Source organism: Aeromonas sp. s12, assembly GCF_040907925.1.
Classification (GTDB): Bacteria; Pseudomonadota; Gammaproteobacteria; order Enterobacterales; family Aeromonadaceae; genus Aeromonas; species Aeromonas veronii.
The window spans coordinates 1-57,671 of sequence record NZ_JBFOCT010000023.1 but is presented as its reverse complement, the minus strand read 5'-3'; the positions used below and the strand labels follow the sequence as shown (position 1 = coordinate 57,671).

Here is a 57,671-nt window from a genome sequence, read left to right as displayed (position 1 = left end):
ACCTATCTCGCCTAGACATCTCTTTTGATATCACCACCAAATCGAACATACACATCTGAAACTATTAATATGAGGTTCAGGGTAATTGCCATCAACATTTTTCAGAAAATGCAACTAGTGCGTCAAACGATTCCTGAGTAATACCTGCATAAAAAAATAGGACGATGCCTGCTCGCAGCATGAGCAGATTAAGACCATGCGTCATATTACCCAATCGATCGCACCAGGGGTTAAAAGCTTTTAGAAACAACAAGTTAAAACCAGTTCAATGAACATAAAAAAGGCGCGCGACTAAAGGTGTATTTCCCCCCTACCTTACCTTTTGCACGGAAACCACAGGTTCATTCCTACAGCTATAACGGGATAGAGACAAGCCGCTATGATTGCCTCATATCCCATTTTCCAAGCCTTAGTTGGCTGCTCCAGTAGGTAACGTATCCACACCACTGACCATTGGTTTAGAGGTTGCCTCAATCAGCAATGGTTCTTTTGGATACCAACGGAGCGCTTCGGCTCTTAAATTACGAGCCTCGTCAGGGCGCCCCAACGCATTCAATGCAACAACCATGTTCGCGTAGATATTTGCTCTGGGTGTATGGCGTACAAAATCTTGCCCCCATGCCAGGTAAGCTTCCAGTTCGGTCTTATTCTGAGTCTGTAAACCCACCATCAATCGTACCGCATTTACATCAAACTCAACCCGCGTCAACCAAGCCATTGGATTAATAATATCCAGCAACAATGATGGCTCCTTATACCCACCCCGTTCATATTTGGTGACGACCCAGGCAGTATGAAGCGCAGTCAACATGAATGGTACGATAAACAAGGGGATGGAGACCGCCAGAAAGCGTAACAACAACTTATGGGGGTAACGGTATACGGCTATCCCTCTGGCCGCGTCTGCCCAACAGGTTTCATCGATATACCAGACCAACATCAATAAAAAAATCCAGTGAGCAATGGAGTGATAGAGGGGATATTCGACCTGGGTATGAAGTGTAATGGGTACGACTAATGCCAATAAGGCCAATCCATGCGACCAGGATTGACCCGCTACACGCCATATCACAGCGGCCCCCATCACCAAGAGCCCGATGACAGGCAAGATACCCCCTTCAACAGCCCAATAGAGCAACTCATTATGAGGATGATCAAGGTTGTACTCAATCTGTGGCATTGCCGGATTCAATAACTTATCTGCCATATAGTTATGCAGGAATACAGATTCGAAAGAACCATACCCCCATCCGGTAAAGGGATGTTGTGACACCAGGTGCAATGCATACGACCAATAAATCGTACGATATCCCCCCGACTGATAGACAGAAAGACCCCGCTTGACCCCTTCCACACCATACAGAGATGCGAGTCCGAACAGCACGCCCAATAAGACACATGAAAGAGTCACCTTCAAAGCGTGGTTTCTCTTCAACCAGGGAAGCATCATCAGCAAAGCCAATATTCCACCCAATTGCCCAACTCTGGATTGAAGAACAATCAGCAACACCACTGAACCAACGATCACATAACCCTGAAGTGCCTTCAGCCATCGATGTTGGTTGAGGGTATTTAGCCAAGCAGCCAGAGACAAACCGGTGGCCATAAAACTGGCCATCACATTGGGTTGCTGAAAAATGCCATAGGGACGATTTGCTTTGGTGTCATAGCCAAGCCAATTGCCCGGTGTTAGCAGGTAATACTGCACCAGACCCAAAGTCATTTCGATAGCTATCGCGACTAGCATAAGCGTCAATAGCTGTTGACGCGCCTTCGGTGCAAGACGGAACTGATAGAGCGAGAAGAGAAATAATCCGCCGCCGACAAGACCACCGAGGCGAGGAAGTGCGTAATCACGCAAGGTGGCGTCAGACCACGCCATGGGTAGCAGCATCAATACAATCGCGCCCCCCCAAACTTGCAAGAGCCTGCTGGATACCAATTCGCCTTTCGACGTGATATGCCACAACCCCAGACAGATCATCAAAGAAGCAAATATCCATCCCCATGCGTTGAAAGGAAGATAGAGACCTGCCCCACCCGGGTTATGCATGAAAAAATGCATTCCAAGTCCCAACCAAAGTATGCTTATCCCCCAGAAGAGAAAAAATACTCGCTTTTCCCGATGGGCTGATAGCACTGATGACCCGGTGGACGGAAATGTAGGCATAAAAAAAGCGCTCTGAAAAAATGGTGTTTCATACAACCATATTCAGAGCGCTTTACTCAAGCTATAGCATTAATTAGTCAGGAAATGACGCGTTGCTACTCAAACTGTAAAGACTGTATTTTCTGGCCAACATCTGGCCCCCATCTCTGGTCAATGGCATCCAGCCAATCGAGCCTTTGCTGGTTGTCGGGCGGAGCAGCATCAAGTCGAAGGGAATCGTCACATAGATACCTTTAGTGAAACTCCCCTCTCCATACTCATCAGCAGACACATCAGTCAGCGTTGCAAACACCCCTGCCACAACGCCGGATGAGAAGCGTTTGGACAGATCCAGTGTCGCCCCGACATCCCCTGCCAGATAACGGCCAATAGAGAGCTGGGCAGTCACATCATCAACATAGGGCAGTTGCCAATAACCGGTCACATGGCCTGTTGCCACATCGTAATCGGCCATCCGCAAGGTATTGTTCCAATCCCGTTGCTTGACCCAGTTCACATCAGCCGCAATCGCCCATGAACGACCAAAAGGACGATACAGCAGTTCGGCACCACCACCGGCGTACATCATCTCCAGATAACCGGCATAAGCCTGACCATACCACTCAGGTGAGAACTGCTCGAAATGGGTCGCTTGCAGGTTGTTAAGCAATACATCGGAGGAGCTGACATATTCCCGGATCCAGGTTCTCACCCTGGGCAAAGCATCTCCGTCCAGCGGTGGATTCTTGTAATTGAACTTGTCGTAGTTATTGGCCAGGTTCACAAATACTGTGCCCCCCAGCCAGTTCTTCTCGGTCACCCGCCAATCACCATTGAAGTTGAGACCAAGCTGATACATGTAGAAAGACTCTGGCCCCCCAACAGACTGGTTCAACACAGGATCCACGCTGTAACTCAGCGCCGAGCTGCGACTTTCATGGCGAACAGGTGCCGACGGTGCATTGGCTGCGATGACATCCGACTTATAAGTAGTCTCTTGTCCCAATGGGAGGTCACTGTTTGCCAACCGTACAGAGTCCATGTCCACTACAGTCTCACGGATATCGAGCCCTTTCTTCTGCTCAACGATATGCAGAGAGTGAACCGAAGCGGGCAACGCATTCGCGGCCAATAATGACATTCGATCTTCGGCTTCATCTGGCTTGCGATACTTCAGCTGCTCACCGCTGACAAAAACACGATCGTCCGTGCCATACCAGACCAGATCACGATATCCGGCATTGCTTTTCGTCTGCGCACTGAGTGCAGCCCAATCGACATCATCCAGTTGGGCCGGACTCTTTTCCGGTTGATACTCGGGCCGGGGCTCATCCAGATGGGCCTGCTGCAACTCATTAAAGTTGGTGCGCATAGTAATACCCCACATCAGGGTATTGCCACGCTGATAGCTGAGATGAGTATCCATATTATCAAAAATACGATACACGGCACCGATGTTGACAGGTGAGCTATGCGCCAAGGCTCCGTAGCCGCCTTTGCTGTTACGGGCCGCATACTCGCGGCTGTAATCATTACCGTCATATTCCAGTTTCAGACGCAAAGGGCGCCATGGCGTCTGATACTCGATACCGCCAAACAAGGCCGCCGGGCCGTGGAACAGACTATCGACCTCAAATTTGCCGCCATTGCCCGCATAACCATCATTACGCTGGCACCAACTATCTTTGTATTCACAGAAGGGGTTCTTGATATTGCCGCTCTCGGCCATATTCCCCCAGCCCATTCCAAGGGTGAAATCAAACGGGCCATAACGTTTACTGGCAACAACGTACTCGCTATCGAACAGGCCAGTCCCCATCAAGTCTCTGAAGCCCAATGATACTTGGGGTAAGTAATCAGACTCTTGCCAAAGTCGGAATTTAAAATCCATCGACTTGTCTTTATAAGTCTGATCCCCGCTGAACTGCTCGTAAGGGCTATACAGGCGAGTTCTGACATCGGTATAACGCAGCGTGGCCTCAAACCAGTCAAAGGGCTGCATGGAGATCGACCAGCGTCGATACTCTTCGTTATCCATGTAGTTGAAACTGAACTCGCCTTCTGCGGCCATTCTGGCACTGGGCATCTGCAGCAGACCTGCCCCACCGAAATCACTTTGCGATGGGCCATAGGGATCATTCGACCCGGGTGCAGCAACACAAACGGTCGAGACGGCCAGGGCAATATATGAAAGTTTTGGAATCATTAATGAGGCACCCTGTTTGCAATTATCTCGGCGATCCGCTGATTTATTCCGGTAAATGAAGAGGGCAACAGGTCAGGATCAAACCCGATCAGCAGTGCAGCCCCCGCCATGGGTTCACGATGAAGCTTGTTCCAGACGGCAACGGGGACCATATCGATATCACCGGTTGGCTGGATCAACAGCAGATGAGCCGAGTCGGCCCCCTCCAGCAGCGCATCACGCTTCCAATATTCATCAACACCTGCACCGGGAACCAGAGGCAACGTGGGGAGCGCTTCCATCAGGCCAAACATGGCAACCTGAGGCTGGCGGGCAGCAACAAACAGTCGGTAGTTGCCTTCCAGGCGAGGGTTATCCTGCGGGGAGCGCTGGGCATTGTCAGGATCAACTATCACAGGCAAGCGGCCGGTAACGGTGATGCCTTCGAGTTGATGTAGAAGACGAGTAGCAGAAGAGGCACGTTGAGACTCACCTTCGCTACGCCATATGCTCGCCAGACTCTCCAACTCACGGATCACCGCCGCCTGCTTGAGCTCAAACTCATGTTGACGGGCCGGCGTCGTAATCTGGGCAGAGCGCCAATAGATGGGTGATGGCAGCAGCTTGTTTCTCAGCAAGGCGTCAAGGCGCGCCCCTTCACTCAAGGTGATGGGATCTTGAAGACGCCCCTGATAGTAAATGCTGACACTGGTATCCGCGAAGCAAGTACCGGACAGCAATAAAAGAGATAGGGTCAGTTTTTTCATGACGAGAATGGCTTCAAAATGGTGAGTTCAATGACCGGCAGATCAGGGCCGAGATGTTGCTGGGTTTTTACTACCTGTCCATTAACCGGATCTCGCCAGAAAACGTTGGTCCAGGATTTCCCCCCCGGGAACATTGAAACCGTCTCTTCAAAACGCGTAGCTGAAACTCGGCGCGTCACCAGATCCAGCTCATCCTGTCCGGCACGGACCATCTTCCCTTCAAGACGGTAACCGCTGAGATAGCGCTGTTCCCACTCTGACAAGGCACTCCAGTTGGCAGATGAGGTAGCAGCCATCGACAGTGGGTCGGCAGAAACACTCTCGCTCATGACCAGGTCATTTTCCATACCGACAGTTTTAATGACCCGACCGTGGCGGGTAATAATCATGACCCGATCGGCTGTCAGCCAGGAGAGTTCATCTCCATTGACATAAGCCAATACCACAAAGATCCGCGGGTTATCACCGATTTTCAGATAAGCGCTTGCATAAGGCAGTTTATTGACATGCTCGGCACTGACGGTCACATCATCAGCCCCCAACACGGCATATTTGATAGTTTCGCTCGTCACAGAAGCAGTATTTGAACAACCGGTGAGAGATAACAAACCAAGAAAAACAAAATTGCGCGATAAAGACATAGAGTGACCACAGTGACAAATAAAAAAATAAGGCTGCCAAAGCAGCCCTATATCATATTAACGAGTACTGGTTGTGGTTCCGGTACCACGGCCGGCATCATCGTTGGAGTTGGCATTTGCAATGGCAACACCAGCAACAACCGCAGCACCTACACCAACGGCAACAATGGTGCCAGTCCCGATGGCAGCAGCACTGGCAGCACCAGCACCTGCGGCACCGGCAGAACCGGTGGATGCGGTAGCAGCAGCTTCTTCAGCAGCCATCACACCATGAGAGAATGCCATGGCAGCAGCCAGAATCAGGGCGGTTTTTTTCATTTCATCTTTCCTTGTTTATTGTCTACTTGTGGCTCGGAGAAAATATGGCATGACAACAATGCTATTACCATATATCCCTTTACCAGCGCATTGCCATGTTCACAAAAAGTTAAGTAACTCATTGTAAACATAGATAATTGCAAATATAGCATACCATCGGGACGCTATTATTGCACTGAAATACAGGTTGCATTCGAAAACTATTTTATGGTGGTCATAAAAAAGGTGCGCCATGAAGACGCACCCTGCATTCACCTATTGCGGTTATCCAAACAGAATGTCAGGCTTTTTCCTTGCTGCCATAACTGTATTGATAATATCCGTAGTTACCGTAATAACTGCTCGCCTTCTTCTCGACCGCGTTGAGCAAGATCCCCTTGATAGCAACCCCGTTTTGCTCAAAGCGACGAATGGCCACCTCCACCTCTTTGACCGCAGTCTTGGCGAAGCGGGCAACCAGCAAGGATGCGCCCACATGCTGACCAACGATGGCCGCATCGGTGACCGCCAGGATGGGAGGGGAGTCAACGATGACAAAATCGTAGTGCTCGCTCGCCCAATCCAGCAGCGCTTTGAAACGAGGATGCATCAACAGCTCGGAAGGGTTGGGTGGCACTGCCCCACGACAGACAAAATCAAGGCCATCAAACCCGGTCTGACTCACAACGTGTGCCAGCTCTGTTTGACCCGCCAGATAGGCACTCAGACCGGCGCCCATCTCCTGCCCCATAACCTTCTGCATATAGCCTTTGCGCAAGTCGGCATCGATAACCAGCACCTTCTTGCCGCCCAGAGCCAACGTGGCAGCGAAGTTGGTCGATACGAAGGTTTTGCCAAGACCCGGGCCGGGGCCCGAGATCATCACTATGTTGTTTTTGGCTTCCATCATGGCGAAATGGAGGCTGGTTCGCAGACTACGCAGTGACTCCATCGCCAGATCGGCCGGATTTCGCGCAGCCAGCAAAGCCTCGTTGAGAGGCATTGCCTGCCGCCGCTTCTTCTGCTGCTGCTCGATGGTGGCCTGCTCAGAGGAGTAGGGGATGGTGGCATAGACCGACAGCCCCATCTCTTCCAACTGTTCCGGGCTTTCCACACCACGGTGGAAGGCTGCGCGCACCAGGATCAACCCCACTGACAGCATGCCACCAAGCAGTGTCGCCAGTACCACGATCAGTGGCTTCTTCGGCTTGACGGCACGGGTTTCAACAGCGGCATCATCGATGATCCGCACATTGCCGATAGTGCCCGCCTTCATGATATTGAGCTCCTGCTGCTTGTTGAGCAGCTGGACGAAGATCTCCTGACCGACCTGTACATCACGGGTCAGACGCAAAATCTCCTGCTGGGTTTTTGGCAGACGCTTGATCGACTTGTTGATCGCATTTTTGGTATTCATCAAGGTCTGGCGCTTTTCCATCAGGGCGATGTAAGCGGGGTGCTGGCGGGTATAGAGTTGCTGCAACTCCGCTTCCCGGAAGGTCAGCTCATTGAGCTGCTTCTCGAGGCCCACCATGGTATCCAGTGCGGCTTTCGCTTCCAGCGACAGATCGACCGACTCATTCTGCTGGCGATAAACATTCAACTGCTCTTCAGAACGATTCAGCTCCTCTTTGACCTGAGGCAGATGCGTCTGCAAGAAATCCAGGCTCTTCTGGGCCTCTTCGGTCTTGCGTACCACATTCTGCTGCAGATAGTTCTGGCTGATGTTGTCGAGCACCGCACGAATGCGGCCCTTGTCATCCCCTTCCAGCGCCAGCGAGATGATCCCGGTATTTTTGCCCTTTTCACTGACCTGAAGAGCACTTTGCAACTCGGCAATCACATCCAGAGCCGGTTGTTTGACCAGCGTGAAGACCTGCCCCTCATCGGCTGCCACATCAGACAACAGCAGGGTGACATCCTCTTTCTCAAGCAGCTTGCCTACCTGACCTTCCAGCACCCGCCCCTCAACCTCAAGGGTAAAGTGTTTGTCTGCGTCAACCGTCAGCGTCAGCGGCGTCCCCAGCAATTCAGGCGCAACTTCAAAACGGCTTACCGCCATCTTGGGATAGGGGTGCCCCATCAGCCGTGACAGACCACGGCCAACCAGCGGGAAGAAATTAGGCGTCACTACGGTATCGAGGTGAAGCTCTTGTACCGTACGGCCAAGTACCATACGAGAAGTCAGCAGCTCAATCTCGGCGGCGGCATCAGGCTGTTCACCGCCCAATACATCAGCCATATCCCCGAGCAGCGCGGCACCACTGGCTTTTTTCTCCACCTGCAGCAAGGCGTTTGCCTTGAAGACCGGGGTCGCCAACAGAGCGTATGCAACGCCAAGAACCATAAACAGAGCGGTGATCGTCACAATCCACCAACGGCCATCGATCAGGTAACCCAGCAGGCGCCCCAGATCGATCTCGTCATTCTCCACCGCGGCACTGCTCTGCCGGGACGAAACAGAAGAAGTCGTCATTAAACACAATCCATTTTTATAGTCAGATACAACCCAAACACCACCAGACGCTGCGGATGTCGTTACAGTTTTTTCGCCCACCCATCGGCGCTACGCACCAATAGCTGGTAAACATGTTCGTAAGCTTCCCGGCTCAGACGATAGGGATCGGGCACTTCACTCTCCCCCTGCCAGTGGCCAAACAGCATGGTTTTGCCACGGGCCCCCGGGTCAATGGCCGTGACGGCAGAGATATGCCCTTTCTCCATCACCAGGATCAGATCGGCATCCTGACAGAGCTCGCGGGTCAGTTGGCGCGCCGAGTGTCCCTCAAGGGAAAGCCCATGCTGCTGTGCCACCTCGCTCGCGACCTTGTCGGCTGGCTTGTCAACCAGGGCACTGACCCCGGCAGAACTGACCTGGCGGCCGGGCAAACGCTCGCGAAGCAGTCGTTCACCGGTTGGGGAGCGGCAAATATTGCCCACACACACCACAAGAATTTTTTCAAACATATCGCTGTCGCTCTTAAAAAATAAAATCTACAGCCACCGCCCCTCACTACGTGCATAGTCTCGATAGGGAGGCGGGTAGAGGGCATACTCCCCTGCCCTATCCTCCCCGTTTGTCTCCGTATCAAGGCAACAAACAACCGAAGATAAAGGAGGCATCAGCCCCCCTCAATGCCGTCTCCCTGAGGGTGTGCGGCTACACGTCAATCAAGCGGGAGAGGTTAAGCAACATCACGGCCTTACCAGTTGCGAACCCGCAGCATGCCTTCGGTCAGCTCGTTAAAGCCGTTGATGGAGGGCACCAGCTGACTCAACACGCGATTCCAGCGCGTCACCGGCGCCGTGGTGACATAAACCACGTCGTAAGGTTGCAACGCAAACTCGGTCCCCATCACCAGTGCGGTGGCATCACTCAGGTCGAGCTGATAAATGGCGGCTTTCTCTTGGGCTTTGGCGGCGGGGCGCAATACGAAGATACCGGTCGCATTGGCGGCATTCTGGTTAAGGCCCTCGGCACTGCTCAGTGCTTCGGTCAGGCTCATCCCCTCACGACCAATGGTCAGGGTCGATGCCTTGTTGACCTCACCCATCACAAAAACTTTCTGGGCATCGTTGCGCGGCACATAGAGCATGTCGCCGTCACGCATCAGCTGATTGTGAGAGAGATCCCCATACTGCAGCAGATCCTGCATGGAGAGCGGGAACTCCTTGCCCTGGCGGGTCAACACCACATGGTGCCAATCTGCGGTCGGGGTCAGCCCGCCAGCCAGATTGAAGGCATCGAGCAGGGTCATCGGCACATTGGTGATAGGCTGGGCGCCCGGCTTGGTCACCTCACCGGAGATATAAACCTTCTGGGAGCGGAAAGCAGCAATGCTCACATCCACCTGCGGGCTCTCGATAAACTGGGCCAGGCGCTTGGCGATATCGGTACGGATCTCTGCCACAGTTTTCCCCACCACGGCCACCTTGCCGATATAGGGGTAGAAGATGGTGCCATCGGCGTGGACCCAGTTGCCCGCTTCGCTGGCACTGCGGTAAGAACCAGCCGGGATGGTCAACTCGGGGTGATCCCATACAGTGACATTGAGGATGTCGCCCACACCAATTCGGTACTCGTAACGGCTGATCTCGCTATTGAGCTCGGGGTTGGCCTTGCCCACCACCGGCGCCTTGCGCAGCTGGCTGATCAACGCCGGTGTAACCGGATAGACATCTGCCAGCTGATCAACATCAACGGAACCTGTAGCCACCTCGGTTTTGCCACTGGTGGAAAGATTGGTACCGGGCACCACAGTGCATGCACTGAGCAGGGCCACGGCCGACAACAGAGGAATGAGCTGAATCCTTTTCACTACCACACCTTATTAAGCTTGCCATCAAGAACTGAACGGAAAAATCGCCGTATGATAGCGGAAAACACGGAGAATTCTGAGATATATTTACGAATAAAATCACAGCAACAATGGAACCGCTCAAAATGAGCAGAACACTGACAATTCAATGGATATATCCCCATCTTCAAGCACACTATCTTTGGTGCTGATATTAAAATCAGCCCTGATTTGCCAACAGATTGCACCAGATATGTGATTGAATCGTACCGACGTAATATTTAACGGCTTATTTACAATATAATGCGATTCCCCCTGCTTGAGGGAACCGCAGTCGACATATTAGTCACTACCAAACAGATCGCGGGTATATACCTTGTCTGTTACATCGCTCAGCTCTTCAACCATACGGTTGGCCAATATCACATCACAACTTTCTTTGAATTGTGTCAGATCGGTAATGACTTTAGAGCGGAAAAACTCGGGCTCGCTCAAGGTGGGCTCATAAATAACCACTTCAATCCCTTTTGCCTTGACCCGCTTCATGACCCCTTGAATAGCAGAAGCACGGAAGTTATCAGACCCCGCCTTCATCACCAGTCGATAGACACCCACTCGTTTTGGATTCTTGCGGATCACCGAGTCGGCAACAAAATCCTTACGCGTGGTATTGGAATCAACAATCGCCCGGATCAGGTTATTCGGTACCTGGTTGTAGTTGGCCAGCAGCTGCTTGGTATCTTTCGGCAAACAGTAACCACCATAGCCAAATGATGGATTATTGTAGTGGCTACCAATACGGGGATCGAGACCGATACCATCAATAACCTGGCGACTATCGAGACCATGCAGCTGGGCATAGGTATCGAGCTCATTAAAAAAGGCAACCCGCATAGCCAGATAGGTATTGGCAAACAGCTTGATCGCCTCGGCCTCAGTACTGTCGGTAAACAGCACAGGCACATCTTTCTTGATCGCCCCTTCCAATAGCAAATTGGCGAACACGTGAGCCCGCTCGGACCGTTCACCCACTACAATGCGAGACGGGTGCAGGTTGTCGTAAAGGGCGCGCCCTTCACGCAAAAACTCCGGCGAGAAAATAAGATTCTCACATCCCAACTCTTCACGCAGACGAGCGGTAAAGCCGACCGGAATGGTGGATTTGATCACCATCACCGCATCGGGATTAATGGCCATCACATCCTTAACTACCGACTCCACCGTGCTGGTATTGAAGTAGTTGGTTTCGGGATCATAATCGGTAGGCGTTGCGATGATAACGAAGTCTGCCCCTTGATAAGCCTCTTCTTTATTAAGGGTGGCTCGCAGATTCAGATCACGGCTGGCCAGATAGCTTTCAATCTCTTTATCGACGATAGGGGAGCGGTGCTGATTGATCAGCTCAACCTTGCTGGCAATCACATCAACCGCGACCACTTCATGGTGTTGTGCCAGTAAAACAGCATTTGATAAACCGACATATCCCGTGCCGGCAATAGCAATTTTCATTGTTAATCCTTTTACACCTGAATGAACAATTTATAGGTAAATCAGGTTGGCTAATGTAGAAGAAACTAGCATGTTTGCAATTTCAAATTTATCTGCTTCAGCATAACAGCGTAGCTCTGGGGCATTGCCTGATGGCCGAAGGTGAATAATAACGCCATTATTTAACGTTAACCTCAATCCATCGGTTGTATCCACCAAGCTAATCGTAAAATCGGCTAAACCAAGCTTGGTTAATAACGCCTGAGGATCAGCGATTCCCTCAGCCAATATCGCCTGACTACGAGCAGTGGCAAAATTTTGAATTCGGTCAGAATGGGTATAACGAGCAGGTAAGGCATTCACCAAGGGTGAAATCGCCCCCTTACCCGCAGCAGCTAACAACATCAAAAACGGCAGCACAGCATCACGGGTTGGCAAAGCCGCCAGTGGTTTACCTGCAAATTCGATATCACTACCTAACAGGAAACCACCATTGGCTTCAAAGCCTGCGACGCGTTGATATTTTTTAACTAGTTGCGCTAATTCAGCGATCACATAAGGTGAACCGATTTTGGTCAACTGCACGCAGTCAAAACGGCCACAACGAGCAATCACAGTGTTACTGCTGACCGGAATGGCTAACGCTTCAATATTCAGGGCATTGGCACATAGCAGACCCAAAATATCACCACGCAGCCACTCACCATGCTCATCCGCCACCAACGGTCGGTCGCCATCACCATCAGTCGAGAAAATTGCATCAAGTTGGTATTGGGCAGACCACAACCGTGCCTTGGATTTATCTTCTTCCCCTACCGCTTCGGTATCGATCGGTACAAATTGATCACTACGCTCGATGCGAATAACTTCTGCGCCTAATGAAGAAAATAACGGCGCATAGAGTTCACGACCAGCGCTAGAGTGCTCATAAATACCGATCCGTTTACCTGATAACATATCTGCAGCAAACAAAGATGCGTAACGGGCACAATAACTTTCGGCTGCCCGCGGGCTGGCAATCAACTCAGGCAACACGGGTAAAGTATCAAACTCAACCTCAGCCGCCAAAATCGCCAGTTCATCAGCCTTGGTGATCTCACCATCTGGTCGATAGAATTTCAGCCCGTTACGATCAAATGGAATATGGCTCCCTGTCACCATGATGCATGGCATAGTATCTTGCATCGCCTGATAGGCTAATGCAGGGGTTGGGACCACCCCGTAATAAAGCGGCTCAACCCCTGCTTGCAACAAGGCTGCAGCGCACGCCTGAGCCATAGCATAACTGCTCGGGCGGTTATCGATTGCCAACGCTAGCTGCTTAGGTGCGAATTCCTGGCGTAACACGGCAACAAAAGCATGAGTAAAAGCCGCACACACTTCGGGCGTGAAATCGACCACCAAGCCACGGGCACCACTGGTACCAAAGGCAATACCACTTTGTGAAATAATAGATTGGGTATTAATCATTATTTTTAACCAAAAATTGCGGGATTTTAGAGATATTTTTCCATGCAAGCGTCACCGGCCAAAATAGTCCATTGTTGCGCATAGCTTGAATATCTTCACGCATCTTGCGCAAGATAGTGCTTAGCGAACGATTGCTGATACCACCTATACGCATCTTGATTAACACCTGTGGCAAGTAACCAGCTCGGACATTTGCACGCCAGAGATATCGTAAAATTGAGTCATAATCAGCAGCGATTTTATAACTTAAATCAAAATCATCAAATTTTTGATAGCAACTGCGACGCATATAAAACGTCGGGTGAGCTGGCATCCAACCATATTTTAATTTTTTCTTGTTATAGTTTCCGCTTTGCCAAAGACGTACCACTTTACTGATATCGTTTTGCTGAACATATTCAAGATCGGCATAGACAGCATCATACTCACCGATGTTGAATACATTAACCAAATCGGCAATCGCTTCTGGATAAGCCAGCAGATCATCCGAATGCAAAAAACCCACTATATCGCCAGTTGCAGCAGCAATACCTTTATTGAGTGCATCGTAAATTCCACGATCGGGCTCAGAGATGATTTTGCTTACTCTGGTGCAGTTAAGGTTAATGACATCAAGGGTATTATCTTTGGAGGCGCCATCGACAATGATGTACTCAATATCTGGATATGTCTGGCTCTCTAATGACGCGAGAGTATCATGGATGGTGGCCGCACTGTTATACGTTGCAGTAATAATACTGACCTTCATCAATAGCCCACTCCGGTAGATGGAATACGCACAATATCATCTTCCCCAAGATAAATACCGCTACGAACCTCAATCATCTCAAGCGGGATTTTTCCTGGATTTTCAATGGCGTGTGCCACTCCAAGTGGAATATATGTAGATTGGTTTTCGGATAACAAAAAGCTTTCTTCACCTCGCGTCACCCGTGCCGTGCCAGAAACAATAATCCAGTGTTCAGCGCGGTGGTGGTGAATTTGCATCGCGGTTTTTTGGCCGGGCTTCACCATCAACTGTTTAACGTGATAACGCAACCCATCAGCAATCGCATCGTGGCTACCCCAAGGGCGAAACACTTCGCGGTGTTGCAATTGCTCGGGACGATTAGCTGCTTTTAACTGATTGACTATGCCTTTGATCTCTTGCACTCGGTCTTTATGCGCCACTAACACCGCATCTTTGGTTTCAATGACCACCACATCATCAATGCCGACCGTAGCGGTTAAGCGGTGCTGGGCATAGATAAAGCTGTTGTGAGTCTGCTCGGTTAATACATCACCATGCAGCACATTGCCTTGCGCATCTTTGTCACTCACTTCCCACAGGGCAGACCAAGAACCGACATCACTCCAGTTGGCATCCAGTGGCATCACCACTGCATTGGCAGTTTTTTCCATCACCGCATAGTCGATGGAATCATCCGGGCAAACGGCAAAAGAATCCGGATCAAGCCGGATAAAATCCAGATCATCTTGTGCTAAGGAGAGCGCTTGCTCACAGGCCGCCAACATGGCGGGGTTATGCTGTTTAAGCTCTTGCAGATATACAGAGGCTTTAAACAAGAACATACCGCTGTTCCACAGATAACGGCCATCGCTCAGATATTGCTGAGCGGTGGTCAAATCAGGTTTTTCGACAAATGCTGCGACCGTGCTGGCGCCGTGGCCCACGTCACGTCCCTGCTGGATATAGCCATAACCGGTTTCTGGCGCGGTGGGCACTATGCCAAAGGTGACCAACTTGCCCTGTTCGGCCAATGGAATAGCAGCTTGCACCGCTTGGCAGAATGCCGCGGGTTTGGCGATCACATGGTCTGCGGCCAGCACCAGCAATAAGGGGTCGTCACCTTGTGCGCTGGCATGCAGGGCGGCAATAGCCACTGCCGGTGCCGTGTTACGACCAAATGGCTCAAGGGCGATGCCACTGTGCTGCAAATGCCCCTTCCGAAGCTGCTCAGCCACGATGAAGCGGTGCTCTTGATTGCAGATAATGAAAGCCGGCTGATGCGCCAGCGGGCTTAAACGCTGCAAGGTCTCTTGCAGCAGGGTCGCCTCACTGGTCAGGGATAAAAACTGCTTGGGAAACAGAGTGCGCGACAAAGGCCACAGGCGAGTGCCAGAGCCCCCAGCCATTACAACTGGCAATATCATGGCATTACGTCCTATCTAAAAAATAATCTCGGGTGTGTTGATGCACGCTTGGCTCTTGCAGCAAGTCAGCCACCTCAAACCAACGGTATTGGTCATGCTGCTTGATAGGCAGCGCATCTTGCTGCCCTTGCCACGCCAATTCATACCCCAGCACCACGTAGTGAGTTGAGAACTCTTCGCCCGAAAAGTTATCAGGATAAAAGTGCTCATAGGCACCCAAAAACGTGGCGCTGCCTCGACTTGCGGCCAGCCCCAACTCTTCTTGGGTCAGGCGCAAAAACGCCGCATCCAGGCGCTCGTCTTTACGAACCCGGCCACCGGGCACAAACCAGAAGCCTTGTGCCGGGCGGTTTAACCGGCGGCCCAGTAATACCTGCCCCTGGCCATTGCGCACAATCAAATCCAGCGAGATAAGTGGCGTTGCCGCCACTATCTGTTGGAATTGCTCGCTGTCTAACCAATGACCTTTATTTGCGGAAGTCATCTTGGTGCTCCAGGAACCATTGATAAGTAAGGGTCAACCCTGCTTCTAATGAGTGGGTATAACGCCAGCCCAACTTAGCCAATCGACTGACATCCATTAACTTGCGCGGAGTACCATCAGGCTTGCTGGCATCAAATATGACGTTACCGGAGAAGCCGACAACCTTGGCCATAGTCTCAGCCAATTCGCGAATAGTGCAATCCACTCCCGTCCCCACGTTAATATGGGAGAGCATCGGCTGGGTATTGGCCTGATATATTTCGCTCGCCAGCTCCATTACATGGATACTGGCTGCCGCCATATCATCAACATGCAGAAACTCACGCATTGGAGTCCCGCTTCCCCACACGACCACTTCATGAGCGCCCTGCAATTTGGCCTCATGGAACCGACGTAATAAAGCAGGGATCACATGGGAGTTTTCCGGATGGAAATTGTCATTTTCGCCATACAAGTTGGTGGGCATCACGCTGCGATAATCACGACCATATTGGCGGTTATACGATTCACACAACTTGATACCTGCAATCTTGGCGATGGCATAGGGTTCGTTTGTATTCTCAAGCGTCCCAGTCAGCAGTGCAGCTTCTGTCATGGGTTGCTCGGCCAGCTTGGGATAAATACAGGAGGACCCCAAAAATAATAACTTCTGGACCCCAGCCTGATGTGCGCCATGAATAATATTGCACTGCATCACCAAGTTTTCATAAATGAACTCAGCAGGATAACTATTGTTGGCGTGAATCCCCCCCACCTTGGCAGCCGCAAGATAGACCTCATCGATCGATTCGTTGGCAAAGAAATATTCGACCGCTTCCTGGCGAGTAAGATCCAACTCATTGCGGGAACGAACGATCAACTCAACATCATCACGAAGAGCCAACTGGCGGCAGATGGCCGAGCCGACCATCCCCCGATGACCTGCAACAAACACCCGTTTTTTAGTCGTGTTCTTGTCGATCATCCATCAGTTCTCCAGTGAAATGGCTACATCAAACCCATTCGCTTTTAGCAAGGCATGCTGTTTTGCTTGCTGCAGATCATTAGCAACCATTTCTGCACACATCTCTTCGACTGTAATCTCCGGCACCCAACCCAGCTTGGCCTTGGCCTTAGCCGGATCACCCAGCAGGGTTTCAACTTCTGCCGGGCGGAAATAACGCGGGTCAACGCGAACGATGACATCACCAACCTTGACGGCAGGAGCGTTATCGCCATTGACGGCGGTTACTGTTGCGATCTCATTTACGCCGTCACCACTAAACTCGAGTTCAATCCCCGCTTCTTTTGCAGACATGCGCACAAATTCACGTACGGAGATCTGCTTACCTGTCGCGATCACAAAATCTTCGGCTGACTCTTGTTGCAACATCATCCACTGCATCCGTACATAGTCCTTGGCATGCCCCCAGTCGCGCAGGGAGTCCATATTGCCAAGGTAAAGGCACTGCTCAATCCCCTGAGCAATATTGGCAATCGCACGAGTGATTTTACGGGTGACAAAGGTTTCACCACGGCGCGGTGACTCATGGTTAAACAAAATGCCGTTACAGGCATACATGCCATAAGACTCGCGGTAGTTAACCGTGATCCAGTAGGCATACATTTTGGCCACCGCATAGGGGGAACGGGGATAGAATGGGGTGGTTTCCCGTTGCGGGATCTCTTGTACCAAGCCATACAGCTCAGAGGTGGACGCCTGATAGAAACGGGTCTTCTTCTCCAACCCGTTTATGCGGATCGCCTCCAACAAACGCAAGGTTCCCAGTGCATCAACATCGGCAGTATATTCTGGCGATTCAAAGGAGACTGCAACATGAGACATGGCGGCCAGATTATAAATCTCATCCGGCTGGATCTCTTTGACCAAGCGGATCAGATTTGAACTATCTGAAAGATCGCCATAATGAAGTGTGATATTACCTTGGGAATTACACAGCTGATCGATACGTGATGTATTATAAGAAGAAGCACGACGAATCAAGCCATGAACTTCATACCCTTTTTCTACTAATAGCTCTGCCAGATAAGAACCATCTTGGCCAGTGACACCTGTAATTAGTGCTACTTTCATAATTTACCTCTAACCAATTTCAAAATTAACGATAAAGTTCCAACATAGAATCAACAAACGTTTTTTTATCAAACAACACGGGCACATTATTTATATTTAAAGGTTCTACTTTCAATTTCTCTATGATTTCAATTACAGATGTTAAGTCCCCCTTCTCAATCACAAAACCATGTTCACTACAGACTGATTCGGGGCTACCACCCGTATTGTAGGTAATAACCGGTGTACCACAGGCTATAGCTTCCAAGTTAACTGTTGGATAGTTATCCTCATAAGTAGGATTAAAAAAAACATCTGCTGCCGAATAGATTTCTGCTAGTTCGACTGGGTTATCAGTACGATGTATACCGATAATGTTGCTAGGTAAATTCTTTATTTTTTCCTGGGGCACCCCAACCATCACCACATGGTAGTTATCTGGTAACTGACTTGCCAAGACGACAAAGTCTTCAAACCCTTTGCGTGGCGACCAACTGGAGGCGGCCCCCATGATTATAAATTTATCTACCAAGTTGTATTTTTTTCGAAAATCACTCTCACGAGGACGAAATATCGTTAAATCAATACCGTTATTCACTACCTGCACGGGATAATCACGTAGATAAGATTGTTTAACTAAGCCAGCGAGCCAGCGCGATGGGGTGACGATAGTCAAATTTTCAACCCCAGTAAATGTAGCTTTTTTATGTTCATAATTAAATTTTGAATTGTCAATAAAATAGCTAGCGGGATACGTTTTTTTTTGTGGACAACTAAAACATCCATTAATCCACTTTTCACACCTAACAAAATCAAAATATGCACAATGTCCAGTAAATGGCCAACAGTCGTGCAATGTCCAAACTATTTTTAGTTTTGGGTGGAGTTTTAGATAAGAAAATAGTAACTCAACGTTCAGATAATATCCATGAATATTATGAAGTTGCACAACATCTGGCTTTAGCTTTTTTATATAAGCTATTGCATCAAGGGTTGCTTTAGTGGAGCAAAATCCATGATTATCCAACAAGCGCGTTTGCAACGCATGGCTATAGAAATCTATTATGTTACTTATTTTTATCGCATTGTCGCAACTTCGAGGCTCACCGCGACCATAGATGATATAACTTTCAATACCTTTAGCCTTTAACGATGCATGAATATCAGTAGCAATACGCCCCGTGCTACCTATGCCACAAACAGAATTAATTTGAAGTATTTTCATTACATACCAACTTAGATATTAAGCGATTAAATCGCTGCACCATATCATCTATATTGTATGATATATTAACCGTTTCTTTAGCATTGTTGGATAATTTTAACTGTTCATCATTCGATAAAGAGAACAAAAAGTCTATCTTATTCGCTGCATCATCTATGTCTCCGCTAATAAAACTGAATCCATTATATTTGTCTATGAACGCAGCGAACTCAGGCATATGTCCCTCTCGGGAGTCATGAACAATTGCGGGTAAACCATAGTTAAACGCATGAATTAAACTTAAGCCAACCGCGCCAGTATAAATAAATGCATGTGAATTTAACATTATTTTAGCTATTTCTGCTTCATCGAACACAGAACCAAACCAATTAACTCTATGGGAAACCCCTAACTCATCAGCAAGCGCTTTAAATTCTATATCCTTATCGCCACCACCAATGACATTTAAGCTACAATTACATTTTGTTTTAGCCAGTGCTTCTAGTAAGAATGAAAAATTCGCTTTCTCGGTTAAACGTCCGATAAACACTAGTGATTTAATGGGGGGCTCATAAGATCTCTCTGTATTAGCCGCCTTAATTACATGATCAATCTCAGAAGAGTCAAGACCATTGTTTAACGCATAGCAATTATTTATACCGATACGTTCTTTTTCATAGTCTGTATACAAAAGAACAGCATCAGCTAATCTCATCATCTTTATTCTTATTCTAGATAATATGCCTCTAGAACCAGCAGACCAACCATGTCCCCACCAAACAGTTTTAACTGATCGTAGTTTCAGAAAAATAAAGAGCAACATGAAGTTTAAAATTCTTGGATTTCCATTTATGATAACAACGTCATCTTTACTGTATCCTTTTATCAAAGGTAAACCTTTCAACCAGAAAAATTTATCCCAATATGAAAAGAACTCAGACAAATAACTTACATTTTTAATTTCTAAATTTGAGGTAACACCTAAAAAATCTTTTTTTGCTGCAATAATATTAACATCATAAAATCTAGATATTTTTTGGAAAAAAGCAACTCTGTATTTTGGTACCGATGGTTGAATTATATGTATTTTCATATTTTATTGTAAACCCCAGAAATCCCCTCAGCTAGATTCCAGAGAGAATAATTCATCCCATAACTCTTAATTTTATTAGGCTCCCATTTATGGGACATAAAACACTCAATTTTTTCAGCTAAATCGATAGGATCACCAGGTTTAAATAAAAGGCCATAATTTTTTACTATTTCAGGAATGGCACATGTGTCGCTTGCGATTACTGGCGTACCAACCGATAGCGCTTCGATCAAAACAATACCAAAGGTTTCGTATAACGATGGAAGTATTAAACCATTATAATGACAAATTAATTTCTGTATATCTTCATTAGGCACAACACCACGGAAATCGATTTGATTTTCTAAGCCCAACTCTTTAACTTTATTTATAAAATGACTTCTACAGTGGCCATCTCCAACTATATCAACTCTGACAATAACATTTTTATCTTTCAGGATTTTTACCGCATCAATCAATATCTGCACACCTTTTACTGGGATCAGATTTCCAATAAAAATAAACCTATTGAGAGAATCACATTGATTAATTATATCCGTATGAAAAACACCATTATAGATAACATCAATTTTTTCTTCATTTGCCCCTAGCGATATCAGAGTTCGCTTTTGATACTCGCTGACAGCGATAAAAGAGCTCGCATTTTGCAAAACAAGAGACATTTCATTTTTATTTTCATCAAAAACTTTATTTAGATAACTATCATGAACATGACAAACAAGTGGAATATTTAATCTTTTCGATAATTTCATTGAAATAAATGCATCAGGATACATTCCATGTGAATGTATTATATCCACTTCATTTTTAAAAACATTACGTACAAAACGTATCATAGCAAAACTCAATAAAATATGATTAAGTTTTTTAAAAAATGGAAGCCTTAGATACGTTGGCCTGTATATATCTATACCATCTAAATGTTCATATGATTTTAAATTAGAGTATCGGCGAATTTTTTGAGGAATAAACTTAAAGTTAGGAATGTAAGGTCTTGGCACGACTAACACAAAACGCTCTTTTTTTAACTTTACTTGTGCCGTCAAAATATTTTTTGTGAAAACGCATTTATTAGGTTCATTATCGTTAGGGTACCATGATGTAAATATCATTATGAACTTCATTTTATCTTGCATAAGAGTTTATCTTAGAGTAATTTAATAACATCACGACAAAATAAATAAATGGTATATATAAATAATTTCCGTTTCTAAACATTAGAACAAAAATGCTTATAAAAAAAATAGAATACATATAAAAGCCATCATTTATAGCGAATTTACTATTCGGAAAAAACTTTATTAAAAAACAAACGATTAACAATATCGAATACAAACCAAACTCAGAACAAATCCTTATATATAAGGATGCGGCATCTTTATAATTTAATTTCTCATTGAGCATAGCCACCTCTTTCCCAATATATCGAAAATATGCTTTTTCATGATTAAAAATACCCACGCCAAATATAGGGCTTTCTTGGAAAGAGCGTTTTGCAACTAGATAATTACTATATACGGCATATGCTGATAATCCTGATGAGCTACTCATATACTCATCATCGTTCAGCTTTGTCATACCATCAATTTTTTCACCAATTAGAGATGAGCTGTTGACTACCAATCCCACGGTAACTACAGAAAAAAATATCGCAATTAATTTCCTCCCGCCCCGTCCACCTAACAACAATGATAACGATAAAATACTAACAACTAAACCAAAAAATGCGACGAGCGAAGCCGTCATAATAAATGCGAGTAAAACAATTACACAAGCGATTTTATTAGAAACATTTAATTTGTAATTTATAATAAAAAGTCTAACATAAAATATTGATATATAGGGGATCAACACCCCCCCCAGATGACTCGGCTCAGCTAACAGAGAATTAACCCTTAAAAATCCTTCTGAATAAGTAAAGTTGTTAACATGAAACCCCAAATTTGTATAATCATATAAAACCGGAATATTAAAAGCATAACCGAGTTGCTGAAATATAGCTATAATTGCCAATACTAAACAAGCAATCATATATGGTTCTATTGCATCATCTATTGTTTTGAAGGAGGTAACCATGAGCATGATGAAAAATGCATACATGATTAACATAATTATATTTTTAAGGCTTTCTAAAGTGTAATTATTAATATTCGTCAATACAGAAACAAACATAAATAGTGTCAAAAAATAAACCCATTTTATTATTCGCTTGTCGATTGAACTTTTAAAAAAAATAAAAAGTAAATTTAAAGTAGACACAAAGAGGAATATAATCTGAATGAACGGTAGAACACCTACATACAGTGCTGGCGATATAAAAAGAAGAAATAGAAACGTTTTGTTTATACTCTCTCTTTTTAGAAACACAGCATTGCCTCTTTAATTTTAAGGAGCCAAACTTTAAACTTAACCATCTTTCTCACAAGTATTCCATTTTTTTCTTTAACTCTAATTGTATCAATCATAGCATTAACAGTTGATGATACGCCACCTTCTCTGAAATTAGAAATAATATGATTTACTGGTTTAAATATTGCACCACCGTTGTATAAGCGTAATATGAAATCATAATCAGCGGACATCTTATATGATAGATCATACAAACCAAATCGAGCATAAGTCTTTCTCGATATAAATGTCGCTGGGTGGTGGATCATTTTTTCATTAATAAAATTATGAGAAAATCTAGATACAGAGAACTCTGATTCTGATTTTATAGTTCTTATAAAACCATAATAGACATCTACGTTTTCTTGGTATGATTTACACACATTCATAAGTGCATCATTTTCTAACCAGTCATCACTGTTTACTATTCCAATCAGTTCGCCAGTTGCGCATCTAATACCTTTGTTCATAGCATCATAAATGCCTTCATCAGGCTCACTAATCAAAACACTAATTTCCCCTCTATACTTTTCTAATATGGCAAGAGTTCCATCATTGGAGCCGCCATCAACAACAATATATTCAAAATTAGTATAACTTTGCTGAATAATACTTTGTATCGTATCCTCAATGGTTTTAACATTATTGAATACAACAGTGATAATAGTAAACTTTACATCATTCATCGACTAATTCTCCCAGTAAACGAATTCTTTTAGGGTCTTGTTTGCCCCTTGATGTGAAGTAAATATACAGTTTTTTTTGCTGAAACTCTTCGTTATCTTTGAGTTTGCGGCAATAATATTAGCATCATTTATTTCCACACCTTTTGATATACTAACGTTATTACATATCCACACTTTATTTCCAATCTTGATTTCCTTATCTGGATTAATGACTTCATTGGTATGGTATGACTTTATTTTATGAAAATCACAATCCATTATTTGTACTCCCCATGAAATCAGAACTCCATCTCCTAATGATATTTTATATTTTGAAACAATTGAACTATTTGCACTAAGGCAAAGGTTGTTTCCAATCTCTAGTAACCCATTTTCCTGCACACTAATTTTACTACCGGCCCCTAAGTAAGCTTTCCCTTTGAAGTGAATATCACCTTTTAATTCCCATATAGAGCGTTGGTATTTATTATCGACAATTCCTACATCACCGAAGCCAATACGAATACAGCCAAATTTAATATCACTCAAATGAACATTTCCTCTCATACACAATAATACTACATTGTGTGAGATTAACACTGGCAATCTCAATGCAACTCTAGGAGAAAAATATATAAAATTGAAAAATATCGTCTTAGGGATGCATCGAATGAAATCAATATAATTCATTTATAACCACCCTTTTTCATTTATAATCACTCTCTATTTAAGACAAGATATCGATAAAATATAAAGAATGACATTAAAAAATACATTAAATATGTGAGTGTATATGCATAACCTACTCCAGCAAACCCAAACTCACTTAAAGATAACTTAGTTAAATAATACAGGGTTGCGTATAGTGCAATCTCACTTAATAAATAAGTCTTTGTTAAAGACTTCGCTATCATAATATATGAAAACAAAAATGACAGTGATTTTAGAATATCGCCATACAAATACCATTTAATTATATCCATCATCGGCAAAAAATCATTACTGAAAACCAACGAAATAATAAAACCTCTTAGTATATATATGCATAAAAACATTATCAATAATAATGGAACGCATATAGAAAACATTCTTTTCACTTCATTTTTTATTTTTATTCCACAATTCAACTCTGAGTACTTTGGCAATAAATATATGGACACCACTGAAGTTACAACCATTAAATACATCTGTGATAAATAGGTCATCCCTTGCCATATACCAGCATACTTCAATGATAGAGTATCTGTTATGTCTCCTCGTATCGCTATATTGACCGCAGGTACCAACACCAATGTAGCTATACTCATTATAGAATAAGAGGACAGAGTCTTAATAACCTTGAAGTCTAGAGGAAATAAAAACTTATCCATTGTTATTATTTTGTGTTTTCTTAACTTTAATATTACCACACAAAAAACAAGGGACTGGTTTACAATCAGAGCCAATAAAGCGCCCTTAAGACCAAGTGTTATAATGAGTGCTGTAGTAATAAAAAGAGATATTATACTTTGCGTTATGTTAATAGCTGTCAGCAGTTTAATTTCTTGCAGACCATTTATTATTGATAGGAGTAATTGATTTACTGTATATAAAAGCAAGGTGGCTGATAACACGTAAAACAAATACCTATATTCCTCAGAAAAAAATACATGTCTTGATAATTCAGAGGAAAATAAAACCAGGAAAAAACTAATAACTATACTTATGGCACTCGTTATCTTAAGTGAACAACTCCAGTACTTAGGTAAGTCAATTAGTGAATTTTTGTATTGTGATGTATATCTTACAACACCGGAGTTAATACCACCCTGCCCTAATGTAAGTATAATAGACAAAAAATTTTGAAACTGCCCGATTACTGCCAAGCCAGACGGGCCGACATAAATTGACATTGCTTTATTAATTACCAGACCAGACAGCATTTTCACAACTGTGGCCAATACGCTCAGCATCGATGTTTTAAGAAAATTCAATATCTAACCTTTTTCAGTTACTCTTCTATAAGGTAGCATATGCCAAGGTATTAAGTAATACAATAACTAAACCTGAACGGCATAAAACTTTATTAATTACACTTATAAACTTTCATTACTCATACTTATACTTTTCCAGATTCAGAATCAGTTTTTTGATTTTTAATACGCTTAATACTACGCCCCAACTTCCATGCATACGCCAAGCAAAGGGAATAAGCCACAAACAACAACAAATAGAGCCCCATCATCAGCCACTCTGGCAATTTGGCTTGTTCGGCCAGAATACCGAAGAACACAACCCCTAGGTTGGCAACGACAATCAGCAATAGGGATTCGCGAGGGGTAAAACCGGCGTGGAGAAGAATATGATGCAGATGATTGCGATCCGGGCGCAGAGGGGATTGGCCTTTGCGAATACGGCGGATCATGATGCCCACCATATCCATCAGCGGCAGGCCGATCAACCAGAGTGCGGTCACAGGGCGAAATGCAGGTTCCAGCTCATTATGTTGTGAACCAAACAGCACCAGGTAGCCGATGATAAAGCCGAGGAACATGGAGCCGGCATCACCCAGGAAGATCTTGCGTTTGAAAGGAGGAATATTGAGATTGACGATCAGATAAGGCACCAGGGCAATGGTGATCACCAAACAGATATGAGCCATATCAGACATGGTGCTGGCAAACAGAATAGATAGCCCCACGAGTGAAATACCCGCCATGCTGCCAGCCAGACCATCAATGCCATCCATCATGTTATAGGCATTGATCGCCGCACAGACCGCAACGATGGCAATCAGCAAGTCAATAAATGGAATTGTGATGTTCCCGATGCCCAGCACATCACCAAACTGGTGGAGGCTGATATCAGTCGACAGGCAGAGGATAAGGATCAGCAATGCTTGCAGAGTCAGTCTGATCCAGGGGGAGATATCCTTGGCATCATCGATTGCACCAATCACCATCATACAACCGGCACAGGCCAGCATGGTGATGATCGCGCTCTGTAGTGGAAGGGTGAAGAAGACGCTGAGGTATACCCCCAGACAAACCGCAATCCCACCAATCAGGGGGATCGCACCGACATGTTGTTTACGTTGATTCGGTAAGTCAACGAGTTGTAGCTTGGCAGACAGTGGACGCAAACAGGCGATAGCCAGCGCGGTTCCAACGAATGCAACCAGACCAGACGTTTCCATTATTGTTTTATCCCTAGAAATTTCAGGTTCGCTTCTGATGGCGACCTGCTTTTTATTTGCTTGATAACTGCCTGCCATCCAATCGATAGCAAAACAGCCAATACTCGCTCAATAAACAACCAGATTATTGAAAAATTGAATGGCTACCGCCCCTGAGTTACAGCTCCCAGTGTGCATGCAGTGTTTTTATATTGTTAAAAGAGTTAGTAAATGGCGTTGTGATTTACAATCATCAACCTCTGGCAAGGGGGGCGACAAAACCAGTCGCCACGCCAGCTATTCGCCATAACCCCTACACTGTGCACCAATATTTCACGCCAAAATGTAGGATAATTCCGAAATAGCGGGGGGGAATTGTACCTATGGTTCATCGAAATGAGTAGCCAATCTAGTCCACAACTGGCTCGATCGATTAAAAAACAAACAAATAGGTGGGAAAGCAAAAAAAAAAGCGCCCAATACTGGGCGCCCATATAAAAACTCAGTGATTAGCAAGCAAAAAATCTATGTTATGTGAGGGCAATTTAACAACATTATCACTTGGTGGTAGCTGCTGTTTGGCCAGCCACACCAGATCACAAATACCATCCGTCGGTTCGAAGGCTGCCGGGGCATGCATCAGGATGTCACGCACTTGCTGTTGATCAAAACGGTGACAAGCATCATCCAGCGAGACCAGCAAGGGGCGCAGTCGCGACCAGGGCAGCCAGCTCTCTTGTGCCACCATGATCCGGGGATGCTCGGTTCCTCTGGCATCATCACCAATCAGTAACTCTTCATAGAGCTTTTCACCCGGCCGCAACCCCGTCACCTCAATGGCAATATCCCCATCTGGCCGCTGCTCATCACGCAGTGTCAGACCGCTCAGGCGTATCATGCGTTTGGCCAGTTCCATGATCCGTACCGGTTGACCCATATCGAGCACAAAGACGTCGCCCCCCTCCCCCATGGCGCCAGCCTGGATCACCAGCTGGGCTGCCTCAGGTATCGTCATAAAGTAACGGATGATATCGGGGTGAGTCAGGGTGATGGGCCCCCCCTTATCGATCTGCTGCCTGAATAACGGCACCACTGAACCGGAAGATCCGAGAACATTGCCAAAACGCACCATACAAAAACGGGTGCTGTGCTTCTCGCGGGTCAAGGCTTGCAAGATCAACTCGGCCAGACGCTTGCTGGCCCCCATGGTGTTGGTTGGCCGCACGGCTTTATCGGTAGAGATCAGCACGAATGTTTCAACCCCTGCCTCAATGGCCGCCTGTGCCGCATAAAGAGTGCCGAATACGTTGTTACGTACCCCTTCAATGATGTTGAACTCAACCAGCGGGACATGTTTGTAAGCAGCCGTATGGTAAACAGTCTGGATCCTGAAGCTCTGCATCACCGTCTTGAGACGATGCTGGCGCTGCACTGACCCCAGTAACGGCACCAGATCCGTTTCGATTTCTTCACGCTGACACTGCTCCCGCAGGTTCTTGTGCAGGACATAGAGGGCGTATTCGGATAGTTCGAACAGTACCAGAGTGGATGGCCGGCACCGCAAGATCTGGCGACAGAGCTCAGAACCAATAGAGCCACCGGCACCTGTCACCATGACCGCTTTGCCTGTGATATTGGCTTCCATCAAGGTGGTCACCGGCTCTACCGGATCTCTGCCCAATAGATCGTCGATGGAGACCTCATTGAGCTGATCTATGCGGGCAGAGCCATTGACCAGATCGGCCATCCCCGGGATAGAGAGCACTTCGCAAGATAGGTGCTCAAGTGCATTAATCACCTCCTGACGGCGAGCCCTGGTGCTGCTCGGCATAGCCAGCAAGATCTTCTGCACCCCATGGTGGTCAATCAAGGTTGGCAGCTGGGCGCTGTTATAGACAGTACACCCCTGGATTACACACCCCTGCTTGGCAGGATCATCATCAACAAAGGCAACGGGATAAAACTCATTGCCTTGCAACAAGGCCATTTGCAGCTGTCGGCCCGAAGAGCCCGCGCCGTAAATCAACACCTGGGTGCGAGCTAAACGGGTGGTATTAAGGAGCGCCCGGAAAAACAGCCGCACACCGCCAACCAGTAACACCAAAAAGGAGAGATAGATAACCGAGACCGTTCTCGGCAGAAAGATATCGAAATAAAACGCAGAGAGAACAAAGAAGCAGGTTGAAAGAAATGCCCCTAGCGCGATTGTCCATAGCACCCGAAAGCTGACATATCGGAGCACTGCGCGATAAAGCCCCAGCCGTACAAACAGACCGATGCTGACAATGATAATTGCGCCAAGCAGTGCCCAGTGATGCGGGCTATCGATTGGCCAGTTATGTTCAAGCCGGATCCAGTACGCCCCCCAATAGGTCATGGTGATCAGGATCATATCAACGGTGACAGATACGGCACGCTTGCTGGCTCGTGACAGGGAGCCTAGGCAAGTCAGTAGCCAGCTCCCACCGGGTAAAAGCTCATTTCTCATTCTGGTACTCCTGCATTCAGGTGATACGCAAGAAAAGCTAACGGCAAGTAGGCAATGACCAGACCGCTCACACCATCGAGCTGGCCCAATACAATCATGACAGCGATTGGCGCAAGCCAGAGGCTATTTATAAGAAGCACAGCCAAGGTCACGTTTCGATGGCTCTGCCAACGCCTCGCCGCATACTGAAATGCATGAGTCCGATGAGCCTGGCTCAAACGGCATTTCAAACGAAAGCGATTCAGCAACGTCCAGGTCGCATCAACCACAAAGACTCCGAGCATGACGAGCCATGCCCACAGGAATTGAGGTGCAGAAGCAGCATCCAGCAGCATCAGAGAAGCCAGCATCAAGCCAAGAAATCCGCTGCCACCATCTCCCATAAAGATCCTGGCGGGTGGAAAATTCCAGCACAAGAAGCCCGCCGCCGAAATCCCCAGTAGCAGGATCAAACAGGCAGACGACCACTCCCCCCCAACCAGATAGTGAAATAACGCCATGAACAGACAGACGACAACAGCCTCGCCAGCCGCCAAGCCATCAATGCCATCCATAAAGTTGTAGAGATTGATAAACCAGATCACCCCCAGCCAGGCCAGCAGGTAACCAAACCAGGCCAGATCAAGCTGCCAACCAAAGAAGGCAAGCGCTGGCAAACCATTAACCGCAGAGACCACCAAAGCTGCCGCCATGCTCTGCACAATCAGGCGGGTTCGGGGCTTGAGAGAGATGTGGTCATCGATAAAACCAACCAAGGCAATCCCCAACGCCGCAGCCCATATCAATGCGAAGCTGCTCTGGGATATGCCGGAGGGAAGTGGGATCAGGGTGACAAACAACGGGGCTGCCAGCAGAAAGGTCGCCACGATAGCCATGCCACCGCCTCTCGGGGTTGGCACCTGATGCGAACTGCGATGATTGGGTTGGTCAAGCAAGCGGGTCTGTGCGTAGCGCCTGAGCAGGCCGGTCATGGTGATTGAAAGAAAAAGACAAAATATCGACAACAAAACAAATGCCAGCATCAAGACGACTCACTATGGATTGACGCCATCAGAGATAGGGTCTGAGAGAGCGAATAGGGTGCCGACCATTGTAATCGGCTCTGAGCCTTGCGGGTATCCATTTCCAGAGAGCCATAAATCCGTTGTAGCTTGGCATCAATCCCCAAACAGCGTCCAAGCACTCTTATTACTCCTGGTGGGAGATAAAAGAGCCGACAGTTAACTCCCTCTGCTTCTGCAATCGCCGCCAATAACTGCGACGTCGACACTGCGACAGGATCTGCGACTAAAAAGACCTGATTCACTGCAGCAGGGTGCGCCATCGCATGGGCAATGAAGTTACACAGATTAGGTAACGCCAACAGGCTACGCGCATTGGTCAAACGGGCAAAAGGGAGCGGGATCCCTTTGCGCACCCAGGTCATCATGCTGGCAAAGTTAGCCTTCACCCCTTCCCCGTAAATAAGAGGAGGACGGATGATGGTTACAGCCATACCACACTCTTTCGCGAGTACCATCAGCCCCTGTTCCGCCTCATACTTCGAGCGTCCATAGGGATCTTCTGGCGGACTTTGCACATTCTCATCAAATGGCTTGCCTGGCTCGGTCTGCTCGCCATTCACTTTGATCGAACTGATAAAGATGAAGCGCTTTACTCCTGCCTCAGCAGCCTGCCGGGCAAGAGCGAGGGAGCCCTCTGTATTCACCGCTCGAAACGCAGCCAGGGGATCTGTCGCGGTATCCGACATCACATGTACCCTGGCAGCACAGTGAACAACCACATCCACCTGTTGCAATTGAGCTGTCCAGTTGGCATCCGCAGTCAGAGAGGGAGCCTGAACATGGTAAGAAGCCCGCAAGTGACTTCGCACCGCACCTTTAACATTCGCCCCCAGCGCCAGCAAGTGTTCACAGACCGCCTTGCCTACAAATCCGTTGGCACCTGTGACCAAGACTGTACTTTTGATATCTACCATTACCACCAACGCCAACCGTGAATATTGAAGAAAGTCACCATGGAGCGCCCAAACATCCAGATATGGCGCCAGCCTTTGCGGGATGCATGCCCACCGTGATGAACGACCTTCACCTGAGGGACATAAGCAATCCGGCTGATCTTTCCAGCCCGCAAACTGATGTCAAAATCTTCAAAATAGAGGAAGAAGCGAGGGTCAAACCCTCCGAGCTGCTGCAGAACATCTGTGCGAAACAGCATAAAACAACCACTGACAATGGGTGGGTCCCACAGCACGTCACGATCGTTGAGCTGGTCTGCCATCTCATATTTCGCCAAGCGCGTCTGGAATAACCTCTTCACAAACGCGGGCGCAAAACCGCGCAGCAATAAATCAAATACGGTTGGATAGCGTTTGCAAAGCCGCTGTACCTCACCATCTTCCCATGTAGCGAAAGGCGTCAATAATCCACAATCCGGATGTTCTTCCATAAACTCGAGAGCCCTTTGAAGAGCATCAGGCGCAACATCCAGATCTGGATTCAGGATTAGATGAAAATCACTTTGGCTAAAATATTTATTATGCCCAACACCATAACCCAAGTTACTTCCATCTTGAATATACATTAGACTTAACTTATCACGAAATTCTTCTAACAAAGAATCTACATCATACGAACGGAATTTGGAATTATCTCTTATTATCAGATTTATTTTAAACGATGTATTTTGTGATGCATAATAAATGTTGCATAGTGTTTTTTGTAACAGGCGTATATCAGCATTGAATATAACTATGCTTATAGTAATAGTGTAAATTGACATCCCTTGGAGGCTCTGTATATTGGCGAAAGTGTAGACCACTTTCGCCACAAACATGAATTCACGGTAAACTGTTACCGCGTCAGCACAATTGATTCAGATTTTTCTCTAATACCAGTTAATGGCGAATATAACCCATATTCAACTTTACCTATTTTTGAAATGTTGAAATCCTTCTTATGTGTATAAAGCTTATAACAACCCCCACCAAAATGACTTATATCACCCTGAGGGTCAACATTTAAAAACCCAGTATATTTACCATCAACAATGTTGTAATAAACGTGTGTAAACACCGCCAAACCATTATCTTTAGAATCCTTGATCTGTGCGCAATCAAAACCTACAACTATTTTATTGTTAGAAAAACCTTCCTTATAAGGCCAAATACCAATGATCATCTCATCAGTTTTATTTATCTGAGAGGAATTTAAGGCATTTAACTCATCTCTAAGTTGAGAATAATCAAAATGCACCTCTACTGAGGCTATATTTTTTTTATTATAGAACTTTTGCATTGATGCAGCACTATGATGTAAATAATCTATAGAATCACTATCCCTCATGAGCTTTGTCATATAAAAGCCGGGAATGGTAATGTCATTACTCTTACTTTCAATGATTTTCTCTCTAATATCATTTTGCCTGTTAATACTAACTATAGCAGAAAGCATCAAGTAATATGAGACACTAAAATATACTGTAATGACTGAAATAATAATATATATAACTGATTTTTTCTCAACGCTCAGATCATGAGTGATTGCTAGCAAAAAAGATAGCGCACACAACATTAGGATAAAAGCACCATTAGTACTCCGCATTGGAATATAAGGAGCCCCGACTAATGCACCAATAGAAACTAACGAAGCGACAAAGAAAATCATGGAAAATTTTATTTGGCAATATTTCTTTTCATTTGCATTATTATTTATTGATGCCGATGAAACTAAACCAACAATAACAATCGACACAAGCAGAATCCAAAATCCACCCAAAATAGTTGGTACTCGATTACAGAAATGCTCGTAAACTCGTTCAACAAAAGTTAAGGAATACCAATCTGAGAAGGCGTCAATATTAGCTCTTTTTGATTGCCCTGGGCTCAATATTAAAACACAAAAACCCATCACAGCCCAGATAACATAAGAAAAATAAGTTACTTTATTTTTCTTAACTACCAGAAACATAACAAATGATATTAAAACGACAGCAACCGCCAGGCTTTCATTTGATACACCAGACAAAAAAGCAAGAAATGATATTGTCGCAACAGTTAGAGCATTGGGTTTTTCAATATAAGACATTGTTTTAATTGAAAAATAAAAATATATTACAGCAATAAGAGCAACCCATAAGTAATTAGCAGCCCCCACAATCCAAAAACTGGTATGTCCTAACTGTGGGTTTGCGACCCAATATAGACAAAAAATTAATAAAAATGAAAAAGCTGAATGTCGATCTAAAACAAAAGAGAATTTTTTGCTAGATACAGCGTATGGAATTTGCACTACAAAGAAAATAAGGGCAACTATCACAATACCATTTAATATATTAACTATATTTGTACTAAATAAAGTTAATATAATAGAACTAATGTAATCGGCAAGAATCCTACCGCTCCAATTCATGTAGTGATTCAAGTGTTCAGTAAGACCTAAACCAAGATTGAAATAGAAATAATCATCGGAATGCATTGGTACAAATATTGAAAAACCAAAGATAAGTAATGACACCAGTATTAATGTCGCAAAGAAAAAATACCTTCCAGAATTCACCATTATATTTCCCGATATATTAAATCTTGGTTTGGTTGCACGTTATAGACAAAAACAACATCAATTAAAAAGTGGCCATACCGCATAAATATATATTCACGAGACATAACCACTATTTACACTATTCAATGATGAAAGGCTTAAGCTCTATCAATAAGCGCTTCAAGTCTTTTAAATGACTCGCTCCAAGGCCATTCGCATGCTGTTTTAGCACCGTTAGTTAGAAGAGTATTATAGAGATCACTATCATAAATCAAGCTATTAACAGCATCTCGTGCAGAATTAATATCGCCAAGTTCAACTGCAATAGCATTATGTCTATCTATAATATACTCATCCCAACCTGTAACCTTTCCAACAACAGGTACACACCCACAGCCCATAGCTTCAAGCGGAGGGCCAAAGAAGCCTTCAATCCTGCTCATTTTGATAAAAATATCACAAGAACTATAGATAGATGGCATCATGCTCATAGGCACCTTTTCAAAAAATTGATCATATCGCCATCCACTTTTAGGCTTACCAGCACTACTTACAATCCATATTTCACAATCAAGATCTTTTACTGCATGATATGCATCTTCCACTGCCTTAAATGGAATATCAATAGGTCCTTCGATTAAAACACGCTTTTTAGTGCCTTTGGGAATAAATGGCTCAACGGGCTTAAAAAGCAATTGATCAAGACCATTTGGCACATAAAATGCTGAACGCTGGAACTCGGAATGGAACATATTCTGAATCCAAAACGCCTCGGTAAAATATTCATATTTTTTATCATAACCAGATGAAATAAGCTCTTGAACTCCTTTCTCATCAATAAACCGGCGTTCATCAGACTGTACAAAATATAATTTACGGCGTGATAAGATGCGGCTTAAATATGGTTCTGTATTCCATGCTGTAGCTATTAGCAAATCAATATTTTTAATGGCATCGCCGTTGCCAATATGATAAACAGGAACACTATTCTCCATCCAGGAGATATTGCTTTCTTCTGATAAACAAATAAATGAAACATCGTGGCCACGAGAAAGCAAATAATTGGCATGCTTGATAATAATTGCCAGCCCACCAGAGATTCCGAGGCCAGCTACAATCCAACATATTTTTTGTGGGCGAGATACCTTGGTATTGTATTGTTTTAATAGCTCTCGATACCAAACATCATCTCCATTTTGAGAGTGGAAATTCAGCTCATTATTACCTGCATGTAATCTAAGAGAAACAAGAACATCAGGGAGAGACTTCAATTTATAGTTATAATAATTCAGCCTAGCCCATAACTCATGGTCCTCTCTATATTTCATATTTCTATTGATGCATCCAACAGCCATAAGAGCATCCCGTCTTACCATAACTGTGCTCTGACATGGAATACAATTTTCAAGGTGTTCTTTAAGCGTTCCATCTGGGCTATGCACAACCATCCCATCTTCTATACCAGAAATTTGACGAGATCCATCAACAATAGCTCTCCAAGAGCCATACACCCCAGAATATGAAGAGTTATTACTTAAAAAAGAAACTGAAAGTTCTAAGCGATTATTAGATGCAATATCATCACTATCTAAAAAAGCAATATATTCACCCTGTGCTTCTAAAATTCCCTTATTGCGCCCTCTAACCGCATTTCCAGATGAACGTGGGTATTTAAAAATTTTCACACGCTCATCATTTCTATATTGCTCGACGACTTGAAGCGTCTCGTCTGGTGAACCATCGCAGACAAGAATTAGCTCTATATTTTTATATGTTTGATTTAATATTGAATCTATTGCAGCTTGCAATTCCCATGTCCGATCATATATAGGAATGATAACTGAAACTAAATTTTCTATACTATTATTACTTTCAGTCGCAGACACCATGTTGATACTTTTTTTATTAATATTCTTGCCACCAATTGACAGCATGGATATCAACTGCTTTCTTTTAGAGAGAGCCAATGACAATGAATATTTTAAACCTCTATCTCTAGTTAAAAGAATAAACCGCTTCAATGCAAATTTAAGAATAGAAAAATTATATTTCATATTAATGTTCTTCAGTTGTTCTGTTTTTATTAAAAATGACGAATAAAAGTTTTAAGTTTTCGCCTTAACAAAGCCACAAAGCTGTTATTGATCATTGATTTTACATCGTCAGTTATAGCGCTCAATATATCTCTATTTTCTGCTAAAAGCCCTCTATGCTCAGCCAGCATATATTCATATTCTTTGCATTGCGCAACTAATATGTTAACTGTATCATTACAAATTAAGCAATCATTATTTAATTTTTCAATTAGGCGAGCCTGATGCATAACACTATCACTAAGAGTTAATATGTTTTGGCTAATAGCTTTATTATCAGAACCATCTACAATTTTTTGCAAAAATCTATTACTAAGTAATAGTTTGCTATAGGCAAGTGCATGTTTAACTTGTAGAGCATCGCAAATTATTTTTTTAAACTCAAAACCATTCAAATTAAAATATTTATCAATATTTGATGCTATATCTCGCTCGGCAGCCATACGTCCATATACTTGCTGAAAGGTATCGAGAGCTGAAGGAAAACCATCTATTAATTCTTTAATAATAGTGCTAGCATCTTTTTTACTACAGGCTGGACGACCTGAAAAATTGTAGTAAGAATTTAATTCATAATTATCAGCATCAAGATATCCATCCCCACCAAAGTGGTCATATATATATACAGGCACTTTCGCTGAAACAGCAAAAACAACTGTATAGCCTATAGTAATGACCGCATCATACTTTGAAAGTATAGAATCATTCAGCATTTCAACCTTGGCTGCTGAGCCATAATAGTCGAAATGTAAGTTATGGTCTAATGATGGTAACTCTAATAATTCCTGTGGAGGATGATTAGAAACAACTGCCACTTTATTCAGAGTTTGCTTCAACTCAAATGCATCATTTTGAAAAGAACAAGAGTTATGAAATACATAAATATCATCTGCCGCAATACCACACCGAATCAGCTCTTCTTTTGTTTCATCTGAGTTGCATAGATAGCTATCAAATAGCTGACCTGAGCAAAGTGGAGCCTCTATAGGCTCATAAGGGCTTAGTGAGAAGTAGCATAACTTCCTACAACTTACACCTTTTGGGAAAAAAAACGGGAGCGTGTGGGTATGAAAACAAATAACAAGATCATATTCATGATCCATACCATCAACCAAGTCATTTATTCTTACACCAGCCAGCTGCTGATGATAAAAGTCACCTATATCGATGCATCCTATATGTACCTGATGATTTTCTCTAATAAATGCCTGTGTGAGTTCATAAACAACTCTCTCAGCCCCCGCATAATTTCGCAAGGATTGGCATAATATAGCAATCTTAAACATAAGATATCACTCTTTCGCCACGCTTATAATATGACCAAATAAAAGCACCAATATAAAACTTAGCTAAGCTTCCATGAATGATCTACTATGGCCACTAAGCCTTCATATTTATCTAAGCCTTTCTCATTTTTTGGTACAACAACATTAAAATGAGCTAAATAGTCAATTCTATCATAATGAAATGTATTCAACTCATCAGTTATTGAAACAGATAAACTATAATTTCCAAATAAAAGCGGAATGTTTTTTATATCTATAACAACCGACTTAGGAACATTCTTAATACTAACAGAATCTCTTACCGTGCTAAAGATTGACACTATCTTATCAGAAGAATCTCTGACTATCACACCAATACCGATACCTGACTGGGGAATCGGTTGAATCAACTCTATAGCAAAAGATATTATGAGATCTCCACCAGTCTCAATTACATCACTGTTAATATTGAAATCTTTTATTCTCAGTTTTGGAGAGCTTGGAGTCATGGCTAACGCCTGTTTCGACTCGATAGTAACCATAGGCATAGTTTCTCGCATGTATGCGCTACATACATCTTTAGCTGAGGCATCCATTTTAATCTTGCCATGCTCTAACCAAATCGCGCGTGTACAGAAGTTCCTTACCATTGGGATTGAGTGACTTACAAAGAAGATCGGGATACCTGAGTCTCGAAGTTCTTTCATCTTGTTTATAGACTTTTCTTGAAATGCCATATCACCGACACTTAAGGCTTCATCCACGATCAATAAGTCAGGGGAAGAGTGCACAGCAATAGAGAATGCAAGCCTGGCAAACATACCTGAGGAATATGTTTTAACAGGCCTGTCTATAAAATCCAAAATTTCCGAAAAATTTATTATCTCTTGCTCTTTTTCGGCTATTTCCTTGCTACTCATACCGATAAGGGAACCGTTTAATGATATGTTTTCCCTGCCAGTATATTCAGGATTAAAACCGGCCCCTAACTCGAGCAAAGCTGCTATTTTCTTTGGCTTGGATACATTACCAGTAGATGCTTTCAATGTTCCACAAATAATCTGAAGCAAGGTTGACTTACCAGCACCATTCTTGCCGATAATACCAACAGTCTCACCCTTTGAAATTGAAAATGAGATATTATCTAAGGCATGAAAAAACTCACTGCTCTTAACTGCTGATTTAATACCGAGATTAAAAAATATTCGCCGCCACGGGCTTCTACTAATATTGAATTTTTTACTAACATTCTCAACTTTTAGCATATTAAAAACTCACGTAAGATCGGCAAAATCTTCTTCCAATGCTTTGAATAAAAAGACACCCATAGCACATGCAAGTAGACTAAAAAAAGTAACCATCATAATGGAATTAAAATCAACATATGATTCAAGTACAATTTTACGGGCCCCTGAAATAATTGGCGACAGGGGGTTGTATTTTATAACACTTTCGAAGATGGGGCTAACCTTCTTAGCATCAAAGAAAACAGGAGATATAAACATCAATACAGGATTGATAAAGTTGGCAACATTGCCTAGATCTTTTATATAAGAACCAAGAGCAGAAAGTATTGTTGAAATTGCAAACCCAATAAAAAACAATGGAATTGCATATAAATATATCGATAGCCAGATAATATTTATCGTGCCAGCATCATATGCTCTATATAGCAAAACCAATGTCATATTTATAACCAAGATAAATAATGCACTAATCGTTGAAGACAATGGTATTGATAGTCTATTGAAAACAACCTTCTTAATTAAACTAGCATTATTATTAATCAAGTCAGATGATTTCCCAATCATCTCCGTCATAAAAAAATAAGGGGTTAGACCACAAAACAATGCAACAGTATAGTTAAATTCTAACCCATCGATATCCCACCGCGCCTTAAAAACATATTGAAAAACAGCAGAATATAACGCTAACAATAAAAGAGGGCTCAACACAACCCATGCAGGTCCCAATACACTACCTTTATATTTTGTTAGCAATTCCCTGCGACTAAATTCAAGCGAAAGCCTTAATAACTGCATCATCAAAAACCTTATTCAAAGCATTCTGCAAATGAAAAACCAACAGCCATTTTATCTTTTTCTGACAACATAGGAATAACATCCCCCCAATTGACATTGATCTCTTTATCATTCCAAAGGATGCTCCTTTCATGTTTAGGAGAGTAATAGTTTGTCGTTTTATATAAAAACTCAGCTGTCTCACTTATAGTGAAAAAACCATGTGCAAACCCTTCCGGGATCCACAACTGTCGCTTGTTTTCACCTGACAAGTGAACGCCAACCCACTGGCCGAAGGTCGGTGAGCTTTTGCGAATATCCACCGCCACATCAAACACTTCACCTGCAACACAACGCACCAGCTTGCCCTGGGCATGGGGAGGCAGTTGATAGTGCAAACCACGCAACACCCCTTTCGAGGATTTGGAATGATTATCCTGCACAAAGTTAACCGGATATCCTACCGCCTCTTCGAACAACTTGTGGTTGAAACTCTCAAAGAAAAAACCACGCTCATCACCAAATACTTTTGGTTCAAAAATAAGCACGTCAGGAATCGCTGTCTTGATTACATTCATCTGTCTATCCACATTTGATTCTATTTTTATGGGGGGAGCATCTTCCCTCCCCCCTATATCACATCAGGCTTTGGCAACCATTCTTAACAAATATTGTCCATAGGCATTCTTCGCCAATGGCGCAGCAAGCTCACGTATCTGGTCGGCACTGATAAACTTCTGGCGATAGGCGATCTCTTCCGGACAAGCCACTTTCAACCCCTGACGGGTCTCGATGGTCTGAATAAAGTTGCTCGCTTCAATCAGGCTTTCATGGGTACCGGTATCCAGCCAGGCATAACCACGGCCCATCATGGCCACCGACAGATTGCCTTGCTCCAGGTAGATACGGTTCACATCGGTAATTTCCAGCTCACCACGGGGCGATGGCTTCAGGCTCTTGGCGATCTCCACCACGCTGTTGTCGTAGAAATAGAGGCCGGTCACCGCATAGTTGCTCTTGGGCTCCAGTGGCTTCTCTTCCAGAGAGATAGCGGTACCCTCTTTATCAAATTCCACCACCCCATAACGCTCGGGGTCATGCACATGGTAGGCAAAGACGGTAGCGCCACTCTCTTTGGCCGCTGCCGCCGCCAACTGCTTCTGCAGGTCGTGGCCGTAGAAGATGTTGTCCCCCAGCACCAGCGCACAGGGGTCTGACCCGATAAACTCTTCACCCAGAATAAAGGCTTGTGCCAACCCGTCCGGACTTGGCTGCACCTTGTACTGCAAATTCAGGCCCCACTGGCTACCGTCACCCAGTAGTTGCTCAAAGCGGGGAGTATCTTGCGGCGTGCTGATGATCAAAATATCGCGAATCCCCGCCAGCATCAGGGTGCTCAGCGGATAGTAGATCATCGGCTTGTCATAGATGGGCAGCAGCTGCTTGCTCACCGCCATGGTGACTGGATAGAGACGGGTGCCCGAGCCACCGGCCAGAATAATGCCTTTACGTTTGATCATGATGCTTGTTTCTTATTTTTAAATTGCAAAAGTAAAGGGTGGCTTGCGGCCACACCTTCCTGTTTTATCCCTGCCAGCCAGGGAGGCAGTCACTACATCCCAGGCCAGTAATTTACTTACCGAGGATCTCGGTCAACATACGCTCTACACCGACGGTCCACTCCGGCAGCACCAGATCGAAGGTGCGCTGAAATTTGCTGGTATCAAGGCGGGAGTTATGGGGGCGTTTGGCCGGTGTCGGGAAGGCACTGGTCGGCACCGCATTGAGCTGCGCCACCGCCAGTTCAACGCCGGCTTCTTTGGCTTTGGCAAACACCAGCTGGGCGTAGTCAAACCAGGTGGTGGTACCGGAGGCAATCAGATGGTACAGCCCGGCGACCTCGGGTTTGCGCTGCGCAACACGGATTGCATGGGCGGTGCAATCGGCCAGCAACTCGGCGCCGGTCGGTGCGCCGAACTGGTCATTGATCACTGACATCTCGCTACGCTCTTTGCCAAAGCGCAGCATGGTCTTGGCAAAGTTGGCGCCGCGAGCGGCATAGACCCAGCTGGTACGGAAGATCAGATGACGAGTGCAGAGGGACGCACCTTGTTCACCCGCCAGCTTGGTTTCGCCGTAGACGTTAAGCGGTGCAGTCGCATCGGTTTCAACCCAGGGGCGCTCACCGCTGCCATCGAACACATAGTCGGTGGAGTAATGCACCAACCAGGCACCCAATGCTTCCGCTTCTTTGGCGATCGCCGCTACACTGGTCGCGTTGAGCAGCTCGGCAAACTCACGCTCGCTCTCCGCCTTGTCGACTGCGGTATGGGCCGCGGCGTTGACAATCACGTCCGGCTTGACCAGACGTACCGTATCGGCCACCCCTGCCGGGTTGCTGAAATCGCCACAATAGTCGGTGGAGTCAAAATCAACGGCAGTGATGCGCCCGAGCGGGGCCAGTGCACGCTGCAGCTCCCAGCCTACCTGGCCGTTTTTGCCAAACAGCAGGATATGCATCAGATACGCTCCCCGTAATTCTGCTCAATCCAAGACTGGTAGGCACCGCTCTTGACGTTACTGACCCACTGCTGGTTATCCAGATACCACTGTACAGTTTTGCGAATGCCAGACTCGAAAGTTTCTTGCGGTTGCCAAGCAAGTTCGGCACTCATCTTGGTCGCATCGATGGCATAGCGGCGATCGTGGCCGGGGCGATCCGCCACATAGGTGATTTGCTCACGATAAGAGCCTACCTTTGGCACCATCTCGTCCAACAAATCGCAGATGGTGTATACCACCTCCAGATTCTGCTTCTCGTTATGACCGCCGATATTGTAGGTCTCCCCCACCAAGCCCGTGGTCACCACCTTGTAGAGCGCGCGCGCGTGATCTTCCACATAGAGCCAGTCACGGATCTGGTCGCCTTTGCCATAGACAGGTAACGGCTTGCCATCCAGCGCGTTAAGAATGACCAGCGGGATCAGCTTCTCGGGGAAGTGGTACGGGCCGTAGTTGTTGGAGCAGTTGGTGACGATGGTTGGCAGACCGTAGGTGCGGCGCCAGGCGCGCACCAGATGGTCGCTGGAAGCCTTGGAGGCAGAATAGGGGCTGCTGGGGGCGTAGGGGGTGGTTTCGGTAAAGAGCGGCAATGGTTCACCGGCAGCCACTTCATCCGGATGGGGCAGATCACCATACACCTCGTCAGTGGAGATATGGTGGAAGCGGAAGGCCGCCTTGCGCACCTCATCCAGACCGTTCCAGTAGGCGCGGGCCGCTTCCAGCAACATATAGGTGCCGACGATATTGGTCTCGATAAAGTCAGCCGGCCCTGTGATGGAGCGGTCAACATGGCTTTCGGCAGCCAGATGCATCACCGCATCCGGCTGATGCTGGGCAAAAACCCGATCCAGCTCGGAACGGTTGCAGATATCTACTTGTTCGAAGGTATAACGATCGCTGGACGAGACATCGGCCAGGGATTCCAGATTGCCAGCATAGGTGAGTTTATCGAGATTGATAACGGAATCTTGGGTATCACGGATGATATGGCGCACCACGGCAGAGCCGATAAAACCAGCGCCACCGGTAACGAGAATTTTCATAGATATGTTATCTCTTGCAAAGAGTTGATATGTGACAGGTGCGGACTGAAATGGAGTAAAACGCTGAAGAGTTGAGGCAATGTCTAAAATTCACTCAATATCCGAGATCCGGGGATCTGACATTTTAAACAAAGCAAAAGTTACATTGATAACAGGTAAACATCATGGCTACCGCCCCTGGGTTACAGCCCCCAGCTTGCTGCTTTTTACCATATTGTTCACGCCTTTGGTCATCATGCCTCCAGCATCGTTATGTCTTGGCAGCGTTGATCGCAACCCTCTCTCACGGGCACGCCGCGAGTTGGCACACTGCACCAGCCCGATTTTATAGGGAATTCTATCCCGTTTTTCCCAAGGATGAACAGTTGAAAGTAATTCGTGATGGGTGCAACTTGAGGCTCATCACAACCTCAAGAGCGCGAAACGCCTACTCATACCTCGCTTTTTCAATTACAACCACGCAATCTTTGCTTACATTTTTCACAAAAAACAGGGCAACCCATGGGGTTGCCCTGTTTGATTGTCAGCCAGACCAAAGCTGGCTGGCGATTTATTGAACTCCGTTCAAATTAGCTAAACCTGCATGCCATCAGTCACCTTTTGACTCAACTGCTGCGGCCATGCGCGCCTCTTTACTCTTGTGGCTGGTGAAGTAACGCATCACCAGCACAAAGAAGAGCGGCACGAAGAAGATGGCCAGCACAGTGGCACTGATCATCCCCCCCATCACGCCGGTACCGATGGCGTTACGGCTGCTGGCACCGGCGCCGGAGCTGATCACCAGCGGCAGCACCCCGAGGATAAAGGCGAGCGAGGTCATCAGGATCGGGCGCAGACGCAGACGCGCCGCCTCCACCACCGCCTCACCCAAGCCCATCCCTTTGTCGTAGAGCTCTTTGGCAAATTCCACGATCAAAATCGCGTTTTTCGCCGACAAGCCTATGGTGGTGAGCAGACCGACCTGGAAGTAGACGTCGTTCTCCAGCCCGCGCAGGGTGGCAGCCACAATGGCCCCCAGTACCCCGAGCGGCACCACCAGCATCACCGAGAACGGAATGCTCCAGCTCTCGTAGAGGGCCGCCAGACAGAGGAACACCACCAGCAAGGAGATGGCGTAGAGCGCAGGCGCCTGTGAACCGGCCTGCCGCTCCTGGAAGGAGAGCCCGGTCCACTCGATACCCACCCCTTCCGGTAGCTGTTTCACCATCTGCTCGATGGCGGCCATCGCATCACCGGTACTCTTGCCGGGCGCCGCCTCACCGACGATCTCCATCGCCGGCACGCCGTTGTAACGCTCCAGACGCGGTGAGCCGAAGCTCCATTCGGTGCTGGCAAAGGCGGAGAAGGGCACCATCTGACCGGCACTGTTGCGCACATACCAGAGTTTCAGATCTTCCGGGTTCATCCGGAAGGGGGCATCCGCCTGCATGTAGACCTTCTTGATCCGGCCACGATCAACGAAGTCATTGACGTAGGACGAGCCCCAGGCAGTGGCCAGGGTGTTGTTGATATCCGCGATGGAGAGCCCCTGCGCCAGCGCCTTCTCGTAGTCGATCTTGATGTCGAGTTGCGGCGTATCTTCCATCCCGTTCGGGCGTACCCGCACCAGAGTAGGATCCTGCGCCGCCATGCCGAGCAGTTGGTTACGCGCCGCCATCAGCTTGTCGTGACCGATACCGCCGCGATCCTGCAGGAAGAAGTCAAAACCGGTCGCCGTACCCAACTCCGGGATCGGAGGCAGGTTAAAGGCGAACACTTGCGCCTCCTTGATGCTGAACAGATAGCCCATGGCGCGGCCGATAATGGCATTGGCACTGCGATCCGGGCTCTTGCGCTCGCTCCAGTCCTTGAGCTTGATAAAGGCCATCCCCGCGTTCTGGCCACTACCGGCGAAGCTGAAGCCAGATACGGTCAGGACGGAATCTACGTTATCCTTCTCGTTTTTCAGGAAATAGTCGCGCATGTCTGCCAGCACCACCTCGGTGCGCTGCTTGGTGGCCCCCACCGGCAGTTGCACCATGGACATGATGACCCCCTGATCCTCTTCCGGCAGGAAGGAGGTGGGCATTCGCATAAAGAGCACTGCCAGTACCGCCAGCATGGCACCGTAGATCAGGCTGTAGCGCACGCCCTGTTTGATCACCTTGCGCACGCCGCTCTGATAGCGGTTGGTACCGGCATCAAAGGCGCGGTTGAACCAGCCAAAGAAGCCTCGCTTGGCTCCAAATTCGCCATGTTTCATCGGCTTGAGCAGGGTGGCACAGAGCGCCGGGGTCAGGATCAACGCCACCAGCACCGACAGCACCATGGCAGAGACGATGGTCAATGAGAACTGGCGATAGATGGCACCGGTCGAGCCGCCGAAGAAGGCCATCGGCACGAACACGGCGGAGAGCACCAACGCGATCCCCACCAGCGCGCCGGTGATCTGGGTCATCGACTTGCGGGTCGCTTCCAGCGGGGAGAGATCCTCCTCACTCATCAGACGCTCCACGTTCTCCACCACCACGATGGCGTCATCCACCAGCAGGCCGATGGCCAGCACCATACCGAACATGGTGAGGGTGTTGATGGAGAAACCGAACGCCGCCATCACCCCGAAGGTACCGAGCAGCACCACAGGCACCGCAATGGTCGGGATCAGGGTGGCGCGGAAGTTCTGCAGGAACAGATACATGACGCAGAACACCAGGAAGATCGCCTCGATCAGGGTCTGCACCACCTCCTCGATGGAGATCTTCACAAACGGCGTGGTGTCGTAGGGGTAGACGATCTCCATGTTGGCCGGGAAGTAATCCGACAGCTCATTGAGCTTGGCACGCACCTTCTCGGCGGTATCCAGCGCGTTGGCACCGGTCGCCAGCTTGATGGCGACCGCGGCGGTAGACTGGCCGTTGTAGAGCGCATCGGCGTCATAGCTTTCGCCCGCCAGCTCGACCCGGGCCACATCTTTCAGCCGTACCTTGGAGCCATCCTGATTCACCCGCAGCAGGATGTCGTTGAACTGCTCCACGGTAGAGAGACGGGTCTGCCCCATGATGGTGGCGGTGAACTGCTGATCTTCTACCGACGGGGTACCACCCAGCTTGCCGAACGCCACCTGGGCGTTCTGCGCCTTGATGGCTGCCTGCACATCACCCGGGGTCATCTGCACCCGGTTGAGCTTGTTGGGATCGAGCCAGACCCGCATGGAGTACTGGCTGCCGAACAAGGTTATGTCCCCTACCCCGTCCAGACGACTCAGAGGCTCCTTGATGTTGGAGACCACATAGTCCGCCAGATCGTCGTTGTTCATACTGCCATCGCTGGAAATGAAGGCCGCGACCATCAGGAAGCTGCTGGAGGTCTTCTGCACCCGGATCCCCTGCTGCTGCACCTCTTGCGGCAGCAGCGACATCGCTTGCTGCAGCTTGTTCTGCACCTGCACTTGGGCGATATCGGGATCGGTCCCCGGCTGGAAGGTGAGGGTCACCGACACCCGCCCCGCGGAGTCAGACTGGGAGGACATGTAGAGCAGGTGATCCAGCCCGGTCATGTTCTGTTCGATGATCTGGGTCACCGAGTCTTCCACCGTTTTGGCGGATGCGCCCGGATAGCTGGCGGAAATACCGACCGCGGGCGGCGCAATACTCGGATACTGGGCGACCGGCAATTTGATGATGGCCAGGCTACCCGCCAGCATGATCACCAGCGCGATCACCCAGGCAAAAATGGGTCTGTCTATAAAAAATCGAGCCATGAGGCGACTACTCCATCCTACTTGTTGGCCGGGGTGTTGGACGCAGCTTGAGCAGACGGTGCATCAGCACCCTGCTCGGCGGGATTGACCACGGCGCCCGGTCGTACTTTCTGCAAGCCAGCCACAATTACCCGCTCGCCGGAGGTGAGCCCTGACTCCACCACCCAGTTGCTGCCGACGACACGGCTCAGCTGCACGTTGCGCAGCTCCACCTTGTTATCAGCGGTTACCACCATCACGGTGGCGCCGCCATTGGGGGTGCGAGTCACGGCCGTTTGCGGCACCAGCAGTCCTTGCGCCCGTTCTCCCTCTTGCAGGGTGGCGCGCATAAACATGCCGGGCAGCAGCAGCTGGTGAGGATTGGGCACAATCACCCGCAGGGTCACCATGCCGGAGGTCTCATCCACGGTCACATCGGAGAACTGCAGCGAGCCCTCTTCGCCATAAGTGGAGCCATCTTCCAGCTGGAAGGTCACCTTGGCCCCTTTCTGCTCGTCCTGGGTCAGCTTGCCCTCGGCGACCAGTCGCTTGAGGCGCAGCAGATCGGCGGTGGACTGACGCACATCCACATACATGGGATCGAGCTGCTGAATGGCGGTCAGGCTGTCAGCCTGCTGGGCAGTCACCAGCGCCCCCTCGGTCACCGCGGATTTACCGATGCGGCCACTGATGGGGGCGGTGATGCGGGTGTAACCGAGATTGATCTCGGCAGTGCGCAGGGCCGCCTTGCTCGCCATGATCTCCGCCTTGGCCTGCTTCCAGCTGGCGTCGGCGTCGTCATAGTCCTGACGGCTGATGGATTTGACCTTGAGCAGCTCCTGATAGCGCTGCGCCTTGAGGCGGGCACTCTGCTCGTTAGCCTCGGCCTTGGCCAGATTGGCTTTGGCGCTGGCGACTGCCGCCTGATAGACAGCCGGATCGATCTGATAGAGCAGATCGCCCGCCTTCACATCGCTTCCCTCGGTAAAGAGGCGCTTGAGGATGATGCCGCTCACCTGCGGACGCACTTCGGCCACCCGCAACGGGGCACTGCGACCGGTCAACTCGGTGGTCAACATCAGCGGACCGCTCTGCAGAGTCACCACGTTGACCGCCGCGGGGGGCATGTCGCCCTGTCCCTGGGGAGCGCCCCCCTTGTCACCACAACCTGCCAGCAAGCCTGTAGCCAGCAAGGCAAGACCAACTGAACGAGCAAGAATATGTTTATGCATGAAACACCTGAGCCTTTGCCAGTCAATGAACAATCAGGGCCACATGGGCCCTGTTGGTAAATAGTCGAAAGATGAGGCAATATACATACATTCATAAATGTATGTAAGTGACTTTTTGCTTGCATGAGGCACAAATTTCGATGGCCAGACGAACCAAAGAAGAGGCGCAGCAAACCCGCTGCCACATCATGAGCACGGCGCTGGATCTGTTCTGCTCTCAGGGCCTGGCCAAGACCAGCCTGACCGACATTGCCAGAGCGGCAGACCTGACCCGCGGGGCCATCTATTGGCACTTCAAGAACAAGGATGAACTCTTCATTTCGCTCTGGCAGGAACTCTGCAGCCCCCTTGCCCACCAGCTCGATGCCTGCCTCAATCCAGATGAGCCGGATCCGCTGGGGCAACTGCGCCTCTTCTTCGAAGGGGTGCTCCACAGCTTCATTCACAATCCGGCCCAGCGGCAGATGTTCACCATACTGTTCAATCTCGAATCGCTGGAGGGGGAAGCCATCTCACTGCGCGAGCATATCCGCAGCCAGTCCGCCAACTTCTTTCGAGACCTGGAGACCACCCTGGCCAATGCGGTACGGCGGGGCCAACTGCCCGCCAACCTCAACCTGCAGCGCGCCGCCACCCTGCTCCACTGCACTCTGGATGGCTACATCATCAACTGGCTCCACTTTCCGGGGCGGATAGACCTGCAGGGCGAATCAGCCTTCCTGATAGAGAGCATGTTCACCATGCTGGCCCAGCCCCACGGGCCTGCCTGCGGCCGCTAACCGGCTCCGGCAACGTCCTCACATCCAAATCGGGGCCTGACCGCGCGCTTTGGCAGTCAGGCCCCGATTTGTTACCCTGTGCGCCCCCTGCTTGAGGTAACCCCTGTGCCACACTCTGACGCCATCCCCGCTTCCCGGCCATTTAACGACCAGCACGCCCGCGCTCGGGCTGCCTTTGTGGCGCGTCTCAAACCCGGTGCTCACCTGCTCAATGGTCAGTGCGGTATGGGGGAGGATCTGTGCTGGCTGCGTGCAGAAGGGTATGTGGTCACCGCCTGTGAAGCTGTGCTGGCTGACGCCAAAGTCGCCTCACAGCAATCCGGACAAGCAGTGCGGGTCTGCTCGCTGGCGAAGATGCACTCGGTACTCCCTTACGATGGCATCTGGCTGAGCCGCCCGCTTGATAGCGACACGGCCACCCTTGTCCCCCTGTTGCAACAGTTGGCGACCCTGCTCAAAGCGGGCGCTCCGCTCTGCTTCCCCCTGCCGCCAAGAGGCAAGATAAGTCACGCTCAGCTACAGCAACTGGTCACCACATCCGGGATAGCACTGCAACTGGCGCCGATGGAAGCCGTATCAGCCAGTACGTCAGATTCCTCAAGTCAAAACGCCAACCAGTACGTCATGTTGCTGCGTGGCGATCATCAGGCCACCTAACGGGCTAATTCATCACGGATTTTCCCGTTCAACGCCAAGCCGACAGCTAGTCGGCGATCTTGACCTTCGACAATATTTAACTCGGCGTTAACGCAGAAAAGGCAGACATAACACGGCTTACGTGTTAAAAAGTGTGATTAATATCAAAATTTAATAACAAAACAGACAATACAACCAACTCCGGATTTCCTTATGAAACTTGTCCTGAAACTCATTGCTGGCATCCTTGCCGGTCTCTTGCTCGGTCTCTACGCCCCTGAGTGGGTGGCGCGCGTGCTGTTTACGGCCAAGACAGTGATAGGTCAGCTCATCACCTTCACCATTCCGCTCATCATTCTGTTCTTCATCATGAGCGGCATCGCCAGCCTGCCGAAAAACTCCGGCAAGCTGCTGGGCAAAACCGTGGCCCTCTCCTACTGCTCCACCATTCTGGCGGGGCTGTTCGCCTTTACCGTGGCGAGCCACCTGATCCCGCAGTTCACCACCGCCGCCGAGCCCACCACGGCCACGGCCATCAAGCTCGCCTCCTACGTCAATCTGGAGATCCCGCCGCTGTTTGGCGTGATGTCAGCACTGGCCGCCGCCTTCGTGTTCGGTATCGGGATCAGCGCCACCCAGGCCACCGATCTGCGCCGGGTCGCCGATCAGGGCCGTGACATCATCGACCGCCTGCTGGCCAAGGTGATCATCCCGCTGCTGCCGTTCTACATCGCCGGGGTCTTTGTCGAGATGACGGTAGAAGGCACCGTGTTCGCCACCCTGAAAACCTTCGGCGTGGTGCTGGTGATGGCGATCCTGATGCACTGGATCTGGCTCTCCGTACTGTTCGTGGGTACCGGTCTGGCCCTTGGCCGCTCACCGGCCCAGCTTATCAAGAACATGCTGCCCGCCTACTTCACCGCGCTTGGGACCATGTCGAGCGCCGCCACCATTCCGGTCGCCCTGCAATCGAGCAAGAACAACGGGGTGAGCGACGGTATCGCCAACTTTACTGTGCCCCTGTGCGCCACCATTCACCTCTGTGGCTCCACCATTACCCTGGTCACCTGTGCCACCGCGGTGATGTTCCTCTCCGAGCATCTGGCCATTCCGGGCATCGAGACCATGCTCCCCTTCATCATGATGCTGGGGGTGATCATGATCGCCGCACCAGGCGCGCCGGGTGGTGGCGTGATGTCGGCGCTGGGCCTGCTCACCTCCATGCTCGGTTTCGGTGAAGCCTCCATCGCCCTGATGATCGCCCTCTATCTGGCGCAGGACAGCTTCGGCACCGCCTGCAACGTCACCGGTGACGGCGTGATTGCCCTGTGGGCGGATCGCTTCGCCAACGGTAGCGAGAGCGCAGCTCCAGTGGCCGAGGCCGAACAGGCATAAGCTCGCCGGGAAGGCCCGACCATCCTCTGCAAAAACCGCAGGCCCGAACCATGTTCGGGCCTGCGTCGTTTCTGCCACCTTCACTGCTTTTGTACGTATTCCTCCTCCCCCCTCTTTACCCCTCTCTGCCATGAATAGCACTGGCGCAGCTCTCTACACTCGACAAAATTATTGGCATATGCCACATATGAGCGTATAAATAGCTTATGCCAATTAGGAGCCACCATGCCAAGACCCAAGATTGCCCGCCAGATCTGTGGCCGCCCCGCCAACAGCTGCTTCAAACCCAACGGCCGCCCCATGCATCAGCTGGAACAGGTCACGCTGGCCCCTGACGAGTTCGAGGCACTGCGCCTCGTCGACCTTCAAGGAATGCAGCAGCAGGAGGCAGCCCTGGTGATGGGGGTCTCCCGCCAGACCCTGGCCAATATCCTGAAAAAAGGGCGCTATAAAGTGGTGGAGTGTCTGAGTCTGGGCAAGGCATTGATGATGCAACCCGCCGAGCCCGACCACCCAACCAGTGGAGAAGAGCCGACATGAATGCTGTCACAACCATGACCACCAACCCCAGCAACAGCGCCCTGATGCTGAGTCAGGGGCTGCTGGCTGGCCACTTTACCCGTGCCGAGCAGCTGCAAATTCTTAACCCAGAAGGGAACGTCATCGCCACCCTGGCCAACCCGGCCGCCGCCGAAGGCTGCCACGGCAAGCAAGCGCTGCTCGACGCCCTCGCCCATCATCAGGTGGGTCAGGTGGTGGTACGCAATATCGGCGAGCGGATGCTAAGTCGCCTGCTGGCGGCCAATATCCGGGTGCTGCAGTGCCGCACGGCCCGCCTGCCGCTGCCCGCGCTGCTGGCCCCCGCCAATTTGCAACCTCTTACCGAGGCCAGTCAGGGCCGTCCATCTCGCCGTCATCAGAGCAAGGCGACTATCCGTGCCATCCAGCCCCTCGGCGCAGGCCAGAGTCATGCGAATTGCCACGGTGGGTGCAACAGTGGCTCCGATCACTGTTGCGCCAGTAGTGGCAATCAGGCAGAGAGCCCACTGCAAGGCCATACTTGTTGCCACGGCCGTGAAGGCGCCAACCAGCAGGGCGGTTGCTGCCATCATCACTGATGCCATCGCAGTGCATGTCATCACCATCAAGGAGAAGAGATCATGTCCATCTGGTTGTTGAGCCTGCTCGCCTCGTTCGTGTTGATCCTGGCCATGGGCACCATCATCTGGTGGCGCCAATACCAGCTTGCCCAGAAGCGGGAAGATAAAGAGGTGCGTCCCTGTGGCTGCTCCAGCGCCTGCGCGGATCACCTCTATCAGATCAGCGAGCCGACGCCCAAAAAGTAACCTGACCGCACACGCCATAGCCGCAGATAGAAGGTCGGCAAAATAAGGGCGCATGAAATAGAAAAGGCGCATAAAAGAGAGGGGGCACCTGCTGGTGCCCCCTCTCTTGTTATGCTTTCTATTCATGCTTGAACCGCCTCTTCCCCCCCTTACGCTCATCACACACGCTCAACCCGGCTCGGCGCCGCTGGCCGCCACGCTCGCAGAGCAGGCCGGATCCTGATACTGCTGATAGATGGCATAAAACTCGGCCTTGTTCTGCAGGGCTGCGGCGACACAGGCGGGATCAAACTGGCTGCCGGCATGCTCCTCCAGATAGGCAAACGCCGTCTCGAACGGCCATGCCTTCTTGTAGGGGCGCTCGCTGGTAAGGGCATCAAACACATCGGCCACCGTCACAATGCGTGCTGCCAGCGGGATCGCCTCCCCCGCCAGCCCCAGCGGATAGCCTGTGCCGTCGAAACGCTCGTGATGGCTGGCGATGATGTTGGTCAGCATGTCGGTGTGGTGAATGCCATCGAGACCAAACTCGTTGATCATCAAGCTGATCATCTCCCGCCCCTTGCCGGGGTGGATCTTCATGATCTCGAACTCTTCCGGTGTCAGCTTGCCCGGCTTGAGCAAAATGGCATCCGGCACCGCGATCTTGCCGATGTCGTGCAGCTCGGAGAAGAGGTAGATAAACTCCACCTCCTCATCGCTCAGCCCGCAAGTCGGGGCCAGCGTCTTGGCAATCAGCCGGGAGTAGGCCGACATCCGGTGCAGATGGTTGGCAGTCTCCTCATCCCGATAACGGCTGAACTCCCGCGCCGTGGTCAGCGCGCCGCCAAGGGTCTGGATGGAGAAAAACTCAACCGCAATGATGGCCGAGAGCGCCTGGGCATAGGCCGACAGCTCGCTACGGATCGGCTCCTCGAAGTATCCCGGCTCCATGGCATCGCAAAAAAGAAAGCCAAACAGCTTGCTGTTGAACAGCAGCGGCTCGGTATAGCTGGAGGCATAGCCCGCCTCCAGCACCTTGCGGCGGTGCTCCGACGCCGAGCCACGCAGGGCATCGAGATTGCCGAGTACCCGGGGCTGCTTGTGCTCCGCCAGATAACTCAGGGAGGGGACATCGCTCAACTTCACCTCATACTGCACCAGTGGCGAGGGCCCCTCGGTGCTGTGAGCAAAGGTCTTGAGCTGATCGGTATGCGGGTCATAAATCGCGATGGCTACCCGACTCAGCTTGTCAAAGCGCTGCCTGAGCGTGGCATGTACGCTCTGCATTTTTTCGCCAAATGAACTTTCCATCGCCTTCTCCAACGGGACCCCGTGATGGAAGTATAGTGACTCCCTTTGACGCTCTCCCCGCCACAGCAGCAAAATTGACAGAAAAATCAACAAAGCAGCATCCCCACAACAAGCCCGCACGGCAGAGGCAATAGCCCTACCAAGGGCGCGCCATCAGCGGCTGCTGGTGCAGCACAATCTTGCCTGGTCGGAGATATTGTTCGGTTCTGCCATGCTGGCTGTATAGTTTTTGGTTAACCATTCCGGTAAAATCCGCGCCCTTAAAGAAGAGCCACCTAAGAGTGATTGAGCGATGTCCAACACAAAACAGGCCCCCAAAGTAGGATTCGTCTCCTTGGGTTGCCCCAAAAACCTGGTCGATTCAGAACGCATCCTGACCCAGCTGCGTACCGAAGGGTACGATGTGGTGCCCAGCTATGACGATGCCGAGCTGGTCGTCGTCAACACCTGCGGCTTTATCGACAGCGCGGTGCAAGAGTCGCTGGAAGCAATCGGCGAAGCGCTGGCCGAGAACGGCAAGGTGATCGTCACCGGCTGCTTGGGTGCCAAAGAGAACCAGATCCGCGAGATCCACCCCAAGGTGCTCGAGATCACCGGCCCCCACGCCTATGAAGAGGTGCTGGGTCACGTCCACAAATATGTGGAGAAGCCGCAGCACAACCCCTTCACCAGTCTGGTACCGGCCCACGGCGTCAAGCTGACCCCGCGCCACTACGCCTATCTGAAGATTTCCGAGGGCTGCAACCACCGCTGCACCTTCTGCATCATCCCCTCCATGCGCGGGGATCTGGTGAGCCGCCCCATCGGCGACGTGCTGGCCGAAGCCAAGCGCCTGAAAGAGGCGGGCGTGAAGGAGCTGCTGGTGATCTCCCAGGACACCTCCGCCTACGGCGTCGATGTGAAGCACCGCACCGGTTTCTACGACGGCATGCCGGTCAAGACCAGCATGGTCGCCCTGTGCGAAGAGCTGGCCAAGCTCGATATCTGGGTACGCCTGCACTACGTCTACCCCTACCCGCACGTAGATGACGTCATCCCGCTGATGCGTGATGGCAAGGTACTGCCCTACCTCGATATTCCGCTGCAGCACGCCAGCCCGCGCATCCTCAAACTGATGAAACGCCCGGGTACGGTCGAGCGCACCCTGGAGCGGATCCAGAAGTGGCGCGAGATCTGCCCGCAGATCACCCTGCGCTCCACCTTTATCGTCGGCTTCCCGGGCGAGACCGAGGAAGATTTCCAGATGCTGCTGGACTTTATCGACAAGGCGGAGCTGGATCGCGTCGGCTGCTTCAAATACAGCCCGGTCGAAGGGGCGCTGGCCAACGAGCTGCCGGATCCGGTACCGGAAGAGATTCAGGAAGAGCGCTTCCAGCGCTTTATGGAGCTGCAACAGCAGGTCTCCATCCGCAAACTGGCCCGCAAAGTGGGTCAGGAGATGACCGTTATCATCGACGAAGTGGACGAAGAGGGTGCCACTGGCCGCTCCTTCGCCGATGCGCCGGAGATCGACGGTCTGGTCTACCTCAACGGCGAAACCGGCTTCAAGCCGGGCGACATGGTCAAGGTACGGATCGACGAATCCGACGAATATGACCTGTGGGCCAGCCTGATCAGCTAATTGAGGCCTTACCAGCCAAATGAAAAAAGCGCCTGCGGGCGCTTTTTTATTGGCTCAATGTCACAGGCAAAACCGCTGAACTAGCTCAAATCATGGAGCGCCTTGCCAAGAGGCGGCGTGAGGCGCAAGTCAGAGAAGCGCACCGTCAGCCCCTGCCGCTCCGGCGTGCAGCACATCACCCCGATAAAACAGCGCTCGCTTGGCGGGAACGGGGCGAGGCGCAGCAGCGGCCACACCTTGCCATCGGTGGAGTATTGCAAACGCAGGCAATCGGCCAGCCGGGTCAGCCGCAGCCAGAAGCGACGCGGATTACCGGTAAAGATGCCGGTGGCCCAGTCAGAGCGCGGATTGGTCAGCACGCTGCCGATCATCGGCTGGGCATCGTTGTACTCGATCCCCGCTTTCAGCCAGTGCGCCTCGTCTTGCAGCAGCATCAGCCCCGCCTGATCGTAGAGGGTGGTGAACTCCCCCTCGACGCAGACCTGAAAGGTAAACTCCCCCGCCACCTCGCAGCCATAAAGATGCCCGCTGTGGCGCTCGAAGCCATACCAGGTGCTGCGCCAAAAATCGGTCTGCTTGTCCGTGACTACCTGCAAACCGTCGTCTGTCTGGTGCCACTCGGCAGGCTCATTTAGCCAGCGCCACACCGTCCCTTCCATCATCCTGCTTTGCTCCCTTATCGCGCGTAATCCCGCAAAAATGGGGCTCGCCAACCCCTCGACCGGTCACGGCAGGTAATGGGTGCGCCTCTGCGGAATCCATAAAAGGAGTCAATAGTGTCGCTATTGCAGCCCCGATACAAGGCTTGTGCGTTGCGCCATAAGTGCGCCCAAAAAGCGCGGGGGGCCTGATGGCCCCCCGCAAACACACCGGATGAGAAAATGCCTTACTTGGCGGCGCTATCCTTCATGCACTTCTGGATAAAGCTGTTCTTGGCCGCGCCAGCCAGCTTCTTGTCGGCCGCCGCCTTCTCGCACTTGGTCGCCGGATCGATCGCCGCGCCCGTCTTTACGCACTTCTGGATAAAACTGTTTTTGGCCGCTCCGGCCAGCTTCTTGTCGGCGGCCGCCTTTTCGCACTCGCCGGTCGCAGCGCCAGCGGCATCTTTCACACACTTGCCGACAAAGCTGGTTTTGGCGGCGCCGTTAAGCTTTTTGGCCGCGGCTTGCGCCTCGCACTGCAACTGGGCTGCGTCGTTGGCAAAGACCGGATTGGCCAGCAGCACGCTGCCGCAAAGCAGGCCGAACAGGATGGTACGCTTCATGGGAGATCTCCTCTCTATCTAGTGATGTGTTTGCCTGGTCATATTGGCATGACGATGTGTTGCAAATGGCTGTGATTGCAACAGCTGATTGTTGCCGCAGATCCCCCACCTCGCCAGCTTGAGAGACGGAGCAGAGGGCAACCATCGCCCGCACTATAGCGCCGATTGGCTGAGCGGGATTGTCCCTAGCCAACCTTCGCCACCAGCAAGCCAGCCACCCTCTTCCCCACCACGCCTACCAACCCCAATAAAATCAAGGGCCATGGGAATCCAGTGCCCGATCCGTGCGATTTGTTGAGCCAGCGCAAAAAAGGCGATTTTTCTGATAGTTACGTCATTTTTTGACTGGTGAGAGCAGATTCGATTGGCTTAACATAGCCATCAGGTGCCTATTCATCAGTGATGGGCTGCTGCCCCCCGCTGGTTATGGAGCATATTGGAAGCTGTAATCCACGAGCAGTAGCGTGGGTTTTGGTGGCGTTACGCCTCACCCAAAAGGTGGGTGTCCCAAATTTAAAATTTCGGTTCCAAATTTCGGTTAATATAAATAAGGATTATTAAAATGATTTTTGAAGAAAAAGATATGAGAGATTTGGAGAAAGCAGTAAATTTATTGGAGCAAGATACAATCACAGAAAAAATGACTCAGGTTGTTGGAAAACCAATAGATTACTTGATGAGTAAGCTTCCTAAAGGTGCTGAAAAACAAATTCATAACCTAGTAGAAAAAGCACTTCACAAGGCTGCAGACGCGGCTCTGGGGAGCTTAAACAATGAGCCAAATCGCGAAGCATCAACTAAAACGGGAATTCAGATAATAAGTGCGACACTCATGGATGAATGGCGAGAGGTGGCCAACTGCTGATTGGTGGTACCCTTCTGCTCGCCAAAGTAAAAGCAGTATCACCATGAGCTATCAGCAGTTGACCGAGGGGCAACGATACCAGTTATCGGTGCTTCGCGCACAGGGGATGTCCATCCTTGCCACCGCACGCGCCATTGGCGTTCATCGCTCCACCCTCTACCGGGAGCTGCGTCGTAACGCCGGGCCGCAGGGCTACCAGCCAGACAATGCGCATCAGCACGCCACCCACCGACGGGCCAGTGCGGCCAAATCTCGGCTATCTGCCGATGTCATCCAGTTTGTCGAGCTGACACTCGCCTGGTGGTGGAGCCCGGAGCAGATAAGCGCGGTGGGCAAGCAGATAGGCCTCATGGTGAGTCACGAGTGGATATACCGCCATGTGGCCGCCGACAAAGCCCGGGGTGGCCAGTTGTACCGCCATCTGCGCCAGGGCCACAAGCGCTACCGCAAGGGGGCGAGCAGCCTGCGTTCTCCCATCAAGGAAGCCCGCTCTATTGATGAACGGCCGGCTATCGTCGATAGCCGGGAGCGGCTCGGTGATTGGGAGGCGGACACGGTGCTGGGCAAGCAAGGCACAGGTGCACTGGTCACCCTGGTGGAGCGCAAGAGCCGGCTCTATCTGGTCAAGCGGGTCGCGAGCAAACAGGCTGGGGTGGTGCGGGATGCGATAATCGAGATGTTAACTCCCTACATCGAGCAGGTGCATACCATCACCTTTGACAACGGCGGCGAGTTTGCCGAACACAAGGCGATAGAGGAAGCGCTGGGTGCCGAGACTTACTTTGCGCACCCTTACTCTTCGTGGGAGCGCGGTCTGAACGAGAACAGCAATGGGCTGTTGAGGCAGTTTATCCCAAAGGGAACAGACCTGAGAGAGGTCACGGACGAGGATGTCAGGAGAGCGGAGCAGTGGCTCAACCTACGACCTCGGAAATGTCTCGGATTCAGGCAGCCTGTCAAGGTATTCGAAGAGTACCGTCAGGCGGCATAGGCGAGTGTCGCACTTCGAAGTTGAATTCGCG

Annotated in this window: 50 protein-coding genes; 9 read left to right on the top strand and 41 right to left on the bottom strand. The window is 48.9% G+C overall.

Translation table 11 applies throughout. The annotated features are described in order from the left end of the window. Positions 1–409 precede the first annotated feature (409 nt). The 38 genes from AB5Y67_RS11360 to AB5Y67_RS11175 form a co-directional block, all read right to left on the bottom strand. On the bottom strand, positions 410–2,065 hold the full coding sequence (locus AB5Y67_RS11360; protein ID WP_368207781.1) for a Wzy polymerase domain-containing protein: 1,656 nt from the start codon (positions 2,063–2,065) through the stop codon (positions 410–412). A gap of 178 nt (positions 2,066–2,243) precedes the next feature. Then, positions 2,244–4,355: a YjbH domain-containing protein gene (locus tag AB5Y67_RS11355; protein WP_368207779.1), complete on the bottom strand. Its 2,112-nt coding sequence runs from the start codon at positions 4,353–4,355 to the stop codon at positions 2,244–2,246. Continuing rightward, positions 4,355–5,101, bottom strand: a complete 747-nt coding sequence (locus AB5Y67_RS11350) for a capsule biosynthesis GfcC family protein (protein WP_368207777.1) — start codon at positions 5,099–5,101, stop codon at positions 4,355–4,357. The genes AB5Y67_RS11355 and AB5Y67_RS11350 overlap by 1 nt, the downstream gene beginning before the upstream one ends. Continuing rightward, positions 5,098–5,742, bottom strand: coding sequence for a YjbF family lipoprotein (locus tag AB5Y67_RS11345; RefSeq protein WP_236270977.1), 645 nt, complete (start codon positions 5,740–5,742; stop codon positions 5,098–5,100). The genes AB5Y67_RS11350 and AB5Y67_RS11345 overlap by 4 nt, the downstream gene beginning before the upstream one ends. Before the next feature lie 57 nt (positions 5,743–5,799). Next, a complete protein-coding gene (locus AB5Y67_RS11340) occupies positions 5,800–6,060 on the bottom strand; it encodes a hypothetical protein (protein ID WP_069554774.1) in 261 nt (86 codons plus the stop codon). A 280-nt stretch (positions 6,061–6,340) separates the two neighbouring features. After that, positions 6,341–8,515: a polysaccharide biosynthesis tyrosine autokinase gene (locus tag AB5Y67_RS11335; RefSeq protein WP_368207775.1), complete on the bottom strand. Its 2,175-nt coding sequence runs from the start codon at positions 8,513–8,515 to the stop codon at positions 6,341–6,343. Between the two features lie 62 nt (positions 8,516–8,577). Then, positions 8,578–9,006 (bottom strand): protein-tyrosine-phosphatase, encoded by a 429-nt coding sequence (locus tag AB5Y67_RS11330; RefSeq protein ID WP_042018640.1) that lies wholly within the window; start codon positions 9,004–9,006, stop codon positions 8,578–8,580. Positions 9,007–9,242: 236 nt separating this feature from the next. Further along, positions 9,243–10,358, bottom strand: coding sequence for a polysaccharide export protein (locus tag AB5Y67_RS11325; protein ID WP_323891071.1), 1,116 nt, complete (start codon positions 10,356–10,358; stop codon positions 9,243–9,245). Positions 10,359–10,679: 321 nt separating this feature from the next. Beyond that, entirely contained in the window at positions 10,680–11,846 is a 1,167-nt protein-coding gene (locus tag AB5Y67_RS11320) for a nucleotide sugar dehydrogenase (RefSeq protein ID WP_368207773.1), read from the bottom strand. A gap of 30 nt (positions 11,847–11,876) precedes the next feature. Further along, the gene (locus AB5Y67_RS11315) at positions 11,877–13,295 is read right to left on the bottom strand and encodes a phosphomannomutase (protein WP_368207771.1); all 1,419 of its coding nucleotides are present in this window, start codon (positions 13,293–13,295) and stop codon (positions 11,877–11,879) included. Continuing rightward, the gene (locus AB5Y67_RS11310) at positions 13,288–14,043 is read right to left on the bottom strand and encodes a glycosyltransferase family 2 protein (protein WP_368207769.1); all 756 of its coding nucleotides are present in this window, start codon (positions 14,041–14,043) and stop codon (positions 13,288–13,290) included. The genes AB5Y67_RS11315 and AB5Y67_RS11310 overlap by 8 nt, the downstream gene beginning before the upstream one ends. Further along, positions 14,043–15,449, bottom strand: coding sequence for a mannose-1-phosphate guanylyltransferase/mannose-6-phosphate isomerase (locus AB5Y67_RS11305; protein WP_236293910.1), 1,407 nt, complete (start codon positions 15,447–15,449; stop codon positions 14,043–14,045). The genes AB5Y67_RS11310 and AB5Y67_RS11305 overlap by 1 nt, the downstream gene beginning before the upstream one ends. A gap of 4 nt (positions 15,450–15,453) precedes the next feature. After that, a complete protein-coding gene (locus AB5Y67_RS11300; protein ID WP_368207767.1) occupies positions 15,454–15,933 on the bottom strand; it encodes a GDP-mannose mannosyl hydrolase in 480 nt (159 codons plus the stop codon). After that, complete coding sequence (locus AB5Y67_RS11295; RefSeq protein WP_368207765.1) at positions 15,917–16,897, bottom strand: GDP-L-fucose synthase family protein; 981 nt, start codon at positions 16,895–16,897, stop codon at positions 15,917–15,919. The genes AB5Y67_RS11300 and AB5Y67_RS11295 overlap by 17 nt, the downstream gene beginning before the upstream one ends. A gap of 3 nt (positions 16,898–16,900) precedes the next feature. Continuing rightward, entirely contained in the window at positions 16,901–18,007 is a 1,107-nt protein-coding gene (gene gmd, locus AB5Y67_RS11290) for a GDP-mannose 4,6-dehydratase (RefSeq protein ID WP_368207763.1), read from the bottom strand. Between the two features lie 25 nt (positions 18,008–18,032). Continuing rightward, a complete protein-coding gene (locus AB5Y67_RS11285) occupies positions 18,033–19,211 on the bottom strand; it encodes a glycosyltransferase (RefSeq protein ID WP_368207761.1) in 1,179 nt (392 codons plus the stop codon). After that, positions 19,192–20,283, bottom strand: coding sequence for a glycosyltransferase family 4 protein (locus AB5Y67_RS11280; RefSeq protein ID WP_323914389.1), 1,092 nt, complete (start codon positions 20,281–20,283; stop codon positions 19,192–19,194). Before AB5Y67_RS11280 ends, AB5Y67_RS11285 begins: the two co-directional genes overlap by 20 nt. Next, entirely contained in the window at positions 20,280–21,419 is a 1,140-nt protein-coding gene (locus AB5Y67_RS11275; RefSeq protein ID WP_368207760.1) for a glycosyltransferase, read from the bottom strand. Before AB5Y67_RS11275 ends, AB5Y67_RS11280 begins: the two co-directional genes overlap by 4 nt. Further along, positions 21,409–22,365 (bottom strand): O-antigen ligase family protein, encoded by a 957-nt coding sequence (locus AB5Y67_RS11270; RefSeq protein ID WP_368207758.1) that lies wholly within the window; start codon positions 22,363–22,365, stop codon positions 21,409–21,411. Before AB5Y67_RS11270 ends, AB5Y67_RS11275 begins: the two co-directional genes overlap by 11 nt. Positions 22,366–22,640: 275 nt before the next feature. Further along, the gene (locus AB5Y67_RS11265; protein WP_368207757.1) at positions 22,641–23,357 is read right to left on the bottom strand and encodes a glycosyltransferase family 2 protein; all 717 of its coding nucleotides are present in this window, start codon (positions 23,355–23,357) and stop codon (positions 22,641–22,643) included. Positions 23,358–23,360: 3 nt separating this feature from the next. Further along, positions 23,361–23,885 (bottom strand): hypothetical protein, encoded by a 525-nt coding sequence (locus tag AB5Y67_RS11260; protein ID WP_323914383.1) that lies wholly within the window; start codon positions 23,883–23,885, stop codon positions 23,361–23,363. Between the two features lie 167 nt (positions 23,886–24,052). Next, complete coding sequence (locus AB5Y67_RS11255; RefSeq protein ID WP_368207755.1) at positions 24,053–25,288, bottom strand: O-antigen translocase; 1,236 nt, start codon at positions 25,286–25,288, stop codon at positions 24,053–24,055. Positions 25,289–25,434: 146 nt separating this feature from the next. After that, entirely contained in the window at positions 25,435–26,589 is a 1,155-nt protein-coding gene (gene wecA, locus AB5Y67_RS11250) for a UDP-N-acetylglucosamine--undecaprenyl-phosphate N-acetylglucosaminephosphotransferase (RefSeq protein ID WP_368207753.1), read from the bottom strand. A gap of 403 nt (positions 26,590–26,992) precedes the next feature. Next, the gene (locus tag AB5Y67_RS11245) at positions 26,993–28,978 is read right to left on the bottom strand and encodes a polysaccharide biosynthesis protein (RefSeq protein WP_368207751.1); all 1,986 of its coding nucleotides are present in this window, start codon (positions 28,976–28,978) and stop codon (positions 26,993–26,995) included. Then, positions 28,975–30,000 carry a glycosyltransferase family 4 protein gene (locus AB5Y67_RS11240; protein WP_368207749.1) on the bottom strand — a complete coding sequence of 342 codons (1,026 nt, stop codon included), beginning with the start codon at positions 29,998–30,000 and terminating at the stop codon, positions 28,975–28,977. Before AB5Y67_RS11240 ends, AB5Y67_RS11245 begins: the two co-directional genes overlap by 4 nt. Next, positions 30,000–30,956, bottom strand: a complete 957-nt coding sequence (locus tag AB5Y67_RS11235; protein WP_368207748.1) for a UDP-glucose 4-epimerase family protein — start codon at positions 30,954–30,956, stop codon at positions 30,000–30,002. Before AB5Y67_RS11235 ends, AB5Y67_RS11240 begins: the two co-directional genes overlap by 1 nt. Then, a complete protein-coding gene (locus tag AB5Y67_RS11230; RefSeq protein ID WP_368207746.1) occupies positions 30,956–31,759 on the bottom strand; it encodes a glycosyltransferase in 804 nt (267 codons plus the stop codon). Before AB5Y67_RS11230 ends, AB5Y67_RS11235 begins: the two co-directional genes overlap by 1 nt. A 71-nt stretch (positions 31,760–31,830) precedes the next feature. Next, positions 31,831–33,537 (bottom strand): DUF6056 family protein, encoded by a 1,707-nt coding sequence (locus AB5Y67_RS11225; RefSeq protein ID WP_152551745.1) that lies wholly within the window; start codon positions 33,535–33,537, stop codon positions 31,831–31,833. Between the two features lie 137 nt (positions 33,538–33,674). Next, the gene (locus AB5Y67_RS11220) at positions 33,675–35,570 is read right to left on the bottom strand and encodes a glycosyltransferase (RefSeq protein ID WP_043155069.1); all 1,896 of its coding nucleotides are present in this window, start codon (positions 35,568–35,570) and stop codon (positions 33,675–33,677) included. Positions 35,571–35,599: 29 nt separating this feature from the next. Beyond that, on the bottom strand, positions 35,600–36,895 hold the full coding sequence (locus tag AB5Y67_RS11215; protein ID WP_152551746.1) for a glycosyltransferase family 4 protein: 1,296 nt from the start codon (positions 36,893–36,895) through the stop codon (positions 35,600–35,602). Between the two features lie 59 nt (positions 36,896–36,954). Continuing rightward, on the bottom strand, positions 36,955–38,139 hold the full coding sequence (locus AB5Y67_RS11210; protein ID WP_081844073.1) for an ABC transporter ATP-binding protein: 1,185 nt from the start codon (positions 38,137–38,139) through the stop codon (positions 36,955–36,957). Between the two features lie 9 nt (positions 38,140–38,148). After that, positions 38,149–38,919 carry an ABC transporter permease gene (locus tag AB5Y67_RS11205; RefSeq protein WP_201445123.1) on the bottom strand — a complete coding sequence of 257 codons (771 nt, stop codon included), beginning with the start codon at positions 38,917–38,919 and terminating at the stop codon, positions 38,149–38,151. An 8-nt stretch (positions 38,920–38,927) separates the two neighbouring features. Beyond that, on the bottom strand, positions 38,928–39,473 hold the full coding sequence (rfbC, locus tag AB5Y67_RS11200; RefSeq protein ID WP_043155070.1) for a dTDP-4-dehydrorhamnose 3,5-epimerase: 546 nt from the start codon (positions 39,471–39,473) through the stop codon (positions 38,928–38,930). Between the two features lie 63 nt (positions 39,474–39,536). Further along, positions 39,537–40,415, bottom strand: coding sequence for a glucose-1-phosphate thymidylyltransferase RfbA (gene rfbA, locus AB5Y67_RS11195; protein WP_043155072.1), 879 nt, complete (start codon positions 40,413–40,415; stop codon positions 39,537–39,539). A 112-nt stretch (positions 40,416–40,527) separates the two neighbouring features. Next, a complete protein-coding gene (gene rfbD / locus AB5Y67_RS11190; RefSeq protein WP_043155074.1) occupies positions 40,528–41,415 on the bottom strand; it encodes a dTDP-4-dehydrorhamnose reductase in 888 nt (295 codons plus the stop codon). Further along, entirely contained in the window at positions 41,415–42,500 is a 1,086-nt protein-coding gene (gene rfbB, locus AB5Y67_RS11185) for a dTDP-glucose 4,6-dehydratase (protein ID WP_368207744.1), read from the bottom strand. Before rfbB ends, rfbD begins: the two co-directional genes overlap by 1 nt. 589 nt (positions 42,501–43,089) lie before the next feature. After that, on the bottom strand, positions 43,090–46,239 hold the full coding sequence (locus tag AB5Y67_RS11180) for an efflux RND transporter permease subunit (protein ID WP_058059856.1): 3,150 nt from the start codon (positions 46,237–46,239) through the stop codon (positions 43,090–43,092). 17 nt (positions 46,240–46,256) lie between these two features. Beyond that, a complete protein-coding gene (locus tag AB5Y67_RS11175) occupies positions 46,257–47,450 on the bottom strand; it encodes an efflux RND transporter periplasmic adaptor subunit (RefSeq protein WP_236320364.1) in 1,194 nt (397 codons plus the stop codon). A gap of 140 nt (positions 47,451–47,590) precedes the next feature. Between AB5Y67_RS11175 and AB5Y67_RS11170 the strand changes: the two genes are divergently transcribed. The 6 genes from AB5Y67_RS11170 (at position 47,591) to AB5Y67_RS11145 (ending at position 51,606) form a co-directional block, all read left to right on the top strand. After that, on the top strand, positions 47,591–48,229 hold the full coding sequence (locus AB5Y67_RS11170) for a TetR family transcriptional regulator (RefSeq protein ID WP_040065945.1): 639 nt from the start codon (positions 47,591–47,593) through the stop codon (positions 48,227–48,229). Between the two features lie 105 nt (positions 48,230–48,334). Continuing rightward, positions 48,335–48,886 carry a hypothetical protein gene (locus AB5Y67_RS11165; RefSeq protein WP_368207742.1) on the top strand — a complete coding sequence of 184 codons (552 nt, stop codon included), beginning with the start codon at positions 48,335–48,337 and terminating at the stop codon, positions 48,884–48,886. A gap of 192 nt (positions 48,887–49,078) precedes the next feature. Further along, positions 49,079–50,260: a dicarboxylate/amino acid:cation symporter gene (locus AB5Y67_RS11160; RefSeq protein ID WP_005359180.1), complete on the top strand. Its 1,182-nt coding sequence runs from the start codon at positions 49,079–49,081 to the stop codon at positions 50,258–50,260. Positions 50,261–50,485: 225 nt separating this feature from the next. Then, positions 50,486–50,800: a DUF134 domain-containing protein gene (locus AB5Y67_RS11155; protein WP_005338107.1), complete on the top strand. Its 315-nt coding sequence runs from the start codon at positions 50,486–50,488 to the stop codon at positions 50,798–50,800. Further along, a complete protein-coding gene (locus tag AB5Y67_RS11150; RefSeq protein ID WP_199428317.1) occupies positions 50,797–51,378 on the top strand; it encodes a NifB/NifX family molybdenum-iron cluster-binding protein in 582 nt (193 codons plus the stop codon). Before AB5Y67_RS11155 ends, AB5Y67_RS11150 begins: the two co-directional genes overlap by 4 nt. Positions 51,379–51,420: 42 nt before the next feature. Further along, positions 51,421–51,606 (top strand): hypothetical protein, encoded by a 186-nt coding sequence (locus AB5Y67_RS11145; protein WP_005338109.1) that lies wholly within the window; start codon positions 51,421–51,423, stop codon positions 51,604–51,606. 168 nt (positions 51,607–51,774) lie between these two features. Here AB5Y67_RS11145 and AB5Y67_RS11140 read toward each other — a convergent pair whose 3' ends face one another. Further along, positions 51,775–52,899, bottom strand: coding sequence for an HD-GYP domain-containing protein (locus AB5Y67_RS11140; protein WP_368207740.1), 1,125 nt, complete (start codon positions 52,897–52,899; stop codon positions 51,775–51,777). A gap of 292 nt (positions 52,900–53,191) precedes the next feature. Here AB5Y67_RS11140 and rimO point away from each other — a divergent pair, with 292 nt between their 5' ends. Beyond that, a complete protein-coding gene (rimO, locus tag AB5Y67_RS11135; protein ID WP_368207738.1) occupies positions 53,192–54,520 on the top strand; it encodes a 30S ribosomal protein S12 methylthiotransferase RimO in 1,329 nt (442 codons plus the stop codon). A gap of 80 nt (positions 54,521–54,600) precedes the next feature. Here rimO and AB5Y67_RS11130 read toward each other — a convergent pair whose 3' ends face one another. Both AB5Y67_RS11130 and AB5Y67_RS11125 read right to left on the bottom strand, forming a co-directional pair. Next, positions 54,601–55,182: a DUF1349 domain-containing protein gene (locus AB5Y67_RS11130; RefSeq protein WP_368207736.1), complete on the bottom strand. Its 582-nt coding sequence runs from the start codon at positions 55,180–55,182 to the stop codon at positions 54,601–54,603. A gap of 224 nt (positions 55,183–55,406) precedes the next feature. Beyond that, complete coding sequence (locus AB5Y67_RS11125) at positions 55,407–55,784, bottom strand: hypothetical protein (protein WP_257697598.1); 378 nt, start codon at positions 55,782–55,784, stop codon at positions 55,407–55,409. Between the two features lie 562 nt (positions 55,785–56,346). Between AB5Y67_RS11125 and AB5Y67_RS11120 the strand changes: the two genes are divergently transcribed. Beyond that, entirely contained in the window at positions 56,347–56,649 is a 303-nt protein-coding gene (locus tag AB5Y67_RS11120; RefSeq protein ID WP_368207734.1) for a hypothetical protein, read from the top strand. A gap of 43 nt (positions 56,650–56,692) precedes the next feature. Next, positions 56,693–57,640, top strand: a complete 948-nt coding sequence (locus tag AB5Y67_RS11115; RefSeq protein WP_019706001.1) for an IS30-like element ISAs2 family transposase — start codon at positions 56,693–56,695, stop codon at positions 57,638–57,640. The last annotated feature ends 31 nt before the right edge of the window (positions 57,641–57,671 follow it).

Bases quoted from the DNA above. Each gene is read 5' to 3' on its own strand.
- AB5Y67_RS11360 (WP_368207781.1), bottom strand. From the start codon at position 2,065: ATGCATTTTTTCATGCATAACCCGGGTGGGGCAGGTCTCTATCTTCCT.
- AB5Y67_RS11355 (WP_368207779.1), bottom strand. From the start codon at position 4,355: ATGATTCCAAAACTTTCATATATTGCCCTGGCCGTCTCGACCGTTTGT.
- AB5Y67_RS11350 (WP_368207777.1), bottom strand. From the start codon at position 5,101: ATGAAAAAACTGACCCTATCTCTTTTATTGCTGTCCGGTACTTGCTTC.
- AB5Y67_RS11345 (WP_236270977.1), bottom strand. From the start codon at position 5,742: ATGTCTTTATCGCGCAATTTTGTTTTTCTTGGTTTGTTATCTCTCACC.
- AB5Y67_RS11340 (WP_069554774.1), bottom strand. From the start codon at position 6,060: ATGAAAAAAACCGCCCTGATTCTGGCTGCTGCCATGGCATTCTCTCAT.
- AB5Y67_RS11335 (WP_368207775.1), bottom strand. From the start codon at position 8,515: ATGACGACTTCTTCTGTTTCGTCCCGGCAGAGCAGTGCCGCGGTGGAG.
- AB5Y67_RS11330 (WP_042018640.1), bottom strand. From the start codon at position 9,006: ATGTTTGAAAAAATTCTTGTGGTGTGTGTGGGCAATATTTGCCGCTCC.
- AB5Y67_RS11320 (WP_368207773.1), bottom strand. From the start codon at position 11,846: ATGAAAATTGCTATTGCCGGCACGGGATATGTCGGTTTATCAAATGCT.
- AB5Y67_RS11315 (WP_368207771.1), bottom strand. From the start codon at position 13,295: ATGATTAATACCCAATCTATTATTTCACAAAGTGGTATTGCCTTTGGT.
- AB5Y67_RS11310 (WP_368207769.1), bottom strand. From the start codon at position 14,043: ATGAAGGTCAGTATTATTACTGCAACGTATAACAGTGCGGCCACCATC.
- AB5Y67_RS11305 (WP_236293910.1), bottom strand. From the start codon at position 15,449: ATGATATTGCCAGTTGTAATGGCTGGGGGCTCTGGCACTCGCCTGTGG.
- AB5Y67_RS11300 (WP_368207767.1), bottom strand. From the start codon at position 15,933: ATGACTTCCGCAAATAAAGGTCATTGGTTAGACAGCGAGCAATTCCAA.
- AB5Y67_RS11295 (WP_368207765.1), bottom strand. From the start codon at position 16,897: ATGATCGACAAGAACACGACTAAAAAACGGGTGTTTGTTGCAGGTCAT.
- gmd (WP_368207763.1), bottom strand. From the start codon at position 18,007: ATGAAAGTAGCACTAATTACAGGTGTCACTGGCCAAGATGGTTCTTAT.
- AB5Y67_RS11285 (WP_368207761.1), bottom strand. From the start codon at position 19,211: ATGAAAATACTTCAAATTAATTCTGTTTGTGGCATAGGTAGCACGGGG.
- AB5Y67_RS11280 (WP_323914389.1), bottom strand. From the start codon at position 20,283: ATGAAAATACATATAATTCAACCATCGGTACCAAAATACAGAGTTGCT.
- AB5Y67_RS11275 (WP_368207760.1), bottom strand. From the start codon at position 21,419: ATGCAAGATAAAATGAAGTTCATAATGATATTTACATCATGGTACCCT.
- AB5Y67_RS11270 (WP_368207758.1), bottom strand. From the start codon at position 22,365: ATGCTCATGGTTACCTCCTTCAAAACAATAGATGATGCAATAGAACCA.
- AB5Y67_RS11265 (WP_368207757.1), bottom strand. From the start codon at position 23,357: ATGAATGATGTAAAGTTTACTATTATCACTGTTGTATTCAATAATGTT.
- AB5Y67_RS11255 (WP_368207755.1), bottom strand. From the start codon at position 25,288: ATGCTGAGCGTATTGGCCACAGTTGTGAAAATGCTGTCTGGTCTGGTA.
- wecA (WP_368207753.1), bottom strand. From the start codon at position 26,589: ATGGCAGGCAGTTATCAAGCAAATAAAAAGCAGGTCGCCATCAGAAGC.
- AB5Y67_RS11245 (WP_368207751.1), bottom strand. From the start codon at position 28,978: ATGAGAAATGAGCTTTTACCCGGTGGGAGCTGGCTACTGACTTGCCTA.
- AB5Y67_RS11240 (WP_368207749.1), bottom strand. From the start codon at position 30,000: ATGCTGGCATTTGTTTTGTTGTCGATATTTTGTCTTTTTCTTTCAATC.
- AB5Y67_RS11235 (WP_368207748.1), bottom strand. From the start codon at position 30,956: ATGGTAGATATCAAAAGTACAGTCTTGGTCACAGGTGCCAACGGATTT.
- AB5Y67_RS11230 (WP_368207746.1), bottom strand. From the start codon at position 31,759: ATGTCAATTTACACTATTACTATAAGCATAGTTATATTCAATGCTGAT.
- AB5Y67_RS11225 (WP_152551745.1), bottom strand. From the start codon at position 33,537: ATGGTGAATTCTGGAAGGTATTTTTTCTTTGCGACATTAATACTGGTG.
- AB5Y67_RS11220 (WP_043155069.1), bottom strand. From the start codon at position 35,570: ATGAAATATAATTTTTCTATTCTTAAATTTGCATTGAAGCGGTTTATT.
- AB5Y67_RS11215 (WP_152551746.1), bottom strand. From the start codon at position 36,895: ATGTTTAAGATTGCTATATTATGCCAATCCTTGCGAAATTATGCGGGG.
- AB5Y67_RS11210 (WP_081844073.1), bottom strand. From the start codon at position 38,139: ATGCTAAAAGTTGAGAATGTTAGTAAAAAATTCAATATTAGTAGAAGC.
- AB5Y67_RS11205 (WP_201445123.1), bottom strand. From the start codon at position 38,919: ATGATGCAGTTATTAAGGCTTTCGCTTGAATTTAGTCGCAGGGAATTG.
- rfbC (WP_043155070.1), bottom strand. From the start codon at position 39,473: ATGAATGTAATCAAGACAGCGATTCCTGACGTGCTTATTTTTGAACCA.
- rfbA (WP_043155072.1), bottom strand. From the start codon at position 40,415: ATGATCAAACGTAAAGGCATTATTCTGGCCGGTGGCTCGGGCACCCGT.
- rfbD (WP_043155074.1), bottom strand. From the start codon at position 41,415: ATGCATATCCTGCTGTTTGGCAAAAACGGCCAGGTAGGCTGGGAGCTG.
- rfbB (WP_368207744.1), bottom strand. From the start codon at position 42,500: ATGAAAATTCTCGTTACCGGTGGCGCTGGTTTTATCGGCTCTGCCGTG.
- AB5Y67_RS11180 (WP_058059856.1), bottom strand. From the start codon at position 46,239: ATGGCTCGATTTTTTATAGACAGACCCATTTTTGCCTGGGTGATCGCG.
- AB5Y67_RS11175 (WP_236320364.1), bottom strand. From the start codon at position 47,450: ATGCATAAACATATTCTTGCTCGTTCAGTTGGTCTTGCCTTGCTGGCT.
- AB5Y67_RS11170 (WP_040065945.1), top strand. From the start codon at position 47,591: ATGGCCAGACGAACCAAAGAAGAGGCGCAGCAAACCCGCTGCCACATC.
- AB5Y67_RS11160 (WP_005359180.1), top strand. From the start codon at position 49,079: ATGAAACTTGTCCTGAAACTCATTGCTGGCATCCTTGCCGGTCTCTTG.
- AB5Y67_RS11155 (WP_005338107.1), top strand. From the start codon at position 50,486: ATGCCAAGACCCAAGATTGCCCGCCAGATCTGTGGCCGCCCCGCCAAC.
- AB5Y67_RS11150 (WP_199428317.1), top strand. From the start codon at position 50,797: ATGAATGCTGTCACAACCATGACCACCAACCCCAGCAACAGCGCCCTG.
- AB5Y67_RS11145 (WP_005338109.1), top strand. From the start codon at position 51,421: ATGTCCATCTGGTTGTTGAGCCTGCTCGCCTCGTTCGTGTTGATCCTG.
- AB5Y67_RS11140 (WP_368207740.1), bottom strand. From the start codon at position 52,899: ATGGAAAGTTCATTTGGCGAAAAAATGCAGAGCGTACATGCCACGCTC.
- rimO (WP_368207738.1), top strand. From the start codon at position 53,192: ATGTCCAACACAAAACAGGCCCCCAAAGTAGGATTCGTCTCCTTGGGT.
- AB5Y67_RS11130 (WP_368207736.1), bottom strand. From the start codon at position 55,182: ATGATGGAAGGGACGGTGTGGCGCTGGCTAAATGAGCCTGCCGAGTGG.
- AB5Y67_RS11125 (WP_257697598.1), bottom strand. From the start codon at position 55,784: ATGAAGCGTACCATCCTGTTCGGCCTGCTTTGCGGCAGCGTGCTGCTG.
- AB5Y67_RS11120 (WP_368207734.1), top strand. From the start codon at position 56,347: ATGATTTTTGAAGAAAAAGATATGAGAGATTTGGAGAAAGCAGTAAAT.
- AB5Y67_RS11115 (WP_019706001.1), top strand. From the start codon at position 56,693: ATGAGCTATCAGCAGTTGACCGAGGGGCAACGATACCAGTTATCGGTG.